This window comes from Marinoscillum sp. 108 (assembly GCF_902506655.1).
In the GTDB taxonomy this organism is placed as follows: domain Bacteria; phylum Bacteroidota; class Bacteroidia; order Cytophagales; family Cyclobacteriaceae; genus Marinoscillum; species Marinoscillum luteum.
In genome coordinates this window covers 1,441,787-1,499,457 of record NZ_LR734808.1, presented here as the reverse complement: position 1 = coordinate 1,499,457, position 57,671 = coordinate 1,441,787, and the positions used below count along the sequence as shown (strand labels likewise).

Annotated in this window: 50 protein-coding genes (2 of these 50 running past the window's edge); 16 read left to right on the top strand and 34 right to left on the bottom strand. The window is 47.3% G+C overall.

Annotation, left to right across the window (positions count from 1 at the left end; genetic code table 11):
• From GV030_RS06250 to GV030_RS06235, 4 genes are all read left to right on the top strand, one after another.
• Positions 1 to 1,439, top strand: partial view of a 4-alpha-glucanotransferase gene (locus tag GV030_RS06250; RefSeq protein WP_159580869.1) — the 3' portion only. 1,285 nt of this gene lie to the left of the window's left edge; 1,439 of the gene's 2,724 nt are visible here — the last part of the coding sequence; its start codon lies off the left edge, out of view; its stop codon occupies positions 1,437 to 1,439.
• 69 nt (positions 1,440 to 1,508) lie between these two features.
• Positions 1,509 to 2,033: a hypothetical protein gene (locus GV030_RS06245; RefSeq protein WP_159580867.1), complete on the top strand. Its 525-nt coding sequence runs from the start codon at positions 1,509 to 1,511 to the stop codon at positions 2,031 to 2,033.
• Positions 2,030 to 2,773, top strand: coding sequence for a hypothetical protein (locus tag GV030_RS06240; RefSeq protein ID WP_159580865.1), 744 nt, complete (start codon positions 2,030 to 2,032; stop codon positions 2,771 to 2,773). The genes GV030_RS06245 and GV030_RS06240 overlap by 4 nt, the downstream gene beginning before the upstream one ends.
• A complete protein-coding gene (locus tag GV030_RS06235) occupies positions 2,770 to 3,459 on the top strand; it encodes a hypothetical protein (RefSeq protein ID WP_159580863.1) in 690 nt (229 codons plus the stop codon). The genes GV030_RS06240 and GV030_RS06235 overlap by 4 nt, the downstream gene beginning before the upstream one ends.
• A gap of 1 nt (position 3,460) precedes the next feature.
• On the opposite strand, the gene GV030_RS06230 is transcribed toward GV030_RS06235, so the two are convergent.
• Positions 3,461 to 4,255 (bottom strand): carboxypeptidase-like regulatory domain-containing protein, encoded by a 795-nt coding sequence (locus GV030_RS06230; RefSeq protein WP_159580861.1) that lies wholly within the window; start codon positions 4,253 to 4,255, stop codon positions 3,461 to 3,463.
• 88 nt (positions 4,256 to 4,343) lie between these two features.
• On the opposite strand from GV030_RS06230, the gene GV030_RS06225 reads away from it, so the two are divergent.
• The gene (locus GV030_RS06225; RefSeq protein WP_159580859.1) at positions 4,344 to 6,653 is read left to right on the top strand and encodes an acyl-CoA dehydrogenase; all 2,310 of its coding nucleotides are present in this window, start codon (positions 4,344 to 4,346) and stop codon (positions 6,651 to 6,653) included.
• Here the strand turns inward: GV030_RS06225 and GV030_RS06220 are convergent, their stop codons facing one another.
• Both GV030_RS06220 and GV030_RS06215 read right to left on the bottom strand, forming a co-directional pair.
• Positions 6,654 to 7,103, bottom strand: coding sequence for a DinB family protein (locus tag GV030_RS06220; protein WP_159580857.1), 450 nt, complete (start codon positions 7,101 to 7,103; stop codon positions 6,654 to 6,656). It lies immediately after the preceding gene.
• A gap of 12 nt (positions 7,104 to 7,115) precedes the next feature.
• Entirely contained in the window at positions 7,116 to 7,580 is a 465-nt protein-coding gene (locus GV030_RS06215) for a nuclear transport factor 2 family protein (protein WP_159580855.1), read from the bottom strand.
• Positions 7,581 to 7,780: 200 nt separating this feature from the next.
• On the opposite strand from GV030_RS06215, the gene GV030_RS06210 reads away from it, so the two are divergent.
• Entirely contained in the window at positions 7,781 to 11,881 is a 4,101-nt protein-coding gene (locus tag GV030_RS06210) for a T9SS type A sorting domain-containing protein (RefSeq protein WP_159580853.1), read from the top strand.
• 124 nt (positions 11,882 to 12,005) lie between these two features.
• On the top strand, positions 12,006 to 13,535 hold the full coding sequence (locus tag GV030_RS06205) for a peptidase (RefSeq protein ID WP_159580851.1): 1,530 nt from the start codon (positions 12,006 to 12,008) through the stop codon (positions 13,533 to 13,535).
• Between the two features lie 110 nt (positions 13,536 to 13,645).
• Here GV030_RS06205 and GV030_RS06200 read toward each other — a convergent pair whose 3' ends face one another.
• Complete coding sequence (locus tag GV030_RS06200) at positions 13,646 to 18,340, bottom strand: glycosyl hydrolase (RefSeq protein WP_159580849.1); 4,695 nt, start codon at positions 18,338 to 18,340, stop codon at positions 13,646 to 13,648.
• Between the two features lie 385 nt (positions 18,341 to 18,725).
• Between GV030_RS06200 and GV030_RS06195 the strand changes: the two genes are divergently transcribed.
• Positions 18,726 to 19,139, top strand: coding sequence for a hypothetical protein (locus GV030_RS06195; protein ID WP_159580847.1), 414 nt, complete (start codon positions 18,726 to 18,728; stop codon positions 19,137 to 19,139).
• Positions 19,136 to 19,330 (top strand): helix-turn-helix transcriptional regulator, encoded by a 195-nt coding sequence (locus tag GV030_RS06190; RefSeq protein ID WP_159580845.1) that lies wholly within the window; start codon positions 19,136 to 19,138, stop codon positions 19,328 to 19,330. Before GV030_RS06195 ends, GV030_RS06190 begins: the two co-directional genes overlap by 4 nt.
• Before the next feature lie 40 nt (positions 19,331 to 19,370).
• On the opposite strand, the gene nudK is transcribed toward GV030_RS06190, so the two are convergent.
• The 12 genes from nudK to GV030_RS06130 form a co-directional block, all read right to left on the bottom strand.
• A complete protein-coding gene (gene nudK, locus GV030_RS06185; protein ID WP_159580843.1) occupies positions 19,371 to 19,949 on the bottom strand; it encodes a GDP-mannose pyrophosphatase NudK in 579 nt (192 codons plus the stop codon).
• Between the two features lie 64 nt (positions 19,950 to 20,013).
• Positions 20,014 to 20,640 (bottom strand): YdeI family protein, encoded by a 627-nt coding sequence (locus GV030_RS06180; protein ID WP_159580841.1) that lies wholly within the window; start codon positions 20,638 to 20,640, stop codon positions 20,014 to 20,016.
• A 13-nt stretch (positions 20,641 to 20,653) separates the two neighbouring features.
• Entirely contained in the window at positions 20,654 to 21,235 is a 582-nt protein-coding gene (locus GV030_RS06175) for a YdeI family protein (protein ID WP_159580839.1), read from the bottom strand.
• Positions 21,236 to 21,251: 16 nt separating this feature from the next.
• Positions 21,252 to 21,623: a DoxX family protein gene (locus GV030_RS06170; protein ID WP_159580837.1), complete on the bottom strand. Its 372-nt coding sequence runs from the start codon at positions 21,621 to 21,623 to the stop codon at positions 21,252 to 21,254.
• Positions 21,624 to 21,627: 4 nt separating this feature from the next.
• Positions 21,628 to 22,092 carry an SRPBCC domain-containing protein gene (locus GV030_RS06165; RefSeq protein WP_159583645.1) on the bottom strand — a complete coding sequence of 155 codons (465 nt, stop codon included), beginning with the start codon at positions 22,090 to 22,092 and terminating at the stop codon, positions 21,628 to 21,630.
• A 6-nt stretch (positions 22,093 to 22,098) separates the two neighbouring features.
• Positions 22,099 to 22,422 carry a helix-turn-helix transcriptional regulator gene (locus GV030_RS06160; protein ID WP_159580834.1) on the bottom strand — a complete coding sequence of 108 codons (324 nt, stop codon included), beginning with the start codon at positions 22,420 to 22,422 and terminating at the stop codon, positions 22,099 to 22,101.
• A 144-nt stretch (positions 22,423 to 22,566) separates the two neighbouring features.
• Positions 22,567 to 23,472, bottom strand: a complete 906-nt coding sequence (locus tag GV030_RS06155; RefSeq protein WP_159580832.1) for an AraC family transcriptional regulator — start codon at positions 23,470 to 23,472, stop codon at positions 22,567 to 22,569.
• 1 nt (position 23,473) lies between these two features.
• Entirely contained in the window at positions 23,474 to 24,235 is a 762-nt protein-coding gene (locus GV030_RS06150) for an SDR family oxidoreductase (protein ID WP_159580830.1), read from the bottom strand.
• Positions 24,236 to 24,361: 126 nt separating this feature from the next.
• Positions 24,362 to 25,126, bottom strand: a complete 765-nt coding sequence (locus tag GV030_RS06145; RefSeq protein WP_159580828.1) for a TlpA disulfide reductase family protein — start codon at positions 25,124 to 25,126, stop codon at positions 24,362 to 24,364.
• A gap of 60 nt (positions 25,127 to 25,186) precedes the next feature.
• Entirely contained in the window at positions 25,187 to 25,672 is a 486-nt protein-coding gene (locus GV030_RS06140; protein WP_159580826.1) for a hypothetical protein, read from the bottom strand.
• A gap of 69 nt (positions 25,673 to 25,741) precedes the next feature.
• On the bottom strand, positions 25,742 to 26,323 hold the full coding sequence (locus tag GV030_RS06135; RefSeq protein WP_159580824.1) for a YdeI family protein: 582 nt from the start codon (positions 26,321 to 26,323) through the stop codon (positions 25,742 to 25,744).
• A 49-nt stretch (positions 26,324 to 26,372) separates the two neighbouring features.
• The gene (locus GV030_RS06130) at positions 26,373 to 26,918 is read right to left on the bottom strand and encodes a dihydrofolate reductase family protein (protein WP_159580822.1); all 546 of its coding nucleotides are present in this window, start codon (positions 26,916 to 26,918) and stop codon (positions 26,373 to 26,375) included.
• A 556-nt stretch (positions 26,919 to 27,474) separates the two neighbouring features.
• Here GV030_RS06130 and GV030_RS06125 point away from each other — a divergent pair.
• A complete protein-coding gene (locus tag GV030_RS06125; RefSeq protein ID WP_159580820.1) occupies positions 27,475 to 28,617 on the top strand; it encodes a N(5)-(carboxyethyl)ornithine synthase in 1,143 nt (380 codons plus the stop codon).
• Between the two features lie 30 nt (positions 28,618 to 28,647).
• On the opposite strand, the gene GV030_RS06120 is transcribed toward GV030_RS06125, so the two are convergent.
• The 5 genes from GV030_RS06120 to GV030_RS06100 all read right to left on the bottom strand — a co-directional run bounded on the left by GV030_RS06120 (position 28,648) and on the right by GV030_RS06100 (position 35,021).
• Positions 28,648 to 28,950, bottom strand: a complete 303-nt coding sequence (locus GV030_RS06120; protein WP_159580818.1) for a hypothetical protein — start codon at positions 28,948 to 28,950, stop codon at positions 28,648 to 28,650.
• Positions 28,951 to 29,007: 57 nt separating this feature from the next.
• Complete coding sequence (locus GV030_RS06115) at positions 29,008 to 29,895, bottom strand: HNH endonuclease (protein ID WP_159580816.1); 888 nt, start codon at positions 29,893 to 29,895, stop codon at positions 29,008 to 29,010.
• An 87-nt stretch (positions 29,896 to 29,982) separates the two neighbouring features.
• On the bottom strand, positions 29,983 to 32,412 hold the full coding sequence (locus GV030_RS06110) for an ABC transporter permease (protein WP_159580814.1): 2,430 nt from the start codon (positions 32,410 to 32,412) through the stop codon (positions 29,983 to 29,985).
• 122 nt (positions 32,413 to 32,534) lie between these two features.
• On the bottom strand, positions 32,535 to 33,452 hold the full coding sequence (locus GV030_RS06105) for a polysaccharide deacetylase family protein (RefSeq protein ID WP_159580812.1): 918 nt from the start codon (positions 33,450 to 33,452) through the stop codon (positions 32,535 to 32,537).
• A 3-nt stretch (positions 33,453 to 33,455) separates the two neighbouring features.
• Positions 33,456 to 35,021 carry a serine hydrolase gene (locus GV030_RS06100; protein ID WP_159580810.1) on the bottom strand — a complete coding sequence of 522 codons (1,566 nt, stop codon included), beginning with the start codon at positions 35,019 to 35,021 and terminating at the stop codon, positions 33,456 to 33,458.
• A gap of 139 nt (positions 35,022 to 35,160) precedes the next feature.
• Between GV030_RS06100 and GV030_RS06095 the strand changes: the two genes are divergently transcribed.
• On the top strand, positions 35,161 to 37,296 hold the full coding sequence (locus tag GV030_RS06095) for a PQQ-binding-like beta-propeller repeat protein (RefSeq protein ID WP_159580808.1): 2,136 nt from the start codon (positions 35,161 to 35,163) through the stop codon (positions 37,294 to 37,296).
• A 95-nt stretch (positions 37,297 to 37,391) separates the two neighbouring features.
• On the top strand, positions 37,392 to 39,557 hold the full coding sequence (locus GV030_RS06090; RefSeq protein WP_159580806.1) for a DUF6851 domain-containing protein: 2,166 nt from the start codon (positions 37,392 to 37,394) through the stop codon (positions 39,555 to 39,557).
• Between the two features lie 14 nt (positions 39,558 to 39,571).
• Here GV030_RS06090 and GV030_RS06085 read toward each other — a convergent pair whose 3' ends face one another.
• The 6 genes from GV030_RS06085 to GV030_RS06060 form a co-directional block, all read right to left on the bottom strand.
• A complete protein-coding gene (locus GV030_RS06085) occupies positions 39,572 to 40,837 on the bottom strand; it encodes a DUF418 domain-containing protein (RefSeq protein WP_159580804.1) in 1,266 nt (421 codons plus the stop codon).
• 153 nt (positions 40,838 to 40,990) lie between these two features.
• On the bottom strand, positions 40,991 to 41,503 hold the full coding sequence (locus tag GV030_RS06080; protein ID WP_159580802.1) for a GNAT family N-acetyltransferase: 513 nt from the start codon (positions 41,501 to 41,503) through the stop codon (positions 40,991 to 40,993).
• A gap of 73 nt (positions 41,504 to 41,576) precedes the next feature.
• Positions 41,577 to 42,245: a DUF4159 domain-containing protein gene (locus GV030_RS06075; protein ID WP_159580800.1), complete on the bottom strand. Its 669-nt coding sequence runs from the start codon at positions 42,243 to 42,245 to the stop codon at positions 41,577 to 41,579.
• Between the two features lie 102 nt (positions 42,246 to 42,347).
• Positions 42,348 to 42,998: an HAD family phosphatase gene (locus GV030_RS06070; RefSeq protein ID WP_159580798.1), complete on the bottom strand. Its 651-nt coding sequence runs from the start codon at positions 42,996 to 42,998 to the stop codon at positions 42,348 to 42,350.
• Positions 42,995 to 44,614, bottom strand: a complete 1,620-nt coding sequence (gene pafA / locus GV030_RS06065) for an alkaline phosphatase PafA (protein WP_159580796.1) — start codon at positions 44,612 to 44,614, stop codon at positions 42,995 to 42,997. Before pafA ends, GV030_RS06070 begins: the two co-directional genes overlap by 4 nt.
• 66 nt (positions 44,615 to 44,680) lie before the next feature.
• Positions 44,681 to 47,305, bottom strand: a complete 2,625-nt coding sequence (locus GV030_RS06060; protein WP_159580794.1) for a glucosidase — start codon at positions 47,303 to 47,305, stop codon at positions 44,681 to 44,683.
• Positions 47,306 to 47,405: 100 nt separating this feature from the next.
• On the opposite strand from GV030_RS06060, the gene guaA reads away from it, so the two are divergent.
• Genes guaA through hemL form a run of 3 tightly spaced genes read left to right on the top strand, consistent with a single transcriptional unit; the run spans position 47,406 to position 52,102 of the window.
• Entirely contained in the window at positions 47,406 to 48,932 is a 1,527-nt protein-coding gene (gene guaA, locus GV030_RS06055) for a glutamine-hydrolyzing GMP synthase (protein ID WP_159580792.1), read from the top strand.
• Positions 48,933 to 48,960: 28 nt separating this feature from the next.
• Positions 48,961 to 50,820 (top strand): ABC transporter substrate-binding protein, encoded by a 1,860-nt coding sequence (locus GV030_RS06050; protein WP_159580790.1) that lies wholly within the window; start codon positions 48,961 to 48,963, stop codon positions 50,818 to 50,820.
• A complete protein-coding gene (gene hemL, locus GV030_RS06045) occupies positions 50,810 to 52,102 on the top strand; it encodes a glutamate-1-semialdehyde 2,1-aminomutase (RefSeq protein WP_159580788.1) in 1,293 nt (430 codons plus the stop codon). The genes GV030_RS06050 and hemL overlap by 11 nt, the downstream gene beginning before the upstream one ends.
• A 1-nt stretch (position 52,103) precedes the next feature.
• Here the strand turns inward: hemL and GV030_RS06040 are convergent, their stop codons facing one another.
• Both GV030_RS06040 and GV030_RS06035 read right to left on the bottom strand, forming a co-directional pair.
• On the bottom strand, positions 52,104 to 52,346 hold the full coding sequence (locus tag GV030_RS06040; protein WP_159580786.1) for a hypothetical protein: 243 nt from the start codon (positions 52,344 to 52,346) through the stop codon (positions 52,104 to 52,106).
• Between the two features lie 38 nt (positions 52,347 to 52,384).
• Positions 52,385 to 53,341 carry a glycosyltransferase family 2 protein gene (locus GV030_RS06035; RefSeq protein ID WP_159580784.1) on the bottom strand — a complete coding sequence of 319 codons (957 nt, stop codon included), beginning with the start codon at positions 53,339 to 53,341 and terminating at the stop codon, positions 52,385 to 52,387.
• Positions 53,342 to 53,392: 51 nt separating this feature from the next.
• On the opposite strand from GV030_RS06035, the gene GV030_RS06030 reads away from it, so the two are divergent.
• Positions 53,393 to 53,581, top strand: a complete 189-nt coding sequence (locus tag GV030_RS06030; protein WP_159580782.1) for a Lacal_2735 family protein — start codon at positions 53,393 to 53,395, stop codon at positions 53,579 to 53,581.
• On the opposite strand, the gene GV030_RS06025 is transcribed toward GV030_RS06030, so the two are convergent.
• The 5 genes in view from GV030_RS06025 to GV030_RS06005 are tightly spaced (at most 8 nt apart) and all read right to left on the bottom strand, a layout consistent with a single transcriptional unit that may run on beyond the window.
• Positions 53,571 to 55,364, bottom strand: coding sequence for a hypothetical protein (locus GV030_RS06025; protein WP_159580780.1), 1,794 nt, complete (start codon positions 55,362 to 55,364; stop codon positions 53,571 to 53,573). The genes GV030_RS06030 and GV030_RS06025 overlap by 11 nt on opposite strands.
• Before the next feature lie 8 nt (positions 55,365 to 55,372).
• Positions 55,373 to 56,350 (bottom strand): DUF3667 domain-containing protein, encoded by a 978-nt coding sequence (locus tag GV030_RS06020; RefSeq protein ID WP_159580778.1) that lies wholly within the window; start codon positions 56,348 to 56,350, stop codon positions 55,373 to 55,375.
• The gene (locus GV030_RS06015; protein WP_159580776.1) at positions 56,325 to 56,510 is read right to left on the bottom strand and encodes a hypothetical protein; all 186 of its coding nucleotides are present in this window, start codon (positions 56,508 to 56,510) and stop codon (positions 56,325 to 56,327) included. The genes GV030_RS06020 and GV030_RS06015 overlap by 26 nt, the downstream gene beginning before the upstream one ends.
• The gene (gene kdsB / locus GV030_RS06010; protein WP_159580774.1) at positions 56,507 to 57,244 is read right to left on the bottom strand and encodes a 3-deoxy-manno-octulosonate cytidylyltransferase; all 738 of its coding nucleotides are present in this window, start codon (positions 57,242 to 57,244) and stop codon (positions 56,507 to 56,509) included. Before kdsB ends, GV030_RS06015 begins: the two co-directional genes overlap by 4 nt.
• Positions 57,241 to 57,671 carry the end of a nodulation protein NfeD gene (locus GV030_RS06005; protein ID WP_159580772.1) on the bottom strand. It continues 913 nt past the right edge of the window, so only the last 431 of its 1,344 coding nucleotides appear in the window; its start codon lies beyond the right edge, outside the window; the stop codon is at positions 57,241 to 57,243. Before GV030_RS06005 ends, kdsB begins: the two co-directional genes overlap by 4 nt.

The following is a 57,671-nucleotide window of genomic DNA, read 5'->3' as shown; positions in this document are numbered from 1 at the left end:
ACCAGGACATTGCCATCCATTATTACATCCAGTACCACCTGGACAAGCAACTGAAGGAGGCTACCGCTTATGCCAGATCTCAGGGTGTGGTGCTGAAGGGAGACATCCCCATAGGGATATACAGAAACTCTGTAGATGCCTGGAGACTGCCTCACTTATTCAATATGGACACTCAGGCTGGAGCCCCGCCGGATGACTTTTCTATCTCCGGCCAAAACTGGGGCTTCCCTACCTACAATTGGGAGGAAATGGCCAAGGATGACTACCACTGGTGGCGCGATCGCATGGTGAAAATGTCCGAGTACTTTGACGTATTCAGAATTGATCACATCCTTGGGTTTTTCAGGATCTGGGAGATTCCATGGGAGCACGTGGAGGGATTGCTGGGAAGATTTAACCCGGCTCTCCCAGTTCACTTAAACGAGCTCAGAGATCGTGGAATCAATTTTGACTATGATCGCTTTTGCCGACCATATATCAGGAGGCACATGATCTATGATATTTTTGGAAACTACGCTGATCTGGTACTGGAAGAGTACCTCCATGAATATAAGGCCGGATGCTATGCACTCAAAGAGCCCTTTGATACCCAAAGAAAAATTAAAGCTCACTTCGATGAGCTGGTGAATAATGATCCCGAGAGCAAGGATTTCAATATATGGATCAGAAACAGCCTCTACAGACTTCATAGTGAGGTACTGTTTCTGGAGGCTCCTCTTTCGGATGGCCAGGCATTTAATCCCCGAATCGGCCTGCACAGTACCTACTCCTATGGTGAGCTGGATTACGACACTCAGCAAAAGGTAGATCAACTGTATGTCCACTTTTTTTATCAGCGGCACAATGATTTTTGGAGGGAAAGTGCCATGCGCAAACTTCCCATGCTGAAAGGGGCAACTGATATGCTCATCTGCGGAGAGGATCTGGGGATGGTGCCGGCCAGTGTGCCCGGAGTAATGAGTGAATTACAAATCCTCAGTCTGGCCATTCAGCGTATGCCCAATGACGACAGAGAGTTCTGGCATCCCGCGGATACGCCGTACCTCAGTGTGACCAGTACGGGCAGCCATGATATGACTACTTTGAGAGAATGGTGGCAGGAGGACGATAAGCAGACCCAGCGGTTTTACAATCAGATTTTGGGACAACAGGGTAAAGCTCCCTACTTCTGTGAGCCATGGGTGGCTCATCAGGTGATCAATCAGCACCTGCATTCACCAAGTATGCTGGCTATATTTCCTATTCAGGATCTCATTGCCATGGATGGTGCTCTGCGATCTGATACACCAGAGAAAGAACGCATCAATGTGCCCGCTAATCCACAGCATTACTGGAAGTATCGCTTTCATATGAATATGGAGGATCTGCTGCAGGAAGAAGGATTTAACTCTTTTCTCCGTCAGCTGATCGATCAGGGTGGGCGAAGTGCCGATTATTGACGCGCTACGTCCAACGGTTTTTAGTGATGATGTGTCATAAGGCATATCATCACTAAACACTGACCCATCATGCGTTACACACTTTTACTCCTCTCGATGCTGGTCCTGGCCTGTGGCCCGGACGACTTCCATCCTGATTTCAATCAGGAGTCAACTATGGGTTTCAGACCCATCTATGCAGACAGCTCCGAACTAAACATAGGCCTTGAAAGCGCCAGAAACATCGTTTCGGCAGGAAAGATCTATAGCTATGGCAACCTCCTTCTGGTCAACGAAGTGGGCAAAGGGCTTCACGTCTATGATAATACTGATCCCAGAAAACCGGTGAATAAGTTTTTTGTGACCATACCGGGCAACCATGATATGGCTATGAAAGATGGGGTGCTCTATGCGGATAATTATGACGATCTCCTCGCTTTGCAGGTTTCCAGCGATACGGTGATCGTTTTAAAGCGTCTGGAGGATGTGATCGGCTTTACAGCTGAGTTCCCATCACAAAACAATGTCTATTTTGAATGTGTGGAAGAGGGTAAGGGAATAGTGGTAGGTTGGGAACAAACCATGATTGAAAAACCTAAATGCTACAAGCCATGAGAAAGCTCCTTTTATTACTCGTAGTATCTTTTTGCTGGTCTTGTACCGATGAGAGTGGAGATGTAGGCTTCATCGATGGAGGAGGTGTTGGTGTGGGTGGTTCTACTGCTCGTTTTGCCATCAATGGTGAATTCCTTTACATCGTCAGCAACACCGATCTGAAGGTTATCAATATCAGCAGTGTAGCCGACCCACAGTATCAGAGCTCCACTCCAATTGGCTCTGGTATAGAAACGATTTTTGGTTTCAAAGGAAACCTGTTTATTGGCGGACAGAGCGGAATGAAAATCTACACCGTGGATGCCCTGGGAAGACCTACCTACCGATCGGAGTTTGTGCATCGCACGGCCTGCGATCCGGTCATCGCCAATGATCAATATGCGTATGTCACAACCAGATCAGGGGAGGGATGCAATAACACGCTTTTTGAGGCCAATAGGCTGGTAACACTCGATGTATCCAACCTCGATAACCCATTTGATGTGGATCAGCAGCAGATGATCAATCCTCGTGGGTTGGCGTTTTTTAAGGGAGACCTCTTTGTAGCCGAAGGGGCTAGCGGGCTCAAGCAGTTCAGTCTGGAGGATCCGGCACACCCTGTTTTGATTCATTTCCATACAGAGATAGCGGCAAACGATATGATCGCCCTTGAAAACACCATGATCATCACCAGAGATGATGGGATCTATCAGTTTGGATGCGTGGATGAAGACCTGGAGTTATTCAGTCCAATTCAATGAAAAAGTATCTGCTTGTAAGCTTGCTCCCGCTCTTTGCGGCGAGCTTGTATGCCCAGTATCAGGAGCCTCAGAAGGAAGATCATCCCCTGACTGCAAATCGATTGATCCTGAAAGGAGATTTTGCCAATGCTGTGAATCCCAAGGATCCATCCGTGCTGTTGTCATTAGAATATCAATTTCGCACCTGGGTGAGCTTCACCCAGGAAGTGGGTGTGGTGGCTGAGGTGCGTAGCGAAGAGTCTGTGGGAGATGAATATTTGGGGTTTAAGGCCCGCGAAGAGCTACGCTTTTATTATCAACCCGGAAGCTCGGAGGAAGCCCTTTGGTACTTTAGTGTCAATGCAATGTATCGGTATCTGAAGGTAGACGAGCCCGTGACTGTAGGCTATGGATGTACCTCAGACTGGACTGGCTCGTGTGATTATCTCAGGTTTTATGATGAAGAGACTAGTTCACATCGATATGGAGGTGGGTTCCGGATGGGGATCAGCAAAAGTGTAAGTCCACGCCTGACACTGGAAGGTGACATTGGACTGAACATGATGTATCTACTTCTGAACCGAAGGCAAGAGGAGAATGTAACCTACTTCTTTCGGGATGATTTTTTCTTCAATAACGAAAGAGGCCTGAGATTACAGCCTACTTTGTCGGCAAAAGTGGGCTATGTACTGATGAAGAGACCTTAGCCTAATAATCCCTGACAATATTGGCTGACCGGTCAAAATGCATGAGCAGCCAGTTCCAGATTTCCATGGGGTTGTACTGCTTTTGTATGCCGGGAAACTGGTTGTGGAGCCTTACAATCACCTGGTCATATTGCTGACTGTTGAGGTGGTAGAGTTCACAAAGTTTCTGTTTGACAGAATCTTGCACGATGAATTTCTGATAGGTGATCGTTTCACGGGTCTCCTTATAGGCTTCCACTGCCTGACGTTTTTCCCTCTCGTCCCTACTGAAGTAGGTGATGGGGCCGTAGATGGTGACCGCTGGTACAGGCACACCACCTACCCCTGTGGCTCCAAACCCTACATCACCTGGCTGAATGCCATCTGTCTTTTCCGTAATACTCACACCAGGAATGATAATAGGCTCATCATGAACATTCAGAGGGACCCGATAATTGGGGTCTGCATAAATGGTAATGGATGGCAATAAAATGGAGTCCTCAGGCAGGGTGATTTTCAGGTAATTCACCAGATGAACGGAGTTGACCGGAAGGGTAAGGGATTGGTACCCAACATAAGAGAAAAGCAAGGTGTCCCCCTTTTTGGCGGTCACCTTGAAGTTGCCATGGATGTCACTGACTTTTCCCAGACCCATGGTTTGATTGTACACATGGCAGAAGCCCACCGGTTCCTCGCTTTCGTTGAGAACGGTCCCTGAGATCACATGCTGAGCTGATATGCTTGTGAAATGAAATAATAAAATGGCATAAAACCAGTTTTTCACGTAGCAAAGAAACACAGAATGATGCAGAAACATTTTTGCTCAACAGCCATTTTAACAAATATTATGAAGTTACTTTTTATCCGAACGGATGTAACTTTCTCATGATTTAAACGACAGTCCCATGATTCAGTCCGATTATTTAAAGGAAAACCCGTTTCTCTTCTCTTTTGTGCCCATGTTTTACATGGTGTGGGCCGATGCCATTCTCACACCCAGTGAGATACTGAAGATTAGAGAGCTGATTGAACAACAGGCCTGGATTACGCAAAAGGAGCGAACCTTTTTGCTCTCGCACCTGGATCCTCAAAACCCACCGTCACCCGGCCAGCTGAAGGAATGGCTCTTCGAAATCAGGCGGGTTTCTCAGGACCTTACTCCCCAGATGAAGCGCAGCTTGGTCGATATTGGCATTGAATTGGCCCGGTTAAATGCCAGAAATCAGGATGACAAGACTTTGGAGGCAGCCAGGGCTCCACTTACCGATATTGAGGAGGCGCTGGGGATTCTCTCCAGGGAGGCGGCCTTTCATCTGAGATCACAGGAGCGTACCACCCAGACCGGGGGACAGCAAACAGAGGCTAGTTTTGATCTTAATAAGATGAGTGAACTGCTGGATGGTAAAAACCGGGTGGTGATCAGAAAGGTCAAGACGATACTTTCCGATCCGGAGTTTGAATATTATAGGGGAGAAAGTACTGCAGAGTATCGGGAGCAGGTGCTGAAATGGTGCCAATACCTGGCAGATCAGGGCTTTGGAGGCATGGCATATCCGGAGGCCTTTGGAGGTCAGGATGACATGGCCAGTTATTTTGCCATCATGGAAACGCTTTCTTATCACGACCTGAGCATGGTTATCAAGTTTGGCGTGCAGTTTGGGCTATGGGGGATGAGTGTCTACTTTTTGGGTACAGAAAAACACCATCAGCAGTATCTCAAGGATATCGGCACATTGAAACTTCCGGGCTGTTTTGCAATGACCGAGACCGGGCATGGGTCCAATGTGAAAGGGATAGAGACCACCGCCACTTACCATCACAAGACCAAAACCCTTGTGATCAATACGCCGCACCATGGTGCCGGCAAAGAATATATTGGGAATGCCGCCGTGCATGGCCAAATGGCCACAGTTTTTGCCAAACTGATTATCGATGAGGTAGACTATGGGGTGAATGCCTTTGTGGTGCCACTGCGTGATTCGGATGGTCATACAGTAAGTGGGGTGATCATAGAAGATTGTGGGCATAAAATGGGACTCAATGGTGTCGACAATGGCCGAATTTGGTTTGATGAAGTGGTAATCCCTGTAGAGAATATGCTGGACAAATTTGCGTCTATCGATGCAGATGGAAAATTCAAAAGCCCGATTACCAGTGATAACAGGCGATTTTTTACCATGCTGGGTACCTTGGTGGGGGGTAGAATTGGCATTCCTCGCTCGGGCCTTAGCGCTATGAAAACGGGGTTGACCATAGCCATCCGATATGGTGACACACGTCGGCAGTTTGGACCTGAGAATGGCTCCGAGGTACCTATTCTGAATTACCGCACCCATCAGCGCAGGCTGATGCCCCTACTGGCTGAGAGCTACGCCATCCATTTTTCATTGCAGTACCTCACCAATCGTTTTTTGAGCCGAAGTGAGGAGGATATGCAGGAAATAGAGGCGATGGCCGCAGGATTGAAATCATTTGCTACCTGGCGAACGACCCATGCCCTGCAGGAGTGCAGGGAGGCTTGTGGGGGTAAGGGCTATCTATCCGAAAACCGGATAGACAGACTCAAAAATGACACTGACGTGTACACCACCTTTGAAGGTGATAACACCGTGCTGATGCAACTTGTAGCCAAAAGCAGGTTGTCAGAGTTTAAGAAGGAGTTTTCCGACATCAACCTTTTTGGAGTACTGAGCTATGTGGCGTCTCAGGCAAAAACCAGTCTCTCAGAAATGAATCCGCTTACGGTGCGTAACACGGACCCTGAGCACTTGCTGGATTTTGAGTTTTATCTCAATGCTTTCAGATATCGTGAACGGGACATTCTCACTTCTGCAGCACGGCGCATCAAGAAGCATCTTGACAATGGTATGGATTCTTTTGATGCTTTCAATCAAACGCAGTACCACATGGTAAATGTGGGCTTTGCCTATATCGAGCGGCTAATCCTTGAACAATTCATCGCTCAGGTGAAGAAGACCGAAGATGAGGGCTGCAAGATGATCCTGACCAAGTTGTGTCAGCTTTTTGCATTGTCTCAGATGGAGAAAAACAAGGGCTGGTACCTGGAACATGATTACATGGCAGGAGTGAAGACCAAGGCGATTCGTAAAATGATCAACCAGCTTTGCCTGGAGGTAAGGGAAAATGCAGTGCCACTGGTCAATACCTTCGAGATCCCAGAGAGCTGTCTGGCTGCGCCCATTGCCATGAAATGATCAATGCACGCGTCTGATCTGAAGGATATGATGTTCCATGTGTTCCACATAGTCAGTCATCAGAAACCTCAGGTCAGAAGCGCTGTTATCTGCAAATCGAATTTCATAGGATAACGTAGCATCGGTTTGGGCTGCTATGATGATTCCAATGCGGCGATTGAGTGATTTCCAAAGTATGAGCAATTCCTGCAAATCAGCATGCTGATAATCATTGACACGTACCAGGTCATCCTGACGGTAGTTTCTGATCACATAAGGTTTCTCCGCATACTGAATCTCGGTAAATCGCTGCAGATTGTTGATGGCTGAATCGATCAGGTGTCCAAGGATCTCTCTTTTAGACCATTTATTAGGCGCGGGCTTTTGAGAAAGTACTTCTTCTGAGCAGCTGGTCAGGTAAGCCTCAGTTTGCACCAGAAGGCGCTCAAGTTTTTGTATGCTATCGTTCATACACCTATGGTTTTAGTCCAGGCTGGCTTCAAATTTAGCCAGGAGCCCGGCTGTTTTGGCATTCAATTTCTTTTTGAAAAAACCGCTCCATCCGATAAGAAATCCAGAAAAACCCATGGCCTGACGTGCCCATCGGTATAAAGGGAAATGATCGGTATGTTGGATGATTTTGCCGTCCTTCAGGAGGAAACTCGCTTCAATGATGTTGTGAACACGCCTGCCCGTCTGGCTAAAGGTGTAGTGCGCTTCCCAGTGAGCTTTTCCTTTCTCTTCGTCTTCTTCTATTCCCGAAAAAACAACCAAAAAGTCTTTGCCGGTCTGAGTCTTACAAAGCATCCGCCACATGTTGCAGGCATGCTCACCTTTGAGTACTCCAAATGCCGGATCTTCGAAGGTAACATCCGGATGATAGCATTCAGCCATGGCTTCTGCGTCCAGCTTCCTGAAGGCTTCATAAAATTGGAGGATTACATTCATTCTTTTTTGTTTGAAAGTTAATTCTTTAACCGATGAGAATTGCTGGTTAGAAGATTATAAAATTCATGATTAATAGCTTTGGTGAGGTATGTGCAAGTACTATTGATCTTTTGAAAAATTGGTTATTTCGTTAATTTCTTCTTTGATATAGGCGCTTGTTATTCTAATTTGAAGAAGAATTTGCATTTTTTCAGCAAACAATGAAGGCATCCCAACCTGTTTTTTTTGCGCTATTCATGATTATTTCTTCTACCGCTTTCGGTCAATTTTATTGGGTAGGAGATGGTGGGAATTGGAGTGATTATTCCTCTCACTGGGCTACCACCTCGGGAGGCAGCACCTTTCATACCAATGTACCGGGTGCAGGTGATGATGTTTTTTTTGATGCGAATTCATTTACCACAGGAGGCCAGGTTGTTACTTTGGATCAGATGGGTACGGCTAATAATGTCAGCTTTAGCGGGGTAATCAATTCTCCTATATTCACGGGTGCCTTTGGTCTAACCATAGCGGGTGATCTTACATTGGATGACGATCTCGCTTTTACGGTTACCGGTGATCTCACTTTTACTTCAAGCGGAAATATCACTGTAGAGCTAGGGAGCATCGCCAGGTCACTTCCAGATTTTTATTTTCCTAATAGTTCAGGTACCATTCAAATCAATACGGGCAGTGCTGCGAACACCGTTGATCGGGTGGTATTTGGCAATATCACAGTCTCTACGGCGGGCGTTACTTTTAGGGTGGAAAGCAATAATCTCAATAGCAATGCCAAAACCTTTGGAGTGATTTCCCTTCCTGCCAATTGTTCCTACAGTATAAGGGGACCCAATGGTAGTGGTTTTGGGGTTGGAGATGGCAATATCTTTTCGGGTGACTTCATTGTTGGAGATGGCGGAGATGGAGACTTTAGGGGTGATTATACAATCTTTCAGGGAAATGTTGATTTGGGTGCCGATGGTGAGGTTCGATGGCGTGATCAGGTGGAATTTGAGGCTGATTTGACCATTGATGGATCCTCTGGTAGTGACATTATATTTAGTCAGAATATGGAGCTCGATGGAGATTTTAATCTCACAGGAAGCACAATTGTCGTTTTCGACAGGTCAGCCACCATAGGCGGTGATATTGTGGTTGCGGCGAGTACAGTATCATCCATCAGGATTGATAGAGCCACTACGGTGGCTGGAAATCTCACGGTGGGCACCGCCGCCACTCTTTCGTTCACCAATACCAATGACAATAGCCCATCTTTAGACGTTTCAGGAGCCGTTAGTCTTAGTGATAATGTGATCCTGACTTTAGGAGATGGAGTGGATGCGCCTTATACACTGGGCAACATTGCCTGCGGTGCGTCTGTTGATATCACTTTTAATAATGGAGCAGAGAGTGTGTCACTGGCGAGTCTTACGATGGGAGACTTTAACATCGTGAGGTTTAACAGTGCCAGTAGTGGGACTTCATTTTCAGGAAATCTTATTTCTAATGGAGATTGTGCCAGTTGGCGAACCATCCGATCAAATGCAGAAGGCGTACAGGCAGACTTATCCTTTGGTGCGGCCCAGAGTGCGGATGCAAATGTTATTCAGGACATTGCCGTGTCAGGAGCCTCCTTCACCAACAACTCTGGAATTGACCATGGGAATAATTCCGGAATTACATTTAGCGGCAGCCATTCACCTGTTAATCTTTATTGGATTGGTGGAAACTCGGGGAACTGGTCTGATGAAAGCAATTGGTCAACTACGAGCGGAGGTGCAGCAGGAGTATGCGTACCATCCAGTGCTGATAATGCATATTTTGATGCTAACTCCTTTTCAGGGATTGATCCTTCTGTGACATTGGATATAGCAGGAGCAGAAGTTCAGGATATGGATTGGTCGGGAGTGAATACCGCTGTGAGATGGGAGGGGCTGGTCACCAATACACTTTACGTCTTTGGCGACCTGGTTCTGGATGCAGATGTGACAGCCAACTATTTGGGAAACATCATTTTTACCATGGCTTCTGCCACCACCAATAGCATCACCACCAATGGAGTCTCACTGATGGGGACTGTGGAGTTTGATTTCACTGGAGGCACCTGGACGCTTTCAGATGATTTGGATATCAATGGTGATGATGCCGACCTGATTATTACCAATGGTACATTAAGTGCAGGGAGCCATACCATCGCATTGGAGAACAACTGGACAGTATCAGCAGGGGGATCTTTTACTGCGGGTACTGGTACGGTATTATTAGACGGTCAAAATTCAAGTGGAGATCAGGAGGTGGATGCCGGGGGGAGTCCTTTTTATAACCTAACCATAGATAGACAGAGCAGTGGGGGTAGTTCTACTGTCGCGTTGCTTTCGGATGTGACGATCAATAACGATTTAACCATACAACGGGGACGGCTGGAGGACGGTGGGTTTCAGATTACAGGGAATGCTGGAGGTACTCTGACGGTTCAAAACGGTGAATGGTTGAGGTTGGGATCTAACACCGTGGCCTCATTATTTCCTATTGGATTTGGGAGTGTGAGTTTGGGCAACCTGAGTATCGTGGAGTATAGGAGTCGGGTGGATCAGGATGTGGAAGGGGGAATCACCTATGGCAGACTCTTTCTGGCCGGAGGAGGGAATGCTTCCAGGTCGAAAGTACTGCAGGGAGCGATCACAGTAAATGGTGAACTTAGGATTGATGATTACAATGATTTCTTTGATAACGGGTATCAAATAACCGGAGCTTCGGGTCAGACTTTCAGAATGGATGCGAATAGCTCATTCACCATAGGTACAAGCACTACAACCACTCAATTCCCTACAGGTCATGATGCTTTTAATATTGATGCCAGCACAGAGATCATTTATGCTTCCGGGCAGGATGATGGTCAGGTGATCAAGGCCCTGAATGGAGGAGGTAATAGTAGTTATGGGAGCCTTACCCTGATCAACGTTGCGGGGGTTCAGCGAATCAAAATGCTGGAGGGGGATATAGATATTCGTGGTGATTTGAATATCGGAGACGCCAATACCATGGATTTGACTGCTAGTAATTACACTTTTGACCTGGAAGGTGACCTTAATATTACTGGTTCTGGGATGATTGATTTTCGCAATGGGTCTCTTACTCTCGATGGATCGGCAGAGCAGGTTTTGGATTTTGGAGGGAGCACACCCCTCATCCATGACCTGATTGTAAATAATGCAAGCGGGGTGGTCTTAGCAGATGATTTAACCATAGGAAATTCGCTGGATTTACAAAATGGAATCGTAACACCACAAGCGGCTGAAGTGATTACGATGAATGCAGGATCATTTATTGTTTCTGTTTCTGAGGCTAGCTTTATCGATGGAGAGATCCAGAAAATTGGAGGAACAGCATTTACTTTTCCTGTGGGGGATGGAGGGTCTTACCGGCCCATCAGCATTTCAGCTTCCGGTACATCTACAGATGCATTTCAGGCGCGATATTTTGCTTCCAGTCCGCACTCTTCTTATCCCATCAACTCTCGGGAGCCCGGTTTGGAAAGGGTGAGTGCCTTGGAGTACTGGACTCTGAGTGTGACCAATGGTAGCCCCACGGTGGATGTTATCTTGAGTTGGGACGCACTGAGTGAAGTTGAAAATTTGGATGACCTGCGGGTTGCTCATTGGAATGGCTCGAGTTGGGACAATTACGGAAACAGTGGTACTAGTGGAAATGTGACAGGGGGCACCATTACGGCATCAGGGGTGAGTTCGTTTAGTCCCATCACGCTTGGGTCTTCGTCATTAGATAATCCATTGCCTGTCACATGGTTGTATTTTACGGCAGAGAGGAACAGCTCTGAGGTAGAGCTTAAATGGGGAACAGCTTCAGAAGTAAACAACAGTCACTTCGCCATTCAGAGATCTCAAAATGGTGAAATCTGGCGGGAATTGGGCAGCGTAATTGGCCATGGGAATAGTAAGGAGAAAGTTCATTACACATTTGTAGATAAGTACCCCCCTTCAGAAAGTACTTATTACCGCGTTAAGCAGGTAGATTTTGATGAGAAATATGAGTATTCAGAAATAAAAATGGTTGATGCCTTGACCATTGGAAGTCGGCTGAGTCTCTACCCAAGCCCTGCGCAAAATGTATTAAAAGTGCGGTCTGAAGATTATGTGGTTAAACTTGAGGTGTTCGACCTGTCCGGGGTATCTGTAATGCCGCGACTCGGGGGTTTTTTCGATCAGGAGATTGATGTTTCACATCTGAAGAATGGTTTGTACATTGTGCATATCCAATACCATGAAGGTTCGGCCACTCACAAACTGGTCATTGGCAAATGATCTGTTTAGTGCTCATATTACTGGCTGATTTTCTCCGATTATAACTACCAACAACCATCAGTAAAAAGCTACATCTTTCTTTTTGATGAGCTTCGTTTATTTGGAGACTTAAATGACTCCAGGGATGAAAAAAATTATCATACTTTGTGGCGCACTGGCCGTCAGTACACTTGCAATGGCTCAGGACTTACCGGTGATGTCTTATGAAATAGACATTTCTCAAAATCTGGACACTTTTTTTGTGACCTTATCTCCAGCTACCACTTTGGACAAATCGGCACGCATTTATCAGTTTGCAGCTACTGCCCCCGGTACCTATCAGACCATGAATTTGGGGCGGTTTGTGAGTTCATTTCGGGCCTTTGATAAAAAGGGTAGGGAGCTCCTGGTGACTCGAAAGTCAGTAAATCAGTTTGAAATAAGCAAACCCCACAAGATTGCCAAAATCACTTATCAGATCGCAGAGACTTTTGATACTCCGGTAGAGGACTTTCCTGTTTACCTGATGTGTGGCTCCTCCATTGAGGAAGATCATGCATTGATCAATGCGCACACTATTATGGGTTATTTCGAAGGTTACCAGAAGAGGCCGCTCAGTATTAGTGTTACTGGTAAGGATGACTGGAAAATAGGAACAGCGCTTCCTATGGAAGGTCACCGTTTCCTGGCCTCCAGCTTCGACCATGCCGTGGATTCTCCAATCTTGATGGGTGAGCTTTCTTTTGCTGATACCACCATCGCCGATACTCAGGTGGAAATTTACACCTACTCACAGCAAGGAAAATTTGAATCTAAAAGCCTTCTGGCGGGTATGTCGGACATGCTGGATGCCACACTTCAGTTTTTGGTAAAGCTTCCTGTGGATCGATATACGTTCCTGTATTTTTTTGAGCCTGGCCTTACCGGAGCTACCGGAGCCTGGGAGCACTCCTATAGCTCGGAGTATGTACTAGAGGAGAAGGATCCTACCCCCGAGTACATGCAAAGTGTGACGGATATTGCTTCGCACGAGTTTTTTCATATCGTCACTCCGCTCAATATCCACAGTGAGATTGTAGAATCCTTCAATTTCGTGAGCCCGACACCCTCCGTACATCTCTGGATGTATGAAGGAGTGACCGAATGGGCATCCAATATGCTACTTTACCGAGGAGGAGTGATCGAGGAGGAGGATTACCTGCAAAACGCTATTGCCACTAAGATTTTGGTTGATGAGAAGTATTTTGATCCAACCTGGAGTTTGAAAAAGCTTTCGGACGAGTCTTTCAATGGGGGTGCGGCCTCAAAGGAATATGCCAATATCTATTTCCGTGGTTCATTGGTTGCTGGCCTGCTGGACATCAGACTTTTGGAGCTCTCCGGAGGGCAAGCGGGCCTGCGTGAACTCATGCTGAAATTGATCGATCAATATGGTAAGGGAAAGCCGGTTTCAGAAAAGACTTTTTTCGATGACCTCACTGCCATGACCTACCCTGAAATCAGAGATTTTTTTGATCAGTACATTTTGGCAGCCAATCCTCTGCCACATGAGGAGTATCTGGCTAAGATAGGTCTGGAGCTCACGAGGGGTGAGGCCGGAATCAGCGTCACCAAAATGAAGGAGATGAGTGAAGACCAGAGAAAGCTGTTTGAAGCCTGGAGTAAGAATCTGTAAGAGATAACCCCTCGTTTGGGAAAAAGAATGAGGCGGTTCTGGCTGGCAAAAAAAAGAAAAAGGTTGCCTCAATGAAGCAACCTTTTGATCGATTAGTATATGAGATTGATTTACTCTTTTAGCAGTCGCAGCGTTTTGGGTTGCGACGAAATGATCCTCAGCAGATAGGTACCCGAAGCCAGATGTTTCAAGTCCAATTGCTGGCGCCCGTCGGTGGTATTGATGAGCCACTTTTGACAAACTCTACCACTTACATCTACCAGTTCCAGTTCACCTGCTTCCGAAAGCCCGGAGATCATCACCATGTCATTGACCGGATTGGGATAAATCATCATATCAGAGATGGCCTGCGATGCGGTGCTTTCCGGCGCCCATCGGGCTCCTGAGCTGCAATTACCAACTACAAAGTTATGTCTGGTCGCAGAGGTGTTATTTTCTCCTCCCTGAGGCAAACTGTAGGTGTAATAGAAGTAGATCGTCTGTCCGGCAGCTGCGTTGATCTGGTATGGAGTATTTGGGCTGACCATATACCCGGGGTAGTTGCCTGTAGGGGAGGTGCTATAGTAAAGTATGGTGACATTGTTCCCCACACCACTCACTGAAGGGACAAAGGTGATGGTCGGATTGGAGGCATCAGATGACACTTCCGCTGTATAATCGCCAGTGGACGCCACAAATGTGCATCCTCCACCACTTGAAGCATTCACGGTGACGGCAGTATTGCCAGACACACCTTGTGAAGAAGCTGTGACTGTAAATGACCCGGCCGAATTGGCGGTATACAGCCCGGATCCATTAATGCTTCCGCCAGTTGCAGACCAGGTGGGAGACATACTCATTGGGTTTCCGTTTTGGTCAAAACCCTGTGCGGAAAACTGCTGGGTATCATTCAGCTCCAGTGTAACAGAAGCCGGAGACACCGTGATGGTGGTCAGTACAGGGGTGGGTGTGCCACCTCCGCCACAGTTCCCTACTTCAAATGAGTGCCTGCTTGCTGAGGTATTGTTTTCTCCACCTTGTGGCAAACTGTAAGTATAATAGAAGTAGATCGTTTGCCCGGCTGCTGCATTGATCTGGTAGGGAGCGTTTGGCGAAACGATGTACCCCGGATATCCACCAGTGGGTGAAGTACCATAGTAAAGAATGGTCACATTATCACCCACACCACTTACCGACGGTACAAAGGTAATCGTAGGATTGGGGGAGTCGGAAGAAACCTCGGCCGTATAGTCACCAGTGGATGCCTGAAATGAACAGCTCGTTCCGCCACCGCCAGTCACGGTAATGGATGCTGTTCCGGAAACGCCCTGAGCGGAAGCTGTCACCGTAAAGCTGCCTACAGAACTACCAGTGTAAAGTCCGGATCCATTGATGGAGCCCCCATTGGCAGTCCAGGTTGGGGATATACTCATGGTATTGCCATTTTGGTCAAAGCCCTGTGCGGTAAACTGCTGGGTAGCATTCTGACTGATAGAAGCACTCGACGGACTCACGGTAATAGAAGTGAGCACCGGAGCCTGATTGCTGACAGACACACTTGCACTTCCTGAAACTCCACTGGCAGAAGCAGTCACTGTAAAATTACCCACTGCTGATCCGGTGTAGAGACCTGATCCATTAATGCTTCCGCCATTAGTGCTCCAGACAGGTGTCATCGCTATGGGATCGCCATTTTGATCATAACCTTGTGCGGTGAACTGCTGCGTGTCATTTTGCGCGATAGATGCGTTAGCAGGGCTCACCACGATGGTCGTGAGTACAGGTGTAGGGGTGCCGTCATATTCAAACGTCATTCTTCCCAGATTGAAGCCACCATTTCCTGCCCGCACCCTGATCACCTGGGTACCCGCTCCCAGCGCCACACCGGTAATGTCCTTATTGGTATATGTAGTCCAGCTCGCATCATTCATAGCTACAGTGATGTCTTCGCTGATTTTGGTGCCGTCTTCGCGCTCAAACCAGAAAGGGCCGCCTCCCGATGCACTGCCGGAAGTATACCGGATCTGGACGTTGTAATTTCCTGCCTGAGCCACGTTCACCGTGTATTCCAGCCATTCACCAGCATCAATCCAACCCACAGTAAATCCTTCGCTGGCTGTACTGCCCGCATCCACAGCTTCACTTTGTCGGAAGTCTCCTTCATTCCATGGCGTAGCATCAGAATAAGCGATGCCTTGTCCGCTTCCACCTTCGAAACTGTCGTAGTAGCCAGCCTCCACTGTGCCGGGGATGGCAGCCGGGGTTCCGGTATAAGGCAGCTGAGAACCTACCTGCACCCGAACAATGTTGGACACATCCAGGCTGGAGCCTACATAAACCTTGGCGTAATAGTTGACAAGACTGGCTGGCACATTATTGTCCGTGGCAGAGTACGGGGCGGAGGTATCGGTGCCAATCAGCAGGTTTCCACGGTAGAATTCTACTTTGGTAATGCCGCTGCCTGAGGTGGAAGCACTCAGGGTCACAGAGCCATTGGCCGGAATCTCACTGGCACTGGCGGAGATGGTGGCTGTTGGTGTGATGTCTCTGTTGGTGACCATGGTACCACCAGGCACGTTGAGACTGAATCCATCAGAAAAGTGAACGGTGATGGAGCTGGAGCCATAGTTGTGCGCTACGTACGTTTTCACCCCATTTTTATTGAATACCGCTGAAATAGGATAATCGGCAGTCACTTCTTCCATGACCTGTCCCATAGCATTCATGGCATGCAGCCAGTGGTACGTTTGGGCATCGGATATGCCAAACTTAATGTTTCGGTCGGGGTAGGCATCATAAAGGCTGATGGCCAGCTCTGGATCCGAAAAGGAAAGGAAACTCCAGTAGGTGTCGTACCACAGGTTGTCATTCGATACATTATTCAGTACATCCGTTTTGGAGGTCATCCCGTTCCAAACTTCCTGTACATAGGCCGTATTGTGGCCCATATAGAGTGCTCCACCGTGGATTGGGTAAAGCTGAATGCCGTAGGAAGCTGCAATGTCCTGTGTCCACCAGGTGCCATTGTCATACCCACCACCCCAGATTCGGGCTACCATCTCATGCTGATATTCGGGCTGAAATGTGCGGTCATTCTGATCAAACCAGTACTCTTCTATGGCCGACTGCTCAGTGGTGTAGAGGTAAATCCCCAGGTCTCTGATGGCATCATTGCCAGTGACCGACCCCCAGTGGATCAGCGAGGAGTTGAATTGCATGGATTCTGAAGTGGATTCCTGGTCATTGCCAAAAGGCTCAGTGGCAAATCCATTGGCCCAGCAATGCCCTGCAAAAGGGCTGAAATTTCTCATAAATGGGAACATCGCATCCGTTCGGGATGGGTTGGATGCATCGCGGATGAGTAGGTCTACCATGCCGCCCCATTGCGCCGCCCAGCCGGGCTGGTACTGCTCTATGGCCGCTGCCGCATGTATGAAGTAACCCCAGTGAAAATGATGATCGTTCAGGTTTTGATCCTGGCGGTGTCCGGCGGGGTACCCGATCATGGTCTTCCAGGTATCATTGTAGTAGAAGAGGAAGGCCACTTCGCCACCTTCCGCTTTGAACCAGTCTTCCAGTCTGCTTTTCACGGTATTGACTAGCTGATCACGAGCTTCGGTGTGTCCGATCTGGTCTGCCAGGTGAGCCACCTGAATCAGGCGATTCATGGCCTGCCCTTCATTGTAGGAGTCGGTCCATTCAGCCAGTCCGTCATTTTTGATGGCCTCTATTTTCTGGTAGAGTGCTCCTGGATCAAATCCGCTACTGTATTTTCCCAAGTCGGGCAGGGTGGGCAGGATGCCTGCAAACTTATTGGCCACAGAGAAAGTATTGCCATGAAGAAGTTTCAATTCGCCTCGCACGGTTGGGTAGCTCATGCCAGTGGGCTGTGCCGATCCGGAGGCGAGTCGAGACCATTGATGGGGAAGGAGGCCTTGTACGAAGGTGTTATTGCCACCTTCTTTCACATCGGGAGTGATGGTGAATGTGGTGGTCACTGTGCCAGTGGCCTCATTATAGCTGTAGTCAGAAAGGGTATTGCCTGGAAAAACAAAGGCATGTGGCTCCAAAGCTGTAATGGCCGAATTCACATCGGCGCCAGGTGGGAGCATGGCTATAGACCAGTAGTTTTTGCCGTTGAGGCTGGAGGTATATTGTCCTCCACTTCCTGACCATACTGTGCCGGCGGGCCCGAAAATCACGAAGTTAGCGCCGTTGTAGTTGTTGGTGATGATGATTTTGTTACCGCTTACCGTGGCTCCCGCAGGATTGTGATTAACCGAGACTTTGGCCACATCACTGCCGCCTTTGGTGAAATAGGTGAAGGGCATGCCAATGCCCATAGTGGCGTTGAAGGTTTTGCCGGAACCTGCCCAGGACATGGTGACTGCCCAGTCGGAGTGGTCAGAGGCAGTGGACTGACTGGCACTGAGGCCATCTACACCCATGACTATGCCATTGACATCACCCATCGGCTGACGATACTCTGTAGGGCCAGCCGCAGGAGGCACCGTGTAGTTGATGACCAAGCCGCTGGTGAGTGACTTATAGGATAAGGGATAGTTAAAGGCCTGCCCGCCATGATCCACTTTGATCATATTAGAGTACCAATCGTTAGTAGGTACAGGCTTGGTGCCAGCCGCCCCAGAGAGCTGCGGAGAGCCACTGGGAAAGGTATTGCGTCCGGCTGCATCGGTGCCGGGAAATACTGTAATGTAGCTACCACTGCCTACCGGGATGGTTTGTGCTATAGGATTAAAGAAAAAGGTGAAGATAAGGATCAGCGTTAGCAAGATGGATTTCCATGGTGTTGTTGGATTGTTCATAACATAGGTTTAGATAAGTGATGGTTGAGATTGGGATTTTTACTGGTTTTCGTGTTCTGTTTGATTTTAAATTTTGTAAAATGAAGCCAGAATAAATCCCTGTTTTTATGGTTTTTATTTTTTATTGATTCAATTTTTAAAATTACTCCAGTATATCCCGGAGTCTGGGGGAACACAACACATCAATACCACAGCACCGGTTACATCAATACTACAACATCCATTACATCAACACTACATCAGCGGGTGTGAGGTAATTCTTGGAAGCTATTTTTATGAAAATGTAAAGTTTACTTAACTTTTTGTCTGATGAGTTTGATATCTAACTTAATTGGTCTTTATTTGTGTCAAATAAACTTGACTAAAATTAAAACTAACTTGACTTATGAGTAAGCAATCAGAAAGTTGGAAACAGGTGAATAAGCGTAACACAGCAAATTTGGCTGTATGGACCCTGGCCTGGACCCTCACCATGGCAGTGGTTTCCTTAGGACCAAAATACATCTGGGAAAATGATGCTTCTATTTCGCTAATAGCAATCCTGATCAATACCGCGATCGGTGTGGGGATGATCCTGGCGAATAAGAGACATTTGAATGGGTTGGATGAGTTAAACAGAAAAGTGCAGTTGGAGTCACTGGCACTGGCATTGGGTGTTGCGGTAGTAGGAGGGCTTAGCTACTCAATGCTGGATGTTGCCAATGTGATCAGCTATGATGCGGAGATTTCGCACCTTGTGATATTGATTGGGCTCACCTATTTGGTGGCTACTGTGGTCGGTTTAACGCGTTACAAATGAAGAATCGCATCAAAGTATTACGTGCCGAACGGGACATCACCCAGGCACAACTCGCCGATGAGCTGGGGGTGTCCCGACAGACCATCAACGCCATAGAAAAGGGGAAGTTTGATCCCAGTTTGCCGCTGGCTTTCAAATTGGCGGGCTTGTTTCGGCTCACTATTGAGGAGGTATTTCAATATGAGGATTAATCTCTTCGGGTGGGCCAGGGCCCACCCGGTTCATTGAAGGTCATAAGATCTGGTGCAGTCTGAGGTGTTGGAGAAGCATAATGGTTTTTCCGTCTTTGATTTCACCTGAGCTGATCATATTCAGGGCCGTTTCAAAGGGGAGTTCCATGACTTCAATATTTTCCTCTTCGTGTTCCACTCCGCCTCCGTCACTGACTTTCATCTCTTTGGCATACTCAGCAATGAAGAAGTGTAATATTTCCGTGACCGAGCCTGGTGACATATAGGCTTCGAATATTTTGTGAACAGAGGATACTTGATAGCCCGTTTCTTCTTCTGTTTCTCGTTTGATGCAGTCTTCAGGATTGTCTTTATCCAGCAGGCCGGCACAGGCTTCTATCAGCATGCCACTGTCATTCCCATTGATAAAGGTGGGCAATCGAAACTGCCGTGTGAGGATGACGGTTTTCTGAGCTTTGTTGTAGAGGAGGATGGTGGCGCCATTGCCCCGGTCGTAGGCTTCCCGGGTCTGTGTTTGGAGGGAGCCATCTTTTTTGAGGTATTCGTAGGTGATTTTTCGGAGAGTGTACCAGTTGTCAGAGAGGATCTCTGTGTTCAGGATGTTTACCTTTTCGATCATGTATGTTAAGCATTTGACTACTTAACGGATGGAGGGGGGATTGGGGGTGCAAAAAGGGACTTGCTCAAGGGTAACGATCAAAAAATCCTTTTCCTTCCAGAATCTGCGGAATACATTTCTCAATCCTTGATATTCTCGTTTTGGCCTGTTTGGGTGCCGAGAAATGCAGGATATAGCCTCTTTGCTTACCGGGAGTCAAGGCTTCAAAAGCTGCCTTCAAGTCAGGATTTTCCTGCAGCTTCAACTGTAACTCTTCCGGTAGAGGTTCGGGGTTTTCTTTGAAAGTCACCTCCAAACCAGCTTTTTCTACTTCGATGGCCTCATAAATGTAGGCTTTGAGTGTGGTCTCCTGATCCAAGACCTCTTTCAAACGGGTGAATTTAATGAGACGTCCTCCTTGTGTGTTCTCTCCGGGCTTTTCCAGTAGACCATAAGTGTCCTGAAGTAAGGATCCTTTGAAAAAACTAAGGGCACAGTATTCCTTGAAAGCGCTGACAATTAAGATGTTTTTACCCTGATGGGTATAGCAGGGTACACCCCATTTTGATTCTTCGTTGAGCCCGGAATCGAGAGCAATTCTTCTGAGTTGTTCGAGCTCTTTCGGCCAATTTCTCACTTTACACTGTGGGGTAGCATAAAACGAGCACCGTCCGCACCCATCTGAGAAATACGTATTCACATCTTTGTTCATCCCTTATGCTCGATTAAAGATCATTTAATCCCTTTCCTTCCAGAATCCGTGGAATGCATTTCTCAATTCTGGATTCACGTGTTTTGGATTGCTTGGGCTGAGAGAAATGCAAGAGGTACCCTCTTTGCCTACCGGGTGTCAGTGCCTCAAAAGCCGTTTTCAACTCAATATATTCATCTAATACCTGTCTGAATTCATCAGGCATATTGAATTCAGACGTCTTTTTGAGTTCCACTTTCAGGCCGGCACGCTCCACTTCAATGGCTTCATAAATATAGGACTTCAGGGTAGATTCCAGATCCTTTATTTGCTGGAGGCTGGTGAAACGGATCTGCCGGGCTGCCTGCACATTTTCAGTTTGCTGGATGAGGAGGGCATCGGTGTTTTTCAGTAGAGCTCCTTTGTGAAACAGGAGGGCACAGTATTCCTTAAATCCATGGATCAATACCACATTGGTTTTTTGAAAAGTATAGCAGGGACATCCCCATTTCAGTTCTTCTGTGAGCTCCGTTTGCAGAATGATTTTCCTCAATAGCGCGTATTCTTGCTGCCACTTGCTGGTTTTGTTAAAAAAGAAGTCAACCTTGGGATTCATGAGTTGGTGGAATGATTCAAGCTATTTTTCTGTCAGCTGGTCTAAAATACCATGATACGACCGTTAATACAATCAAAAGAGTAGGCCCGAAGAACTCGATCGGATCACTTCCCCCTGCTAAATGTGAAAATATGGCGCCCGACATGTTAAAGAAAAACCCAGCGTAAGCCCATTCCTTGAGTAGCGGAAACCGGGGGATAAGTACAGCCACCACACCCAGTAGTTTCCAGGTGCCGAGTATTGTCAATATGTAGCTTGGGTAGCCCAGTTGCGTCATTTTGGCTACTTCTTCATCCATTTTTATAAGCTGAACGATTCCGGTAGAGGTCGTGCCTAAGGCCAGCCAAAGGGTAGCGATCCAGTAGATGATTTTATTTCTCTTAGTCATTGGATTATTTTAATTGAGTTAAGATTTTTTCAAGTCGATTGTGGGCCATATTGATACCCTGAGCGAAAGGTAGTTGGAGGATTTGATCCCTGATCGCCACAGAGCGATATACCACATGCATGATGAGTTGGCTGGTTTTGTCTGTGAGGGTTTCAAACTCCAGAAACTCCAGCTGCACACCAAAACCGGTATTGTCCATTTCAAAGGTTCTGGTGATTTTCTCGTTCGGGATAAACTCATGAATGGTGCCGTTGAAACCGTGTTTGTTCCCCCTTGGGTCGGTGGTTTCGAACTGCCAGCTGCCATGCCTTTTGTTTTCCAACTTCAACACTTTGGTGCCCATCCACTGTTCTACGAGGTGGGGTTCTGCATAGGCCTTGAAGAGTAGCTCCAGGGGAATGTCAAATGCTCTGGTGATGAGCAATTCCTGCTTACCATCTTCGGCGTGAATCTTGGTTTTGGGTTCCATAGACATTTATTGATCAGATTGATAGTTTTTCATCACGGCCTCCAGCTTGTTGAACCGGTCGTCCCATAGCTGCCTGAATGGCTCTATGAAATCTGCGATTTCTTTGAATTTTTGAGGATTCAGATGATAGTGGATGGTGCGTCCAGTTTGCTCCTGCTCCAGTATCTCACAGGCGGTCAGTATCTGTATGTGCTTGGAAATAGTCTGTCTGGAGGACTTGAAATTTTCGGCAATGGCACTGGGAGTCATGGCTTGCATGGCCACCAAAGCGATGATGGCCCGGCGGGTGGGGTCAGCTATGGCCTGAAATACATCTCTTCTTAGTTCCATTTATGCAGTCACTTGACTGCAAATATATGTGCAGTTAAGTAACTGCGCAAATTTCAGTGCATTATTTGGGTGTACTATATTCTGACTGGAGCCGTCACTCTCAGAAGTAGAGGAGGAATGACTCGCGGATTGAAGTATGAATGCTCAATTAAAGGATTGTCTGAATTCCAGTGGTGAGAGCTTGGTCTTACTTTTGAAAAGTCTGCTGAACGACTGGGAGTGCTCAAACCCAAGGCTATAGGCGATCTCGCTGACTGAAAGCTGAGTGGTCGAGAGTTTTTCTTTGGCCTTTTCAATCAGCTTTTCGTGAATGTGCTGCTGAGTATTCAGACCTGTATGAATTTTGAGCAGGCTACTGAGGTACCCCGACGATACATTCAACTGATCGGCAATTTCTTCCACCACGGGAAGTCCAACGCTCGCCAGGTTACCCTGCGCAAAATGGCGCCTAAGGATGGTTTCCAGTCTGCCCAAAATTTCATGGTTGGAGATTTTTCTGGTAATGAATTGCCGCTGGTAAAATCGCTCGGCATAGCTTAGCAGTACTTCCACCTGTGAGATGATGATGTTTTGACTGAACTGGTCGATGTTGGAGTGGTATTCCTCCCGGATATTTTCCATGATACCAATCATTGACTTTTCCTCCTTTTCGGATAGGAAGAGGGCCTCATGGATGTGATATCCGAAAAACTCATAGTTTTTAATTCGGGTAGCCAGCGGAGTATTCCAAAGAAAATCCGGGTGGATGAGCAGTATCCAGCCCGTGGGGTGTGGATTCGGCTCGCGGTGTACTTTCACCGTGATCACCTGCCCTGGAGACACAAAGGACATCAGCCCTTCATCGAAATCGTATGGCTGCTGACCATACCTGAATTTACCGCTCATTCCTCTTTTCAGGGCAATGGAGTAGTGACCAGAGACTATGCTGATCTCATCTCCGTCGGTCTGGTAATTTACCTGGGAATAATCCACCAGGCTGACCAACGGATGCTCCGGTTTGGGCAGGTTGGCCAGTTGGTGGTATTCACTAATGGATTTGATGTTGTGCATGTTAAACTAATGTTCCTCCAGAGGCTTCTATACGCTGAGCATTGACCCAGTGGGCATCCTCACTACAGAGAAAAGCAACTACTCCACCTATGTCTTCAGGCTCACCCACACGACCCAGGGCAGTGACACTGGATACGATTTTCCTCTTCTGCTCATTGGTTTTGTTGGTACCATTGCCAAAGTCTGTGGCTACAGCCCCAGGAGCTACTACATTGGCTGTGATACCTCTGTGACCCAGCTCTTTGGCAAGGTAGCGTGTAAAAACCTCAATTGCGCCCTTCATAGAGGCATAGGCAGATGAATTAGGGAAAGTGAATCGAGCCAAACCAGATGAAATATTGATGATACTGCCCCCGTTATTGAGCAAGGGTAAGGCTTTTTGGGTAAGAAAATAAACTCCTTTCAGGTGGATGTTCATCATTTCGTCAAATTGCTCTTCAGTTGTCTCACTGAATGGCTGATAGATGCCTGTTCCGGCATTGTTGACCAGGTAATCAAAGTGGGCACTCCCTGTTTTATGGATCAGGTAGTCGGATAGTTGCTTGTAGAAAACATCAAAGCCTTTTGTGTTGCTACTGTCTAGCTGTAGCGCATACCCTGAGCTACCAGCTTTTTCTATTTCGGCCACTACTGCTTCGGCGGCCGCTTGATTGGAGTGATAGGTGATCACCACATCTAGTCCTCTTCTGGCTATTTTGATGGCCATGTCCCTGCCCAGTCCTCTACTGCCACCTGTTATCAGGGCTATTTTTCTCTTTGTCATTGTGCTGTGTTTTGGTTTTACAGATTTTCCTGACACAAAGGTTCTGTTCCATGGCCAACTGTCTGTATCAAAATCTGATATTGTTGTAACCGAAACAGGGTTTTATGGTTTGTTATTGATCTGTTTTCATTGGACTAAGGTTTCTAACCTTTCATCAATGACCAGAAACGTACCTTCTGATAATCCAGCGAGTGCAGTATCAAAATGTTGGTTATTCAGAATGATGTTTGTGGGGTACCCCTCGATATAGGAAAAATTACTTTTGAGCGACTTATTTAAAATCACCACAGGCCACTGGAGATTCTTCCTTCTCAAGTGCTCCCGTGTTTTGCGTTCGTTGCTGTTGGAGAGTGATATGAATTGAATATTAGGGTTTTCCTTATATTTTTCATAGAGCTGATTCAGTTTGGTTCTTTCTAACTCGCAGGGCTGGCAACCTACAAACCAGAAGTTGAAATACACCGTCTTGTTCTTAAATTGCTCTGTGGTGTAGTGGTTTCCGTTCAGGTCAACCATTTCAAGATCAGGGAATTTCTGCCCGATCAGACTGTGAATGCTAGCCCTGTTCAGAACGATTCTTTTTCGCATCATTTTTTCATCATCACTGGCCTTTTTGAACTTCCAGCTTATGGTGTGGGCAGCGCTATCTATTTCTATATACTCAGAATAATTACCATCCAGCTTCATGATTCGGTAGGTCAAAGGAGCGGATGACGTGGTTAGTTTGTACCCCAGGGTGTCATAAAGGTATTGGTCACATGAATCAATAAACTTTTTCTGCTCAGGAGTCAGTGCGGAGGGGTTCCAGGTCGTGGTATGCGTTTGAGCAAAGCAGTCAAGGTTAAGCCCGGGACATAGCAAAATAAAGAGGAAGAGGAGGATTGTTTTCATAGCGAGGAGGCAATGTTGGGAGTGTGGTTTCTAGTTTACTGTGATGCTTTGTCCGGGAATTTAGTCACTGATACCCTCCATATTATCCAGAAGGACTCCATAGTCGTATTGCAGGTCTGCGTCAAGGGTGCTTACCTTCTTTCTGATCATGGTGAGTTGGCGATCATACAGGTTTTGCAAAGTGACGTTCCTGCTAATGGACGGGCTCATTTCTTTCAGACTGGAGCAAAAGTAGATCAGCAGTTCCACCTCTGTGGTTTTGTGTGGGGAGTACCGGATGTATTTTTTGACCGTGCGCAGGATTTTGCGCACGCTTTTCTTAATGAAGTAGTAGCTCGTGATATTTATTTCCTCAAACTGGTCGTCCATCTCCGTTTTCACGCTTTGAATGTAGCTCTCCTCATCAGCAGCTTCATAGAGCAGATAGGTGAGTAATTCTTTGTTCTCCTTTTTAAACTTGGACAGACGTAGACAAAGCTCAGAAAGCTCCTCTGTGGTTTTGGTCTTTAGCTCCCTCTTGATTTCGCTTACTGTAGCGGCCTTCATGTTTGATGCTCTTTGATAAATTAAACGACCAAGTTAAATGAACCTTTCGTGAGTATTCCTAAGATGGTGTTATCTCAATGGTTTCGGCTTAAGCTTTCGCCCGGCACTTTCCACTGTTTCTTTGATTCTTTGCAGTCTGGTCTCGGGTCGTTTGGCCAGCACCAGCCATGCTAAGATGTTCTTTTTTGCCGATTTGCTTAAACTCAGAAAGAAGTCCTTAGAGCCAGGTGTGGTTTTGAATGCCACCTCCAGGTCATCAGGAATGATAAGGGCCTCCACAGTATCCAAAATACTCCACGAACCATTTTGCTTGGCGATTTTGATGCTTTCCAGTCCGGCACTGGTCATGCGGCCATCGGCGATCAGCTTTTCCACCTTTTCTTTATTCACTTTTGACCAGGTACTATTGGCTTTTCGCTTGCCAAAGTACTGCATGTACTTTTCTTCGTCTATCGGCCGTCTGGTGCTGTCTATCCATCCAAAACAAAGCGCTTCGTCCACGGCTTCACTCCACGAGACGGAGGGCATGTCGGAGTTTTTCTTGTACTGAATGAGCCATACAGATTGTTTTTTGGTGTGATTTTGCTGGAGCCAATCTCTCCATTCCTGGGTACTCAGCACATGGAGCGACTCACTTTCTTTTTTTGCCATTTCAAATCCAATCAACCAGCCCGGAAATTGCGGGTACTTCTTTTAAGACTTATATTTTATTCTCGTAATCAATGCGATAGGTCATGATCTGCAGACCATTTTCGTAAGGCACAGTGTCCAGGAGAACCAGGCCGTACTTCTGAGTGGACTCACCAAAAATCCTTATGCCCTGTCCCAAAATTAATGGGTTCAACTTCAGTTTGAGGATGTTAATTTTTTGGTGATCTAAAAGCCAACCGGCAAACACTCCACCTCCACATAGATAAATGTCCGTACCAGCCTCTTTCTGTATTTTCTCAATCTCTGCCAGGTCAATGTTCTTCACCTGCACTTGTGGATCTGCACTTTCAAATGTCAGGGTATTTGAAAAGATCAGGTGCTTCATATGGGGATAGGCCGGCTGCCCTGGCTGGAGTCCATACTGATAGCCGAATTCATAGGTGTTTTTGCCCATGATGACCGTATCATAGCTGGCCAGGTCTGCCCGATACTGATCCACCCCGTTACCACTTTGTACAAAACCCCCAATGTCTTCATTGGGGCCGGATATAAATCCGTCTATGGAGCTGGCCACGTAATAAACGATCTGTCTCATGATACTTTTGTTGATTCCCTTAGGTACTAAAATAGCGGAATCGACCTAGAAGCACAACCAAGGGGCTGAGGTGATTGCTGGCCTTCATTTCCCGCACAGGGGGGAATCGCATTACGAATCCTGTTTTGTGATGAAAAAGCAAGAGCAGTCCACGGAGGATTGCTTCGTACCCGATAGCCATCGGGACTCGCAATGACGATACTGCGGGAATCTGGCATGACGGGTGTATGCCACAAACAAAAGAGAGGGGAGTCGAATAATAGTGATCACTCCGGCAATGGCTAAGAGCCTCTATGTAGGCTTAGTGCTGACCTGACCACCCATGAAATAGAATCTGAGCATGCCAGTTTAATAAATGGTACCTTTGGAGTGGAATCTTTTCAATTCTATTTCATCCCTTTCAGGAATCCTTCCGTCTTTTTTACGAAATCTTTCCGGTATTGAATTTTGGCGATCCAGTTTTGATGTGCGAATCGCCAACACTTCCAAAGAATCAGCATCTCAGTGGATTTACGGTCTGTCACATCTATTGATGGGCCCTATAAAGCGACAAATTATGAGCATGACAGATATGGGTGTGATTGGCACCTCTAAAAAAGCCGATGAACGCAGGGTACCGATCCACCCGGAACATTTACTACGGTTACCGGAGGAAGTAAGAAAGCACCTCATTTTTGAAAAAGGCTATGGAGAGTCGTTTGGTATAGATGATCAGGAGATGGCGTCTCTTTCCGGAGGGCTCGCTTCCAGAAAGGAGCTACTAGGCGAAATAGGCAATGTGATAATAGCCAAGCCTGTGATCTCCGACTTGCAGGAACTACGTGAAGGAGGCGTGATCTGGGGATACCCGCATTGTGCACAGCAAAGCGCCATTACCCAGTGTGCCATCGATCGTAAGTTGACCCTGATTGCTTTCGAGGATATGTTTGTATGGTCGCCGGCAGGCCTGCAGGGGCGGCATACTTTTTACAAAAACAATGAAATGGCCGGCTACTGTGCGGTGATTCATGCCTTGCAGCTAAAAGGAATTGATGGACATTACGGCAATCAGCGGAAAGTGATCATTTTTAGCTTTGGGGCAGTAAGCCGCGGAGCCATCTATGCACTGAAGGCGCATGGCTTTAGGGACATCACCATTTGTATTCAGCGGCCTGACCATGAGGTGCGCGAGGAAATTCTGGATGTGAACTACACACGGATCAGGAAGGGGCGTGCAGGTGAGCCGCGCATGTTACTGGTGGAGCACGACGGCTCTGAACGGCCTTTGTCGGAGCTGATCCACGAATCAGATATCATCATCAATGGCACCTATCAGGACACCAATGACCCGATCGATTTTATCATTGAAGAGGAGCAAGCGATATTGAAGAAAGGGTGTCTGATCATAGACGTGAGCTGCGACGAGGGGATGGGCTTTTACTTTGCCAAACCTACCACTTTCAAAGAGCCGATGTTCGCAGTGGGTAGTGCGGATTACTATGCTGTAGACCATACTCCCAGCTATTTGTGGGAGAGTGCATCCAGGTCCATCTCTGCTGCGCTCATCGTACACCTCCCCACGGTGTTGAGCGGACCGGCTGCCTGGAAAGCCAATGAAACCATTCATCAGGCCATTAATATTGATCAGGGGGTGATCCAAAAAGATTCCATTCTCAGGTTTCAAAACCGGGCGCTTCCATATCCACATTTGATGGGTTGAAAGATGATTCGTGTTTTTTTACGTCAGGCATTATCCGTCTGTGGATCGTAGGAGAGTTTTCGGTTTTTCCTGATGGCAATAGCGAGTCACATGGCTTTGTTTTACCCTTCGACGGAGCTCAGGCTGACAAAGCCAAAGCATGCCGACTTCCCGATTGGTCATGGGAGCAGGCTTTCGCAAACTACCGTGTTGATTGTCATCCTTAGCAGCCAGTTGCAAACTGCCGTGTGGAAGGATGGTAAGATAGGTACAAACGACATATAGGATGGCTATCGGAGGATTGCTTCGTCTCCGATTACCATCGGGATACTCGCAATGACGATACCGAGTCATTCCTACACAGATCGTCATTCCCGCGTTGGCGGGAATCGTACTGGATACTTTATTAGTTCATGGCTGTTTACTTTTAATAGAAATGGTTCTTTTATCTCTTTCCATAAAAATCTTGGTTCTATGGTATTCTAAGAAGTCCTTTTTTATTTCTCTAATCGGAATTGAAATTCGTTTCCCATTTATTTCATTCAGGATGTCAATAAGTGGTTTGCTGAGATTTGTATGATCACTGATGGTTACAATTTCGAGTTGATCAGAAATTGTAAAAAACCCTTTGTCAAACAATTTGTCGTATAAGACCGATAGTGAAAGTCCGTTTGTAGGGTCAAGTCTTGTTTCTTTCTTGTCAGCCCAAGGGATAATATGACTTGCGATTAATAGGGATTGTTCCTTGATATTCGATATACAACAGGAATTGTTGAAATTGGCCAGTACCCTTTGCCTAAATTTAGACTGTTTTATGCGCACATTAATTTCCTGTAGTTTATTTTCTATTTCGTAATCATTTGAGCTCTCGTCTGGCCCCTTGCTTTGGAAAAAATATGGATTTGCGAAGTACTCTTTAATATCTATCGTTGTTGGATTATTCGTAACTTTCAGAAGGTGATCTTTTATGGTTCCGACCCATCTTTTACCCGTGTAGGTTGTTTTTTTGTCATTGGAATAAAACTCTTCTTTAAAAAGGCCTTTGATTACCTTAAATGGTAAAACATAGTAATCGGTGTCTTTCTCTTTACTGGAGTAGAGAATCAGGTTGAAGTCATCTCCAAATGATTTTATAAAGTGATCTATTAGTTTTTTGCTACTTATGGCAAACCAATAATTAAGTTCAGGTTGAGCAATTAAGGTGTAGTTGGTTTCTTTTAATTTGTCAATTTCACTAAATGTCATCTTTAAAAATGGGATAGAGGTGGTGAGATCCCTCCAAAATACGCCATTAACCATTACAAGTCAAGCATTATTTTCAGCGACCCCACAAAGCAAAAAAAAACCGTCGGCAGACGGTTTTTAAAGTTAAGGATATAGGGTAGGCTACTCCTGCCGCAGGCTGTCTATCGGGTTGCTCAGGGAGGCTTTGATGGTCTGAAAGCTGATGGCCAGGCTCCCGATCACTACCACCACCAGGGTGGAGAACACAAAAACCCAGGGCGTGATGGTCAGCCGGTCGGCAAAGTTTTGCAGCCAGTAGTTAATGGCAAAATAGGCCACTGGCCACGAGATGAGCGTAGAGATCACGATCAGTTTCACAAACTCGCTAGAAAGAAGGGTCACCAGGGTGGTGGTACCAGCACCCAGCACCTTGCGGATGCCTATTTCCTTTTTGCGAATGGACGTGGTGTAGGTGATCAGGCCTATGAGCCCAAGACAGGCGATACAGATTGACAGTCCCGCAAATACCAGAAATACCCGTCCGGTGGTAGACTCTGATTTGTACAGGTCGGCATAGTCGTCATCAAAAAAGAAATACTGAAAGGGCTTGTTGTAGGAGTACTTAAACCAGGTCTCTTCCATGTAGGCGAGGGTCTCGCGGATATTTTGGGTGTTGCTGACTTTCACCAGCATAAAACCTTCCCAGTTGCCATGCATCAGGCGCAGCATGGTAGGCTCTATGGGTCGGTGCAGCGACTGGATGTTGTAGTCCTTCACCACCCCGATGATGGGCATCCGCCGGATGGTTCCATCCCGGTCTTTATCAATAAAACTTTTCCCTACGGCTTCCTCCACACTATAGCCCAGGGTACGCGCAGCGGTCTCGTTGATCACCACGGCCGTAGAGTCAGAAGCATACTGTCGGGAGAGCAGGCGACCTGCCACCAGTTCCAGACCCATCAGTTCTGCATACCCAAAGCTTACGGAGTTTTCCATCAGCAGGTAGGGGGAGTCCGGACTGTCTTCGGTCATGTGGGCGTTGTTGTTGTAGCGGTCTTTGCCTGGGAGTGAGGTGGCATTGGCTACCGCCAAAATGTTAGGGTTTTTGAGGAGTTCGGTTTTGCAGGTTTCCAGGTTTTGGCGCAGTACATCTGGCCTTCTGATCACCAGGGTTTGCTCTTTGTCAAAGCCGAGGTTTTTGTTCAGCATAAAATCAATCTGACGGTAGACGACCATGGTGCCAATGATGATCACAATGGACGCTGTGAATTGAATGACCACCAGCAGGTTTCGCAGCCAGCCGGTTTTGGCCCCAGCTTTCACACGGCCTTTGAGCACCTCAGCCGGACGAAAGCCCGCCAGCACAAAGGCCGGATAAAAGCCTGCCATCACACCTATGACAATGGCCAGCCCCAATAGGATGAAAATGCTCAAGTAACTGGAGGTGAGGCTAATCGCCAGTTCTTTGTTGATGAGGTTTTCAAACTGCCCGGTGAGCAGTGCAACCAGGAGTGCGGCGATCAGGGTGGCAGCTATGGCAATAAGGATCGACTCAAAAATGAACTGATAGATGAGTGCTTGTCGGTCTGACCCCATGACCTTTCGGATGCCCACTTCCTTGGACCGGGCAGCGGACTGTGCCGTAGCCAGGTTCACGAAGTTGATAATGGCGATGAAGAGCAGAATAAAGGCAATGAGGGTGTAGATATAAATGTAGGAGATGTGACTGTTGACTTCTAACTCATCTTCCACATTGGAGCGAAGATGAATGTCTGTAATGGGCATCAGGTAATAACCAAAAGAATTACCGGCACTCTCCCAGGCTTCCATGGTAGTACCCAGGTACTGTGCAATCTGTGGACCCACGTATTTTTTGACCACCTCATCCAGTTTGCCTTCAAAGGCTTTATGGTCTGCATTTTCATTCAGTACGATGTAGGTGTACTCATTGTGACTCACCCAATGGTTGTTGTCCCATACTTTGTAAGTGCTTCGGGAGCCCAGCATGTCAAACTTAATGTGTGAATTGTCCGGTACATCGGCCATCACACCAGTCACTTCATAGAAGATCGTGTCTTGCTCTACGGTGATCCTTTTGCCCAGGGCGGGTTCGTTGCCAAAGTATTTTTTGGCGAAGGTCTCTGTCAGCACCATAGATCGGGGCTTTACCAGGGCCGTTTTTGGGTCCCCTTCGATTAGTGGGAAGTCAAACACATCAAAGAAAGAGGAGTCGGCAAAGAGCACTCCATCTTCATTGAATTTTTTATTGCCCTGACCAATGAACCAGGCTCCGCTCTCCTTCACCTGGGTTACTTTGGTAACTTCCGGATAGTCTTGCAGGAGGGCCTGCGCCATGGGTGATGCCGTGACGGCCATGTTCAGGTTTTGGCCCATCATCTGTCCGCGCACCTGCACCCGATAGGTGTTTTCATGCTGCGAATGAAAACGGTCGTAGCTCAGCTCATTGATGATGTAGAGGGAGATGAAGATAAAGCTGGTGATACCAATGGCCAGCCCACCCATGTTGAGGATAAAGTAGCTCTTGTGTTTGAGGAGGTTTCTGAGCGCAGTGATGTAATAGTTTCGTAGCATGGTGAGCCTGGTAGTTAGATTAGTTTCTAATTGGGATACTTAGTAGATGCTTTTTCTGGCGAAAAGTTGCATCCACACTCTGTTTTTTTTACGCTACTACCGAAAGGGGGTGACCGCTGGTACTATTTCATCAGTTGATCTTGCACTGCTTTCCAGGTGATCAGCTGGATGTTTTCTTCTTTCAGGATTGCTTTACAAGTATCACTGGTGAAAAAGTCAAAGTCCTGCTGGCGCCAATCGGATCCCCAGTTGGTATGATCCACGGTGATGGCCTGCATTTCAGCATCATCATAGGCCGTGTGCACGAGGATCTCGTTCAGTCCTGGAGAGAGCCCCCGCAACACGGTAGTATAGTATTCTGCCAGGCTTTTTTCATAGTCTTCGGGCCCGGCACCATAGAGTTTGTCCAGTGATACCATTTCGGGAAAGTCCAGCTCCGGGTAGCGTGCTTTCAGTTTCTTCACATCCACCCCGATCGGGAGCTTATATTCCTGACTGATTTTTAAAAGAACCTGCACGAAATCTGCACGGCGGTAGGCCGTCATCATGTGTGCGTCTATGTGCGTGGGCGTGATGCCAGAAGCGATGGCCCGGTCTATTTGAGCCCTCATTTCCTGCTCCATTTCCTGGATGTCAGCATTTTCGGCGACCCATTGTCCATTGTCAGGGAAGAAGCCGCTTGTTTCAAGCAGGGAAGCGACTTGAGATGGATCACTCACGGCTCCCCATTTGTAGTGTTTCCATTCGCTGTTGAGACACAGGTGAATGCCAAAATCCACATCTGGATTGGACTGGGCGTAGGCTGCTACTTCTGAAAACCATGGCGCGGGCACCAAAATGCTTGCGGAGGTGACCATTCCTTTTTCAATGGCTTCAAAGGAGGCCATGTTTTCAGAATGGGAGACACCCAGATCGTCTGCGTGTACAATCAGTAGTTTGGTGTTTTTGTTGTACCCCAACCGCTCCTGGATGGTCTGGGCCTCTGTGCATTGCAGGTGGATGCCCACCAGCAGGAGACTGATCAAAAATGTGTTTTTCATGGCTTATAGCGTTTCTTGTTGTTGTATTACACCCGTGATGGGCGTTCTATTTTCTGAGCCGTCCTGTCGCCCTGCGGCCACACTCCCCAGAAAGGAGAGGGTCACTTTTCCATCCTCATCAAAGCTCAGAGTGATCTCATCCCCGTGGGCCATTTCCAGATATCGGACATTGATCACCATGGTTTTGCTGTCTTTCCAGCCCAGAGTGCCGGCTGTGACAGACCTGATGGGTTGCTGATCCGGGCGCTCAAAGAGGTTGTACCTGTCTAACGCACTCGATTGCCATTCATTTACCCCCAGGATCATGGTGCTTTGGCCGTAGGGCCGGTAGATATCCATAGAGACGTCATTCACACCAAAAGTGAAAGCCAGCGATTCAATGTCAAATTCATTGGGTTCAAGTGCGATCACTTTTCCCTGAAGCAGGCTTGTCATGGGGGAGGAGGTGCTGTAAGTGGGCACCGGTAGGGAGAGTGCTTTCATTTTTGACTGGAGGGCATTCCAGGTCTCGGGATCTTCATCCAGTTCGTCAGGTTTCATTTCCGGAAGGAGGTATTTCCAGATCAGGGTCATGCAGGCTTGCATATCAAAGGTTTCACTGGTGATGGCCACCACGGCATCTTGTTCAGGCATCACAATGCAGTATTGGCCAAAGGCACCATCTCCGCGATAGAGCCCGGCCGGTTTGCATCGCCAAAACTGGTAGCCATAGCCCTGCGACCAGTCGTTATCCCCCTCCTGAGAAGTTACTTGCTTGCTGGTGGCTTCTTCCACCCAGTCTGCCGACAACAGCTGCTCACCTTTCCATTCACCCTTGTTCAGGTATAGGAGCCCCAGTTTGGCAATGTCTTCGGTTTTTACCCTCAGGCCATATCCGCCCACGTTCACACCTTTTGGATCCACCTCCCAGTCCATGCCTGTGATGCCCAGTGGCTCAAACAAACGTGGAGTCAGGTAGGCCTGCACTGTCAGCCCTGTTTTCTGCTGAATAATATTGGAGAGCATATAGGTGGCTCCGGTGTTGTAAAAAAAATGAGTGCCCGGTTCGTGAGTGAGAGGCTGAGCCAAAAAGGCCTTCGGCCAGTTACCGGTGGAGTCGTTTCGCATGGTATTCAGCGTACCTTGAGAGTGGCCGGTATTCATGGTTAGCAGGTTCTTGATGGTCATGGATGCCAGGCGGTCAGATACCTCTGCTGGTAAGTCATTGGGGAAGAAGGAAATCACCGGATCGTTTACCGTAAGCAGGCCTTCCTGCACCGCAAGGCCAACGGCTGTGGAGGTAAAACTTTTACTCAATGAATAGAGTGAATGCTTCAGCTCTTCCCGGTAAGGGTTCCACCAACCTTCTGCTACCACTTGCCCATGCCGAATGATCATGATGCTGTGGAAACCCAGATTACTCTGATTCATCGAATCTATTAAGGTACTAATGGCCAGAGAAGAGATGCCCTCAGCCTCAGGAGTGCTCCTGGGTAGATCATTAGGTGAAGCATTCTCTGCTACTTTTTGATCATTGCAGCTGGTGAAGATTATCAGGAGAATGAAAAGAGGGGCAAAGTGTTTTCGCATGGATTGAATGTTGGTTGGAGTCAGAAAAACCGGTTTTAAAAAAGTCACCAGAAGTTAGGGAAAAAAATCCTTTGAGTGGCAACGGGTTTAGGAATCGACGGGTATTGTTTACCTTTCCTGAAGGACCAACCTAAAAACGATGAACCGAATAGCGGGAACTTTAATCATCCTGATTTCCCTTTTGGGAGCGGGCTGCAATGACAGTGCTACCATTTCCAGTGATCCGTACAAAGCGTGGGATAACTACCTGGGGGATGCAGGACGAACGCACTATTCTTCCCTTACAGACATCAACCGCGAAAATGTCACGCAGCTACAAAAAGTATGGAGCTACGAGCCTGGAGATGATGACGGCAAGAGCTATAGCCAATGCAACCCACTGATCATTGGGCGTACACTCTTTGCTGCCTCTTCACATTTCAAGGTCTTTGCGTTGGACGCGGCCACGGGAGTAGAGAAATGGAAGTTTGATCCCTTCGAAGGAACCGATAAAAAGGATTTTGCCCGTGGGCTGGCAGCCTGGACGGATGGTACGCAAACACGCATCATCTTCACCGCTGATAAGTACCTCTATGCCCTGAACGCCGAGACGGGTGAACTAGTCACCTCATTTGGTGATGGTGGAAGGATTGATCTGACCAAAGGACTCGATAGGGACATTACTGGTCTTGCTTACCAGTACCACGCCCCGGCTACAGTGTATAAAGACCTTATCCTCATGGGCTCCCTCACAGCGGAAACATTGCCGGCTGCTCCAGGTCACATCAGGGGGTTTGATGCGGTGACTGGCGAGCAGAAATGGATTTTTCATACCATTCCACACCCAGGAGAATATGGCTATGATTCATGGGAAGATACAACTGCTTATCGATTTATCGGTGGAGCCAATAACTGGACGGGCATGACAGTGGATGAAACCCGTGGTATATTGTTTGTGCCCACAGGATCGGCCTCTTATGATTTTTATGGAGCCAATAGGAAGGGAGCTAACCTGTTTGCCAATAGCCTCATTGCCCTCAATGCCAATACCGGTGAGCGCATCTGGCATTTTCAGGCTGTACATCATGATATATGGGACCGTGATTTTCCGGCACCGCCTACTTTGGTCACCGTAAGAAAGGATGGAAAATCAGTAGATGCAGTGGCTCAGATTTCCAAGTCCGGGCACGTGTATGTTTTTAATAGAGAGACGGGTGAGTCACTTTTCCCAATTGAGGAAAAGCCCTATCCACCCTCAGAGCTCCCCGGAGAGGCGGCCTGGCCTACACAACCCCTGCCGACTGAACCGCCGCCATTCTCCAGACAAACATTGACGGAGGATGATTTAAATCCTTATTCGAACCATAAAGAGGAGTTGCTTACCCGGATCAGAGGATATCAGTATGGAGGCCAGTTTATTCCACCAAGCACAGCCGGCACACTCCTCTATCCCGGGTTGGATGGAGGTGGAGAATGGGGTGGCGCAGGTTATGATCCTACCACCGGGATACTCTATGTCAATGGGAATGAAATGGCCTGGATCATCAAGATGATTGAGCTGGACGCTGAGGATCAGGATCCACTTACCATGGGTAAGAATCTGTATCAGGCCAATTGTATGAGTTGCCATGGAGCAGATCTGAGTGGCTCTACCTTTCACGGGGCTGTGCCCGCACTCACCGATGTGAAGTCTCGAATGAAACCTCAGGAGATGGCTGAGAGAATCCGCAAAGGGAAAGGTAGTATGCCCGCATTCAGCTATCTGGAAGAGGATCAGGTCACAGCCCTGATAGACTATCTGCTCAATTGGACCGGCGACCAGGAGGAGGTGGAATCCAATGGCACGAAGAATCTGGAAGCTTTGCAGTATCGCATGGAAGGCTATCAGCGCTTTGTGGACCGTGATGGGTATCCGGCGGTAAAGCCTCCTTGGGGACACTTGAATGCCATAGATCTGAATGATGGGACCATCAAATGGAAAGTGCCATTGGGAGAGTTTGAGGAGTTGACTGCACGGGGAATCCCGAAAACTGGAACCGAAAATTATGGAGGACCCGTGGTGACGGCCGGAGGGTTGATTTTTATTGCCGGAACCAAAGATCCTTTTATCAGGGCATTTGATAAGGAAACCGGTGCCGAACTCTGGAAGGGAAGACTGCCCCGACCCGGACTGGCCACACCCGCCACCTATGAGGTGGATGGCCGACAGTATGTGGTAGTGGCGGCCAGTGGTGGTAAGGACACTCCAGAGAAAGGGGATGAGTATGTGGCGTTTGCTCTGCCAGAGGTCGAGTAAAACCAAAGTTGACTGCCATTAAAGTTTTGCTTTTTTTGCTTGAGCGTAATGAGGGATAATTGTCAGATGTTTGTTTTTGTACACAAGCTTGACCAATGATGAAACTCCTGCTTTGTTATCTACTGCTTGGTGGCCTGCTCGTGAGTACGGCTACTCAAGTGATTGCTCAGCATTCTGTTGCGAGGCAGTGGAATGAGGTGGTTCTGGATGCCATCAGAAAAGATTATGCCAGGCCGACTGTGCATGCCAGAAATCTATTTCATATCTCAGCAGCCATGTATGATGCCTGGGCTGCTTATGAGTTGCAGGCGTCGCCCTACTTTCTCGGACGAATGCATTCTGGTTTTCATATTCCCTTTTCGGGCGTCCATATTCCTGAAAATGTGACTCTGGCACAGGAAGAGGCTATGAGTTATGCAGTCTATAGGTTGCTGGAACATCGTTTTGTCAGGTCACCCGGTATTTTGCTTATCAAAGAGGAAATGGATGCGCTGATGGAGTCATTGGGGTATGACCCATCTGATGAGTCCACAGACTATGTCGATGGTTCTCCCGCTGCATTAGGCAATTACATAGCCAGCCAGATGTTGGCTTTTGGAGATCAGGATGGATCTTTTGAGTCTGCGGGATACAAAAACCAGTTTTACGCACCCGTGAATGAACCGATGGTTCCGGAGCTGGCTGGAGTCCGGAAAATGAGTGACCCCAACCGGTGGCAACCCCTGGCCTTTGGGGCGTTTGTAGATCAATCCGGTCACGTGAGTTATAACATTGTGCCTGAGTTTTTGAGTGCCGAGTGGGGCTACGTGATTCCATTTGCCCTGAACAAGAGTCATTTGTCTATCAAAAGCCGGGACCATCAAACTTACTGGGTTTACCATGACCCTGGAGCTCCGCCAAAACTCGACATTAAAAGCAAGGAAAAAAGTGCCGACTATGTGTGGAGTCATGAAATGGTGGCTTTGTGGTCTGCACACCTCGATCCCACTGACGGAGTGCTCTGGGATATTTCCCCGGGTGCTATTGGAAATCTGGATATCCGGAATTTTCCTGCAACCGTCGATGAAATGAAAACCTTCTATGATGCCCGCGAGGGGGGTGACCACAGTGCAGGTCACCTGGTCAATCCAATTACTCAGCAGCCTTATGTCCCTCAGATGGTGCCACGAGGTGATTATACTCGGGTATTGGCAGAGTTTTGGGCAGATGGTCCCGATTCTGAAACGCCACCCGGACATTGGTTTACCATTCTCAATTACGTGAATGACCACCCCCGGTTTGAGAAAAGATATCAGGGCGAGGGGCCCGTGATGGATGATCTGGAGTGGGATGTTAAGGCCTATTTCACACTGGGAGGAGCGATGCACGATGCGGCCATTGCTTCCTGGGGAATCAAGGGGTATTATGATTATATCCGGCCCATATCGGCCATCAGGTATATGGCTTCTCTGGGGCAGTCATCTGATCAGACCTTGCGAAATTATCATCCGGCGGGGATCAAGCTGGCTCCAGGCAGAGTGGAGGTAGTAAAGGGCAATAACGATCCGCTTTCGGGACAGCAGGGTCAACACATTGGTAAAATCAAACTGTATGCATGGCGCGGACCTACCTTCATTCAAAATCCTGATACCGAGGATGCAGGGGTTGGGTGGATCCTGGCAGAAAACTGGTGGCCATATCAGCGGCCTACCTTTGTGACTCCTCCGTTTGCAGGGTATGTGTCTGGCCACTCTACTTATTCAAGGGCCGGAGCTGAGGTACTTACCTCGCTCACGGGAAGCGCCTTTTTTCCCGGCGGCATGGGTGAGTTTGTGGCTAAGAAAAACGAATTCCTGGTGTTCGAAGAAGGGCCAAGTGTGGATGTGGTCCTGCAATGGGCTACGTATCGGGATGCCAGCGATCAGTGCAGCCTTTCCCGGATATGGGGTGGAATCCACCCGCCAGTAGATGATATTCCCGGGCGCCTGATCGGAGAGAAGGTGGGTAAAAGGGCTTTTGAGGTGGCGAGATCTTATTTTCAGGGAGTGACCCTTGGTGTGAAGCCGACAGAACCCGTGGGCCTGCCCAATCCCGTGAGCCCCATGTCTATTCTGGCCATACCTGCTGGCTGTCAGGAAGTCATTATTTATGATCTCAATGGCAGATTGGTTCGGGTTTTCAGTGAGGGAGAGCCGCTGCAGATGCCCGCACGCGAGGGTATTTATCTCATTAGGCTGCAATATTCCCAACATATGCAGACCATGAAGATGGTGGTTAGATAAGTGAATAGAGGTTGCTAGCTAAAAGCCTTGTAGGTCAGCTTTCGCCAGGCCCTCTCTAACGGACCTTGACTAAAGCGCTTCATCCACCACCAGCTCAAACCCAGTTGTATGACCCAGATCATAACAACAATCAGCAATAGTTCGAATCTGGAATATTCGTTGTACTTGCCCAGGCCATAGCCATAGAATATAAGCCCACAGAGAATGCTCTGAAAAATGTAGTTGGTGAGGGCCATTTTTCCGGCGGTGGATATGATTTTGAACTTGCTGTTTTTGAGCCACTTTTGATAGAGCCCATTGAATACCAGAATGTATGCCAATCCGAGCGTTTCCTTAGGGAAAGTGAAAAGCCAACCTTCCCAGATGTTAGTGACAGGATGGTAGTAATCATACGTCCAGTGCTGATAGCGATGGTAATTGATGACAAGGGCCAGTATCAGGATGGTGATGGTAAGTGGCCAATAGTACCTGGCAGACCGGTAGTCTTTGAAAATCCCCGATTTATATAAGAGGATGCCCAAAATCATCATAATCAGGGTACGGAATAAGATGCCCTGATAGAGGATGGCACCTTTGTGAACACGTGTATGTTCCGCATTGGCCACCCAGCTTTCCAGAAGGGTCTGTCGAGGAGTTTCATCCACTTTCATCTCTGACTTTCCCTCTGTGGTCTTCCTGACCCATTGGTCAATGGTGCGCTGTTCATCGGCTGTTCGTTCATCCTCACTTTTCTCAATGGCCTTTTCATAAGAAAGAAATGAGTTTTGGGTACGGAGGGTACGTTGATAGTCATTGAAAAGCAGAATGGCAATGGGTATACACAGTACCATAAGCAACTGTCTGATGGTGAAGGAGCGGAAAGGGAAGATCAGGAAGCCGCAAACTGCATAATGGTACAGCACATCTCCATCCCAGATCATGTAAGCATGAATCACCCCTATCACAAATAGCCAGAGTAATCTCCGCGCATATATGTCGAGGGCCTTGAGCCCGAGTCCTTTGGCTTCCAGCCTTTCCAGGAAAACATAAAAACCCACACCGAAGAGAAGGGTAAACATGCTGAAGAATTTCCCCTGAGCCAGAAAATACACCCAGAAACGAACTGTATGATCCTCAGGTCCACTGAATCCATTTTTGAAAGGACTCCAGGGGTCCGGGTAGGAGAAACTCTCGATGTTCATCACCAGGATTCCGAGAATGGCAATACCTCTCAGGAAATCCAATGTACCGATCCGCTCTGCTGAGGAGGTAGGGGCCGGACTTGGGAGGGGTTGGGACATAGGCTGTTTATGATTTGGTTGGTTGCGAATGACTCGGTGGAGAAAGTTACCCGAAGGTCTAATAAAGTGCCAGTTTATGCGGGAGAAAAATGTAAGACCTGGAATTTGCGATCCAAGGTTTGGTCAAGGCACTTTCCTGTTAAAGCACTAGAATCAGCTGGGTTGAGTAGAGTACAAATACAGTGTTTTGCCTATTTCTGCTGATTGAATGGTGCCTTGTTTGATCAGACCTAGTTTCTCGAGGAGGCGTTGGGATCGGATGTTTTCCAATGAAGTGATCCCCAGGACAAGCTCCAGGTTCAACGTATGGAGGCCATAGTCGAGTATTTTTGTGGCCGCCTCCGAAGTATAGCCCATTCCCTCATATGCTGGCAGTACCGCAAACCCAATGTCCGGAGCGTCCAGGTAGTCCCTTTTCACAAAACCACACATGCCGATGGGTGCGAGGGTGGAGGTGAGGACCATCTTATAGAGGCCATAGCCATTCTCTTTGTAGCTGGTGAGGTAATTGGTTTCAATGTATGCAGTGGCATCCGCTATGCTTTTGATGGATCGGTCACCAATGTATTGGATCCAAGTGGGGGTGTTCATCAGCTCAAAAATAAACGCACTGTCGTTCAGGGTTACTTTTTCGATAGAGAGGCGGGGGGTGGTGAGAATGGCCATGGTACTCAGCTCTGTATGAATGATTTCTTAAAACAATCCATTAAATATAACTGTTTTGTAAGATTATTTAGGTTTAGTTCTCCGTCGTAAACACATAACTGATGATGTTGGCACCCATTTTTAGTGCCTTCAGTCGTACCTCCTGGGGGTCGTTGTAGATGACCTGATCTTCCCAGCCGTTGCCCAGATCGCTCTCATAGGAATAGAAACATACGAGGCGACCCTCATAGAAAAGACCAAACCCCTGAGCAGGTTTACCGTCATGTTCATGGATTTTAGGAAGCCCTTCCGGGAAATCATACTTCTGATGGTAGATGGGATGGTCAAATGGCAGCTCCACAAAGTTGAGGTTTGGAAATACTTTACTCATTTCCAGCCGAATGTACGGATCCAGGCCGTAGTTGTCATCAATGTGCAGGAACCCACCTGATGTAAGATAGTTTCGCAGGTTTTCTGCTTGCTGACTGCTAAAAACCGCATTGCCGTGCCCGGTCATATACACATATGGAAACAAAAACAGGTCAGGGCTCCCCACTTCCACAATTTCTTCTTCACTGGCAATGTCAGTCTTCAGATGTTCATTGCAGTAGGAGATTAGATTGGGCAATGCCGTTTTGTTGGCATACCAGTCTCCACCGCCATCGTATTTTAGCTTGGCTACTCTGAGTGTTTGTGCTTCTACAGTCACTGCAGCTAGTAGTATCAGGCAGAAGCAAAGGTTTTTTAAAATGGAATTCAGCATATGAGGGCAGAATTTACTCAAATGAGGAGTTATCACCATTCACCACAACACTTTTTTAGGTGTAAAGCCCTTTTCCGATATCAAATAATTTGTAGGAATCTCTTACACTCCGAGTAGGGCTTCCACCTGTTCCCACTTCAGTTGCGAGAAGTCATCGATGATAAGGTCAGCAGAGAGCTCTTCCCGCCCGTGTGAAGTGGCCAGCGCAATCACTTTGGCGCCAGCTCTTTGACCCGCTTTGATGCCTGAAAGAGCGTCTTCAAATACAATACACTTCTGAGGCTCCCTTTTGATCATCTCCGCGCACTTCAGGTAAACTTCCGGTTCCGGTTTTCCTTTAGTGACCATACTGTCATCTACTACACCCACAAAGTACTTTCGTAAATCGAGTCCATCCAGGGTGAAAACCACATTCTCTTTGGGAGCGGAAGTACCTACTACCATAGGAATGTTTTTGGATTTAGCAAGTTCCAGGAATGGTATCAACCCTTTGGTAGCCTCTCGGTGTTCAGCATAGAGCTCCCGATAGATGGCTTCCTTCTCCAGCCCAACACTGAGTGCCTGACTTTTATCCAGTTCACCATCGAAGATGATTTCCATCAGCTCCATCAGCGTGCGTCCGTTCATCTTTTCCCGATAGTACTTCCGGGTAATTTTCACATTGTACTTTTTGGCCAGTTTTTGCCAGGCCAGATAATGGTATTCATTGTTGTGCACAATGACACCATCCATATCAAATATCAGTCCGATCATTCAAAAATCTCTTCTATGGGTGCGCCTGTCACGGCGGCATTTGGAATGGAAATATTCAATAACATCGCCAGCGTAGGGGCAATGTCGGTAATGTAGGTTTTCTCTACTGTGGCGCCTTTTTTGATACCGGCCCCAAAAAACAGCAGTGGTACATGGGTGTCATACGAGTATCCGGTACCATGTGAGGAGCCCTTAAGCCCGTAGGTATTGGTGAGGTAGCCAGGTTTCATAAACAAGAGTACGTCTCCGGAGAGTTTGCGGTTATAACCATTTTGCAAATTACTTCGCATCGGATCTGTGTAGTCAAAAGTGTCCATACTCGTGGCAGTGAAAGTTTCCGCTACGGCGGGAATTTTCATCGCCGCTTCGGCAAATGCTTTTTGGATCGCTTCCAGTTCCAGTCCTGCCGAGTCGATCAGATCCCGGTTCAGAAAAATCTGATCATTTGACGTACTGAGTATATAATCACCCAAACTTTGTGCGGCCTCTGCGAAAATCTCCTTTACCTCATCGGTATCGATGTACCCACCGGGGAGTCCATTGTCCAGCAAAAACTGAGGGTTAGCTACCACTCCGTGATCTGCCGTAAGAAAAACCATGTATTCACCAACGCCTATTTTCTTATCAAGATAAGTCAGGAAGTCCCCAAGGTCTTTGTCAAGTCTCAGATAGGTGTCTTCCACCTCCACCGAGTTGGGTCCGAAGTTGTGCCCTACGTAATCTGTAGAGGACAGACTGACCGACAGAAAATCCGTAATTTGGTCAGTACCAAGCTGCTCTCCCTCGATCGAAGCTTTGGCCAAATCGAGTACCAGAGAGTTACCAAAAGGAGTAGAACGGATCAGTCCGTAAGGTCCATTTGATTCTCTGAGTACCTTGAGGTCATAAGGAAAAGTGGGAGTTTCTTTGCCTTTGAATCCATTCTCATAGGAGTTGTCATCAGGAGTGCTTTCAGTGTACTCAGCTATTGGTATGAGGGTATTCCAGGTTTGGTTGGAGTATTTATCTACCAGCTTCTTTTGGTTAAAATTCACCAACCATTGAGGGAGGGCATCCATGTAAAAGTCTGAAGTCATAAACTCACCGGTCCGAGAATCATACCAATACGCGCCATCGGGGGCATGCCCGGCAGGCAGAACTGCTCCACGGTCTTTGATGGAAACTCCCACCACTTTGGATCTGAAGTTGGTGGTTAGCTTGAGTTCATCAGTGATGGTATTTACTATCAGGTTTTTTGGGGATATTTTACCACTTAGTGCACTTCCACCCACACTACTTGCGGAGGTGTCTCCCACACAATAGACCGACCGGCCGAGTACCCGGCTGTACCAGTCGTTGCCAATGATGCCATGATAGCGCGGGGTAGTACCCGTGTAAATGGAGGCATGACCAGGTGCGGTGTAGGTAGGTATATAATTATAGTGATTGTTTCTGGCTTCAAATCCATCTCTGATCATTCTCTTAAATCCGTCGTTGCCATATTTGGATTCAAATCGCTGAAGGTACTCATGTCGCATCTGGTCTACGACTATCCCTACGACCAGCTTTGGCTTTTTGGCCTGGCCAATTGCGCTAAGGGAGGGTAAGAGAAAAAGGATCAGAATGAGTTTTCGCATCGGCTCTTTTTTGGGTACAAAACTAGGAAGCTCGTATTACTTATGGGTGATTACAGAGTTAAATGTTTAATTATGATATCGATGAATGAGTTCGGCCACCAGACCAGTCCATCCGGTCTGGTGCGAGGCTCCAAGTCCTTCACCGGTATCACCATTGAAATATTCGTAGAACAAAATGTAGTCTTTGAAATGCGGATCAGTTTGAAATTTCTTATTTCCGGCATAGACCGGGCGTTCCCCATTTTCATCTTTCATGAAAATTTTCATGAGCCGCAAACAAATTTCGCGGGTCACCTCCAGTAGGGTGTGCTTCACGCCACTGCCTATCGGAAATTCTACCAGGTAGTCTTTTCCGTAGTAGTGTGAATATTTCAATAGGGACTCCAAAATAAGGTAATTGACAGGAAACCAGATCGGGCCACGCCAGTTGGAGTTGCCTCCAAAGAAGGAAGAGTCGGACTCTCCCGGTAAGTAGGCCACTTCCAGTTTCTGACCATCTATTTCCAGTTGGTATGGATTCTTAAGGTGGAATTTCGAGAGGGCCCGGATGCCATACTTAGAAAGAAATTCCTCTTCGTCTGACATTCGTTCAATGATCCTTTTCATTCTGAAACCCCGTAGGATACTCAGCAGACGGTGTTCGCCTTCTCCCGGTTCTTCCCATCGGGCCACCAGTGAGGCTAGTTTCGGGCGTTCTTTCAGGAAGAAATCCAGTCGTTCTCTAAACTCCGGCAACCGGCTATAAACCTCAGTTCGAAGAATTTCGATTGCAAACAGAGGGATCAGGCCCACCATGGAGCGTACTTTCATTCGCTGGTTGGGCTGATCAGGCGTATGCATTACATCGTAGTAGAAGTTGTCTTCATCATCCCACAGGTCTACATCCGTGTCTCCTATACTATTCATGGCCCCGGCGATGTAGAGGAAGTGTTCAAAAAACTTCACGGCCATATCCTGATAAACAGGATACTCCATGGACAGATCCAGAGAAATGCGCAGCATGTTCAGTGAGAACATGGCCATCCAGCTGGTACTGTCTGCCTGCTCCAGTCTGGCATCTTCCACCACAGGGTGATTTCTATCAAACACCCCAATATTGTCCAGTCCCAGGAAGCCGCCTTCAAATACGTTATTGCCTTCTTTGTCTTTCCGGTTTACCCACCAGGTGAAATTGATCGAGAGTTTATGAAATGCCCTTTGGAGAAAATCAAAATCGGGTTTCCCGGTAGTTTCCCGGTCGATCTGGAAAACGCGCAGCACGGCCCAGGCGTGTACCGGTGGATTCACGTCACTAAAATTCCACTCATAGGCCGGTATTTGACCATTGGGGTGGAGGTAGCGGTCTTTCAGCAGCAGAAGCAGCTGGTTTTTTGCAAAATCAGGATCGATCCTGGTGATGGGAATGCAATGAAAGGCAAGATCCCAGGCGGCGAACCAAGGATATTCCCATTTGTCTGGCATGGACAGTATATCATAGTTGTATACATGCTGCCAGTCCGAGTTTCGCCCATTCTTTCGGGAAGGCGAGGGTTTCATTCGTCCCGGATCCCCGTGTATCCAGTTTTTGATGTTGTAGTAATAAAACTGCTTGCTCCACATCATGCCTGCAAAGGCCTGGCGTTGTATATTTTTAAGGTCTTTGTCAATTACTTTGGACTGGATAGATCTGTAGAAACTATCCGCCTCAGCTTTGCGCTTGTTCAGAAGCTCCTGATAGTCCCCAAAGGGTAGACTCAAGGCCACGGATGACATCCTTATTTCTACTGTCTTAGAGCCCCCGGCGGGTACCATCACTTTATAATGAGCGGAGGACTTGGTGCCTTTCTTTTTGGGATTAAGGGTTTTTTTTCCGTTGATGATGTAATCATTGATTGCATCCTTGGGGTAGTTGGATTGCTTGTTGGGCACGCCATAGAGTCTCACCCGGTTGGTGGCATTGTCACAATACATCTGCTCTTTCACCTCTTCCCCGAAGTAGACATGATAGTCTCCAAGCAGGTGGTGTTTAATGAGCATTTCCGTGGGGCTTACCTCTGAAATTTCAGGGATATTGGAGTCCCTGCCAGAGGACCAGGTGTTGCGAAACCAGAAAGTTGGGAGCAGGGTCAGCTCTGCATCTTTATTACTTCTGTTATGCACTTCGGCTCTCAGCAAAAAGTCATCCGGGGCGCCTTTGGCGTATTCCAGAAAAATATCAAAATATTCGTCTTTGTCGAATACTCCGGTATCCAGGATTTCATATTCCCGCTGTTTCTTGGTTCTTTTCAGATTCTCTACGACCAAATCAGAGTAGGGGAACTCATTGATAGGATACTTATAGAGCATTTTCATATAAGAGTGTGTCGGCGTGCTGTCCAGGTAGAAGTAGAGTTCCTTGACATCTTCGCCATGATTGCCTTCATGGCCAGTGAGCCCAAACAATCGCTCTTTGAGGATTTTATCTTTCCCATTCCAGAAGGCCCAGGCAAAACAGATTCGCTGATCCGAATTACTAAATCCTCCGAGACCATCCTCGCCCCATCGGTAAGATTTGCTTCGGGCCTGATCATGGACGATACTTTCCCAGGCGTTACCAGATTCAGTATAATCTTCGCGCACAGTGGCCCATTGCCTTTCAGATAAATATGGACCCCATTCTTTCCAGGAAATACCCTTCCTACACTCTTCTAACCGTTTTTCTTCCTGTGTCATACGTCAATTTTCAGCGGGCTAATCAAAGTAAATTTGGGGATAATTCAAATCGAAGTAAAAAATCAATTTAGCGTTTGCTTGAATCTGCTAATTTTGCGGGATGACAGACAAGATTCTCATTCTGGACTTTGGTTCTCAATATACACAACTCATCGCTCGCAGGGTACGCGAGCTCGATGTTTATTGTGAAATTCATCCTTTTAATCACTTTCCCGATCCTGACGAATTTACCAAGGGAATCATCCTCTCAGGGAGTCCCTGTTCGGTTTTGGATGAAGGAGCTCCTGATCTGGACATCAAAGCCCTTGAGAAATATCCCATCCTGGGTATCTGCTATGGCGCTCAACTTCTCGCTCATAAGCACGGGGGTGAAGTGACCCGCTCAGAGCATCGGGAGTATGGCCGTGCCAAGCTGGCGCATATCAATGCACACTTTGATCTATTGAAAGAAGTGGAAATAGGAAGTCAGGTATGGATGTCTCATGGTGACACCATCACGCAACTGCCCGAAGATTTTCAGGTGATCGCCAATACGGAAAGTATACCCGTGGCAGCCTATAAGGTAGAAAATAAGCCTATTTATGGGATTCAGTTTCACCCTGAGGTGACTCATAGTCTGGATGGTAAAACACTCCTTCGAAATTTCGTGGTGCACATCTGCGGTGCCGCTCAGGACTGGACTGCTGATATTTTTGTGGAAAACACAGTACGTGGCCTTCAGGCCAAGCTAGGAGATGATAAAGTGGTGATGGGACTTTCCGGGGGGGTGGATTCTTCGGTGGCGGCCACACTGATTCATCAGGCCATTGGCAAGAACCTCTACTGCATATTTGTTGACAATGGCTTGCTTAGAAAAAATGAATTCGAGCAGGTGCTGGAGTCATATGAGGGTATGGGGCTGAATGTGAAGGGAGTGGATGCCAAAGAAGAATTTTATGAAGCATTGAAGGGGCTCACCGATCCGGAGGATAAAAGAAAAGCCATAGGCAGGGTATTTATAGAGACGTTTGACCGGGAGTCACATAAGATTAAAGATGTGAAATGGTTAGGGCAGGGAACCATCTACCCGGATGTGATTGAGTCTGTGTCTGTTAACGGACCGTCCGTAACGATCAAGTCCCACCACAATGTAGGTGGACTGCCTGAGAAAATGAACTTGAAAGTGGTGGAGCCACTCAACTTGCTTTTCAAAGACGAAGTGCGAAATGTAGGACGGGCACTGGAGATATCTAATAATATTTTAGGTCGGCATCCCTTCCCGGGGCCTGGTTTGGGGATCAGGATTCTTGGAGACATTACAGCGGAGAAGGTAAGAATACTTCAGGAAGTAGATGATATCTTTATCAGCGGCCTCAAAGAAGCCAACCTCTATGATCAGGTATGGCAGGCTGGTGCCATGTTGTTGCCTGTGCAATCGGTAGGAGTAATGGGTGACGAGCGTACCTATGAGCAGGTGGTGGCTTTGCGAGCAGTGGCCAGTCTTGATGGGATGACCGCTGACTGGGTTCACCTTCCGTACGAGTTTTTGGCCGAGGTGTCCAACAAAATAATCAATAAGGTGCGTGGCGTAAACAGAGTGGTGTACGATATTAGCAGCAAGCCGCCAGCGACCATCGAGTGGGAATAATTTTAATTGAATCTAAACCAGCGCTATTGTGAAGAAGTATTTGCTCTTATCCGGGATGTTATTGGTTTGTGTGTTTGCTTATGCTCAGCGTGAGCAGGCGGAATACCTGGAGGCCAAGCGTCTTTTCAACAATGCTCAATATAGTAGTGCAAAAGCGGCTTTCAGCGCCTTGTCACAGAGCGAGGTTTTTGGCAGACATGCGTCTTTCTATTTTGGCCTCTGCGCCTTTCAGCAAGAAGACTTTGCGGTAGCCAAAGACATGTGGCGCCAGGTACTCATCCAGTTTCCCACCTGGGATCAGAAACCGGAAGTGTTGTTTTGGCTGGCTTATGCCAATTTCATGACCGGGGATTTTAGCAGAGCACTGGAGTATTCGACTCAGCTGACAAGTGAAACCCTCAATACTGAGGACGAGGAGCGGATGATTGCTACTTTTATTTCACCGCTTGACCTTGCTGAGGTAGATTCTCTGTTTAGCGAATATCCCGATAGTAAGCCACTGGCGGAGGTGTTAGTGAAGAAACTGAATGCCGCTACCTATTCGGAGCGTGATATTCAGCGCATTGATGAGTTGGTTACGGAGTGGGGCTTTGATATTAACACCATCGCGGAGTATGAATTGCCCCTGGTGAGAAAGGAAGTGTACAATATAGCGGTGGTCATGCCCTTTCTCTATGAGTCACTGCAAAATACCTCGCTCATTACTCAGAACAGCCTGGTGATGGACATGTATCAGGGGATGCTGATGGCCGCTGAAGACCTGACAAAGAGAGGCGAGCCAGTGAATATCTTCCCCTATGATACCAAAAGGAAGGCATCAGCAACCAAAAAGATTCTGGAAAACAAAGGTTTTGAGAACACTGATCTGATCATAGGGCCGCTTTATCCTGAGCCTAATGCCTTGGTGGATCAATACTCCGTAGCGAATAAGATCAATAAATTCAATCCAATTTCTTCCAATTCGGAGGTGGTTGGGGACAATCCGTTTTCTTTTCTGATGCGTCCCAGCTATGAAACGATGGCCATGAAATGTGCTGAGTTTGCCATTGCTGAAAACAAGAACCCATATGCCATGATCTTCTATGAGCAGTCGGCCCGGGATTCTGTCTTTGCGGCAATATATAAGCAACAGCTGGAGGAAGCGGGATTTGAAGTGGTCCTTTTCCGCGAAATCACCAAGGATAATTCGCGTCAGCTTCTGGATACCTTGTGGGCGCAATATGATCAGTATCTGACCCAGGAAGAGGCAGATTCGATTCAGGAAATCAGAGGAAGGTTTGTCAAGAGCAGAAGGATTCGCAGGGATGAAATGGATAGAATGTCACGTAATCCTGATTTTGTGTTACCCATTAGTTATGACGATGATCAGAATCGGATTGTCTATTATGAGAAACTATTCCGAATTGCACCGGACAGTATCGGTCATATACTGGCAGCCACGCGAAGCAACCTTTTTGCCAATAACCTGATCAGTGCTGTGGAGACTCGCGGAGACAGTATCCGTCTTTACGGCTATGGTGATTGGCTGGACTTTACGATGCTCTCATTTAATCAGCTGGACAGGCTGGGTGTGGCTTTGAGCGATCCCGATTACAAGGATCGAAATAGTTTTTACTACCGCGATTTTCAGGAGCGGTTTATTGCCAAATACAAAACCAGGCCTTCGGTCAACCACCTGAGGGGGTATGAATTGGTTTATTTTGCAGGGCACATGATGCACCAATACGGTAAATACTTTCAGACCGATTTGCGGAGCGGCGTGTATAGAAAGGGGCGGATTTTTGAGGGGTTCAGGTACGGTGTGGCCAATGACAATCAGGTGGTACCAATGGTAAGGTTTAAAGACTCAAAATTAGAAGTAGTCAACAGGGAAATGTATGAAGATTGAAAAGAGTAAATCGCTTTTTAGCAGGGCAAAAAATTACATACCGGGTGGAGTTAATTCACCCGTTCGTGCTTTCAAGGCAGTAGGGGGAGATCCTATCTTTTTCAAGTCCGCCAAGGGAGCTCATATGATGGATGAGGATGGAAACTCATACATAGACATGATCAACTCGTGGGGTCCGATGATCCTTGGTCATGCCAACCCGCTGGTGGAGGAAGCCGTGATCAGGGCTATTCAAAGCTCACCTTCATTCGGGGCTCCGGGTGAGCGTGAGGTGTTGATAGCAGAGCTGATTTGTCAATTGGTGCCATCTATAGAGCGTGTCAGGATGGTAAACTCAGGAACTGAGGCCACCATGTCGGCTATCAGAGTGGCCAGGGGATACACCGGAAAAGATAAGTTCATCAAATTTGAAGGGTGCTATCATGGGCATGGAGACTCATTTTTGATTGCTGCCGGGAGCGGAGCCATGACCATGGGCACACCTGATAGCCCGGGAGTGACAGCTGGCACGACCAAAGACACCCTACTGGCACCTTATAACAACCTGGATGCAGTATGGGAAATTGTGAATAATCACAAAGGTGAAATAGCAGCGATCATTATAGAGCCTGTGGCTGGCAACATGGGCTGTGTATTACCTGTGGCAGGCTTCCTGGAAGGGCTTAGAGAAATATGCGATCAGGAAGGTATTGTCCTCATTTTTGATGAGGTGATGACCGGCTTCAGGTTGGCGCGCGGAGGTGCTCAGGAGCGGCTAGGGGTGATCCCGGACATGACTACCCTGGGCAAAATCATTGGTGGAGGACTGCCTGTGGGGGCCTACGGAGGCAAGAAAGAGATTATGGACTTTGTGTCACCACAGGGTCCGGTATACCAGGCCGGTACGCTATCAGGAAATCCGGTGGCCATGGCGGCAGGATATACGATGCTTCGGTACCTTAGTGATCATCAGGAAACTTATGGAAAGCTCGAGTCCAATACCAAGAGGATTGTTTCGGGCTATCGCGAGACCCTGGAGGTGCTTGGGTTGAATTATACCATCAACCAGATAGGGAGTATGTATAGCTTATTTTTCACGGATCAGCAGGTGGTGGATTTTGAGACCGCTAAGAGCTGCGATACCGCCCTGTTTGGGAGTTATTTCAATAAAATGCTTGAACAGGGTATATACCTGGCTCCGTCACAATTCGAAACTCTGTTTGTGTCTGCAGTGCTGTCTGATGATGACATTGATCAGATCATCCGTGCCAATGACGAGAGTCTGAAATCTCTGGTTGGTTGAGCTACTGCCCGTCGAGGGTTTGGTAGATGATTTCCCATTCCTCACTTAGACTAACAGTGGGGAATGGCTTATTGGCCCGGTGATACCAGTACCGGGCATTGGAGACATCACCTTCTTTGCGATGAAGAAAAGCATGAATCCATGCAGCTTCCGGGCTGGTTAGGTCCTGAATCAAGTCATGAGCCTGTTCCCAGTTTCCTTTTTGATCTTCGATGAGTGCTTGCAGGTAGATGGCGTTATTCATAGCTGGAATACTTTAAGAAGCTGTAAAGAACTAAAATCTCAGACATACCACCAATTTTTACCGGGCATCAGTCCCAGGTTCATTAGGTATTTTTCTAGTTGGTTCCGCTCTTTAGGGTCGGGATATACAGCCACTATGATCTGGGGGTTTTCCAGACTTTCTATTTTGCGATAGCTTTTCAGATCATGCCAGAGAAAGGGGATGCCATGATGGCTGAGAATATCTGTCGTTAGCTTCCCTTTTGGGTTTTTACCCCAAACTACCAGGTGGTTCGTTTGCAGGTCCATATCAATGAAATGCTTAATCTTCAATTCAAAAAATGCCTTTTGAGCATAGTGCTCTGACGTTCGGGAAGTGCGCATATTGTGTTCTCTCCACAGTAGCATGACCTCTGGAACGGTTTCTACCTTAAATCCGGCCTGATACCATTTGAGCGTTAGGTGGTAATCTTCTGGATACCGAAGGTTTTCGAATGCCTTGATCTCCTGTATTTCGGACCTTCGGGCGATCCAGTTGGGAGAAGCGATGACGCACTCACGATAGATGTTTTGCCACTGGGTGCCTGTGCGGTTTACCTGATTGATCCATTCTTGGTACTTCTGATAGCCAGCACTCACCGGTTGATCTGAGAAGTATTGTACCAAGCCTGTAACGACAGTTTTGGGCCCGGATGCTTCCAATAGTGTACTCATCTTTTCTAAGCGATTAGCTGGCATTATGTCATCAGCATCCATTCTGGACACGAATTTTCCTGTAGCCAATCTAAGGGCCTGCTGCAGTGCAGGAATGATGCCCATACCTATGTTTTGCAGCAACCGGATACGTGAGTCGTGGGCGCTAAATTCCTGGAGTATTTGATTACTGGAGTCTGTGGAGTGGTCATTTATAGCCAAGAGCTCCCAGTTGTCTGAGGTTTGATTTTGAATGCTTTGAATGGACTCTTTGAGGTATTTCTCAGCATTTTTTACAGGCATGATGATGGAGACTTTGCCCATTTTTAAAACATTTTGGTGGTCAGAGTGTTCTTTGTATAATCATAAAAAATCATGAATATATTCAATTTATTTAGTTCGAAACCCAAAAAGCAGCTCCTGCAAGATCGGTATGACAAGCTGATGGAGCGTGTATATGCGTTAGAAATGTCCAATTTAAAGGCTGCAGCGCTCACCCGTCGCAAGGCCCAGCGTGTTTTACTTCAGCTTGTGGAGCTGGAGAAAACGACAGCTAGTCAATAATTCCCATGTTTCTCATCAGCTGAGAGGCATTGAAACTACGACATACCCCTTTGCTGAGGTGATAATCAAAAATGATTCTATCTCCTTCAATTGAGCTGTTAAAGCTGTAATTTCTCACCTTTGGTTCTGTTTCTTCCAGTTGCCCGAGCGACAGGTCGTGGGTGGAGATGAGCCCGAAAGCTTCCGTTTTAGTAAGCTTCTTTACTAAGGCTACCGCTCCGGTATGCCTGTCCTGGGAGTTAGTTCCTTTTAGTATTTCGTCCAGTAGGAAAAAAACCACTTCTCCTCTTTTTGTCAGGTCCAGCAGTTGAGCGATTCTTTTGAGCTCAGCATAGAAGGAACTCGTATGCTCTTCCAAATTGTCTTTGGTCCGCATGCTGGTGAATATCCGACATGGGGTGAAAGTAAATGCTGATGCGAAGACGGGCGCACCTGCTCCGGCCAGCACCATGTTGATACCGAGTGTCCTTTGAAAAGTTGACTTGCCTGACATATTGGATCCTGTGATGATATCCACAGATCCTGAGCCGGAGATTTCATAATCATTGGTGACCATTTCTGCAGCCGAAACCAGCGGGTGTCCCATATCGGATGCTTTCAGACTTTGCTTTGCGAGAGTAACCTCAGGAAAAACATATTGTGGATTGGCGTGTGCGAAAGCAGCCGTGCTGATGAGACACTCCAGTTGATGAACCGCCTCCAGCCATTCGTTCATGTGGTCAGCGTTGGCCTTTTTCCACTTTAAGATATCCAGTAGTAAAAAGGCATCCAGGATCAGCAGAAAATCAGCAATCATATAGAACATGTTGCCCCTGGCACTGATGCGTAAAGTAAGGTTTGAAAGTTTTTTGATGGCCAAAGAGGCGCTATTGGGTGTGGTGAGTTGGGACTGCAAGTGGCACAGCTCTTCCGAGGTGAAAGTCTGTTTCTCCATTTCAGAGATCATGTGGCTGTACGTAGAAACCATGTAATGGGCTTTGTCAATGCCTGCGATCTGATGGTTAAGCTTTTTAATAACCAGTGCGAGCAAGCCCCCATTTAGAATGATAGAAATATAGATCACCTGATAGGGTAGCCACTGAAGAAGAATGCAGGCGCCAAGAGCCAGAGAAATAACTACAAGAATTATGGAGGCCATTTTCCAAAGGCTTTGTCGCAGCATCAGCTGCTTAGATGCCCAATGATAGAGATGAGAGGCGTTGGTGTGTGGGGCCTCTTTACTTTTCTGATTCACGGCCACCCGTGCAGCAGCCCTGAAATGCTGAAACCAATCCACTTTCTGACTTAATTCTCTTATGGCTTCCTGACGCCTTGTAATGGTCCGCGCCTCGGCCGGTTCTGATAGCCATTGAACGAGCATTTTTTCAGCATCGGGTAGGGCAGACCTGTTGAGGAGCTGAAACAGGGAGTGCTGCCCCAGTACATCCAGATCGGCCTGATAAGGGTGGTCTTTTTGGGCATACTCATCACCTGTCCTGAACCCCGAAAGGTGGAGGTTTAACCGGTCAATTTCTTCCCGATTGATCAAAATCAACTGGGTAAAAAAAGCTTTCTTTCCTTCGTGAAACTGATATCGAGTCACAAAAAAAATGAACCCAACAAGAGCCATAAACAGCAATGGTACAAACATCCAGTGGTCTTTATTAAGAAGGAGCACGAAACATACTGCTCCTGCCAAGAAGGTGATGGCTCTGAGGAGAGAATACCGCGTAGCCAGATCGCTATGTCGGGTGAATTGTTGCTCAAAATGGGTGATACGTCCTTGAAAAATAGCTGCGGGCATATGAGGGGTTAGTAAAACAACAGGCTAATGACGACACCAAAAAACAGGCTGAGTCCCATGATGATGGTGTAAAGAAAGCCGCTCAAAAGAACCTTGTAAATGGCAGTCATATAGCCAAGTTGATAGGTGTTTTTAAAGGAAATCACCAGATATCCCATGATGGCCAGTAGAAAGACAATGTCCATAGTATCTGCCCAGGAAGGGCTGATGAGCCCTAAAATCCACAAAAAGGTGAGCGCTATGAAAGCAAAGGAATGGAGGTGCAAGCTGTGAATGATGTGGTTGATATAGAGTCCCTTTCTGAAAAATACTTTGAGCAGTAGAGCGTATACCGGCAAAAGAAAGAACATCAGGATGGGGATGTTTTTGACGATGTACCGGTTGATGGTTGGCATGTCGGATTTCGTTAGTTTGATAATCTGTCTGTTGATGTAGGCAGCTGCAAATGGCTTCTGTTCATTGTGAATGGAATCTTCAATTTGCTCGATGCTGTAGTCCGCGGCCTTATCCCGCGCCATCCGATTGATAATCTTCCATTCCGATCCGGAGATGGGCCAGCTTGTATCCAGCGAATCCAGGTCCTCGGTCTCGGTCACTATCGTGGGAGTGTTGTTTGTCGAGTCCGGAGTACTTTGCTTAATGATCCCTTGGTTCTTATCCGATTTCCCATCCATATTAATGGAAAAAAAGAAAAAGTGAATCAGACTGACCACCAGATAGAGCCGAATGGGATTGGCGTATTTCACCCTTTTTCCCTCCATAAACTCTCGGGTGAGGGTGCCGGGTTTCAGGAAAAACGGACGAATACTCCTGCCAAACCTGGAGTCTAAAGAGAAATAGTTGGCCAAAAAATCTTTAATCAGCTTGCCGAAAGAGATCTGATTGTCGGTATTCTCCTGACCACATTGAGGGCAGTATTCAAACGTACTTTTAAGTGGAAATCCGCAATTGAGGCAGTTTTCAGTCTTCCTTTTCTGCTTTTTCATGTTTCCTTAAAAAATAGTTGGTACCCCAGGCGATCGCGATCATCATCATGGCTACAATGGTGTACTCCAGGTTATTTTCTGCATTGCGGAGTGAAATCCAAAAGAAGATCACGGCGAGCCCCATGAACGTCCAGGTGATAAATTTCAAAGTCTTTCTCATAATGTCATGTCCTGAGTGAGTTTGGCCAAGTCTTCGGGCGTGTCAATCATTTGGCTTTCTAAAGTAGTCAAACCGATTTTAATGGAGTACCCGTTTTCAATCCACCTGAGTTGTTCCAGTGCTTCTGCAGTCTCGAGCGTGCCAGGGGGCAGCTGCGTGATTTCCAGAAGGATATCTCTGCGGTATCCATAGAGGCCTATGTGCTTATAAAAAGTATGTTTTTTGAGTCTATCTTCTGGTTTTACATCACGCAGGTAGGGGATGCAGGTTCTGCTAAAATAGATGGCTTCCTGATCTTGATTGAAAATCACTTTCATTTCCGAGGGGTCATCCAGAACTGCCGGATCGGTAATTTTTTTTACCAGGGTAGCCAGTTCTGTGTCTCCATCGAGCAAGGTAGCCACACCATCTATGTGCTCCGGGTGAATGAAGGGCTCGTCTCCCTGTATGTTGATCACATAGTCGTATCCGGGATGCTCCAGGATCACTTCGGCACATCGCTCGGTACCGTTACGATGAGCGGCGCTGGTCATCATCACTGCTCCACCGAAACTGCTCACTTCTTCGAAGATGCGTTGGTCATCAGTTGCCACAAGGACTTTATCTACAAGCTGGCTCTTAATGGCCTGCTCATACACCCTTCTGATCATGGTTTTTCCTTGGATTTGGACGAGCGCTTTACCCGGAAACCTGGACGAAGCGTACCGGGCCGGTATGATCCCCAGTATCCTCATGACTTTGCTTCCCGCACTTTCAGAGAGGTCCCTTCATCGGAGATCACTTCTATTTCTATTCCGGCTTCAATGTAATTTCCGCGTGTATAAGCGTCGTAAATTTCACCTTCGATCTCCACACGGCCACTGGGTCTCAGTATGGTGTATGCGATACCTTTTTTGCCTACCATCGACTTGCTTTTATAAAAGCTGGAGGTATAACCCTCTGTTTGATCCTGAATGTCCTGTAGGGCGATTCGATTGAAGAAACGGGAGTTGGTCAGTCGCGCCCCAGCCATAAACATAATGACGATGGAGCCCATCAGGCCTGCCAGTGTGGTGGCTACGGCAATGAAAATATCGTCTACCTGTACAAATGAAAAATCGAACGTATCATTATTGAGCATGACCAGGATCAGCGATCCCAATGTGAGGATAAGGCCTGAAA

Bases quoted from the DNA above. Each gene is read 5' to 3' on its own strand.
- GV030_RS06245 (WP_159580867.1), top strand. From the start codon at position 1,509: ATGCGTTACACACTTTTACTCCTCTCGATGCTGGTCCTGGCCTGTGGC.
- GV030_RS06240 (WP_159580865.1), top strand. From the start codon at position 2,030: ATGAGAAAGCTCCTTTTATTACTCGTAGTATCTTTTTGCTGGTCTTGT.
- GV030_RS06235 (WP_159580863.1), top strand. From the start codon at position 2,770: ATGAAAAAGTATCTGCTTGTAAGCTTGCTCCCGCTCTTTGCGGCGAGC.
- GV030_RS06230 (WP_159580861.1), bottom strand. From the start codon at position 4,255: ATGTTTCTGCATCATTCTGTGTTTCTTTGCTACGTGAAAAACTGGTTT.
- GV030_RS06225 (WP_159580859.1), top strand. From the start codon at position 4,344: ATGATTCAGTCCGATTATTTAAAGGAAAACCCGTTTCTCTTCTCTTTT.
- GV030_RS06220 (WP_159580857.1), bottom strand. From the start codon at position 7,103: ATGAACGATAGCATACAAAAACTTGAGCGCCTTCTGGTGCAAACTGAG.
- GV030_RS06215 (WP_159580855.1), bottom strand. From the start codon at position 7,580: ATGAATGTAATCCTCCAATTTTATGAAGCCTTCAGGAAGCTGGACGCA.
- GV030_RS06210 (WP_159580853.1), top strand. From the start codon at position 7,781: ATGAAGGCATCCCAACCTGTTTTTTTTGCGCTATTCATGATTATTTCT.
- GV030_RS06205 (WP_159580851.1), top strand. From the start codon at position 12,006: ATGAAAAAAATTATCATACTTTGTGGCGCACTGGCCGTCAGTACACTT.
- GV030_RS06200 (WP_159580849.1), bottom strand. From the start codon at position 18,340: ATGAACAATCCAACAACACCATGGAAATCCATCTTGCTAACGCTGATC.
- GV030_RS06195 (WP_159580847.1), top strand. From the start codon at position 18,726: ATGAGTAAGCAATCAGAAAGTTGGAAACAGGTGAATAAGCGTAACACA.
- GV030_RS06190 (WP_159580845.1), top strand. From the start codon at position 19,136: ATGAAGAATCGCATCAAAGTATTACGTGCCGAACGGGACATCACCCAG.
- nudK (WP_159580843.1), bottom strand. From the start codon at position 19,949: ATGATCGAAAAGGTAAACATCCTGAACACAGAGATCCTCTCTGACAAC.
- GV030_RS06180 (WP_159580841.1), bottom strand. From the start codon at position 20,640: ATGAACAAAGATGTGAATACGTATTTCTCAGATGGGTGCGGACGGTGC.
- GV030_RS06175 (WP_159580839.1), bottom strand. From the start codon at position 21,235: ATGAATCCCAAGGTTGACTTCTTTTTTAACAAAACCAGCAAGTGGCAG.
- GV030_RS06170 (WP_159580837.1), bottom strand. From the start codon at position 21,623: ATGACTAAGAGAAATAAAATCATCTACTGGATCGCTACCCTTTGGCTG.
- GV030_RS06165 (WP_159583645.1), bottom strand. From the start codon at position 22,092: ATGGAACCCAAAACCAAGATTCACGCCGAAGATGGTAAGCAGGAATTG.
- GV030_RS06160 (WP_159580834.1), bottom strand. From the start codon at position 22,422: ATGGAACTAAGAAGAGATGTATTTCAGGCCATAGCTGACCCCACCCGC.
- GV030_RS06155 (WP_159580832.1), bottom strand. From the start codon at position 23,472: ATGCACAACATCAAATCCATTAGTGAATACCACCAACTGGCCAACCTG.
- GV030_RS06150 (WP_159580830.1), bottom strand. From the start codon at position 24,235: ATGACAAAGAGAAAAATAGCCCTGATAACAGGTGGCAGTAGAGGACTG.
- GV030_RS06145 (WP_159580828.1), bottom strand. From the start codon at position 25,126: ATGAAAACAATCCTCCTCTTCCTCTTTATTTTGCTATGTCCCGGGCTT.
- GV030_RS06140 (WP_159580826.1), bottom strand. From the start codon at position 25,672: ATGAAGGCCGCTACAGTAAGCGAAATCAAGAGGGAGCTAAAGACCAAA.
- GV030_RS06135 (WP_159580824.1), bottom strand. From the start codon at position 26,323: ATGGCAAAAAAAGAAAGTGAGTCGCTCCATGTGCTGAGTACCCAGGAA.
- GV030_RS06130 (WP_159580822.1), bottom strand. From the start codon at position 26,918: ATGAGACAGATCGTTTATTACGTGGCCAGCTCCATAGACGGATTTATA.
- GV030_RS06125 (WP_159580820.1), top strand. From the start codon at position 27,475: ATGAGCATGACAGATATGGGTGTGATTGGCACCTCTAAAAAAGCCGAT.
- GV030_RS06120 (WP_159580818.1), bottom strand. From the start codon at position 28,950: ATGACTCGGTATCGTCATTGCGAGTATCCCGATGGTAATCGGAGACGA.
- GV030_RS06115 (WP_159580816.1), bottom strand. From the start codon at position 29,895: ATGGTTAATGGCGTATTTTGGAGGGATCTCACCACCTCTATCCCATTT.
- GV030_RS06110 (WP_159580814.1), bottom strand. From the start codon at position 32,412: ATGCTACGAAACTATTACATCACTGCGCTCAGAAACCTCCTCAAACAC.
- GV030_RS06105 (WP_159580812.1), bottom strand. From the start codon at position 33,452: ATGAAAAACACATTTTTGATCAGTCTCCTGCTGGTGGGCATCCACCTG.
- GV030_RS06100 (WP_159580810.1), bottom strand. From the start codon at position 35,021: ATGCGAAAACACTTTGCCCCTCTTTTCATTCTCCTGATAATCTTCACC.
- GV030_RS06095 (WP_159580808.1), top strand. From the start codon at position 35,161: ATGAACCGAATAGCGGGAACTTTAATCATCCTGATTTCCCTTTTGGGA.
- GV030_RS06090 (WP_159580806.1), top strand. From the start codon at position 37,392: ATGATGAAACTCCTGCTTTGTTATCTACTGCTTGGTGGCCTGCTCGTG.
- GV030_RS06085 (WP_159580804.1), bottom strand. From the start codon at position 40,837: ATGTCCCAACCCCTCCCAAGTCCGGCCCCTACCTCCTCAGCAGAGCGG.
- GV030_RS06080 (WP_159580802.1), bottom strand. From the start codon at position 41,503: ATGGCCATTCTCACCACCCCCCGCCTCTCTATCGAAAAAGTAACCCTG.
- GV030_RS06075 (WP_159580800.1), bottom strand. From the start codon at position 42,245: ATGCTGAATTCCATTTTAAAAAACCTTTGCTTCTGCCTGATACTACTA.
- GV030_RS06070 (WP_159580798.1), bottom strand. From the start codon at position 42,998: ATGATCGGACTGATATTTGATATGGATGGTGTCATTGTGCACAACAAT.
- pafA (WP_159580796.1), bottom strand. From the start codon at position 44,614: ATGCGAAAACTCATTCTGATCCTTTTTCTCTTACCCTCCCTTAGCGCA.
- GV030_RS06060 (WP_159580794.1), bottom strand. From the start codon at position 47,305: ATGACACAGGAAGAAAAACGGTTAGAAGAGTGTAGGAAGGGTATTTCC.
- guaA (WP_159580792.1), top strand. From the start codon at position 47,406: ATGACAGACAAGATTCTCATTCTGGACTTTGGTTCTCAATATACACAA.
- hemL (WP_159580788.1), top strand. From the start codon at position 50,810: ATGAAGATTGAAAAGAGTAAATCGCTTTTTAGCAGGGCAAAAAATTAC.
- GV030_RS06040 (WP_159580786.1), bottom strand. From the start codon at position 52,346: ATGAATAACGCCATCTACCTGCAAGCACTCATCGAAGATCAAAAAGGA.
- GV030_RS06035 (WP_159580784.1), bottom strand. From the start codon at position 53,341: ATGGGCAAAGTCTCCATCATCATGCCTGTAAAAAATGCTGAGAAATAC.
- GV030_RS06030 (WP_159580782.1), top strand. From the start codon at position 53,393: ATGAATATATTCAATTTATTTAGTTCGAAACCCAAAAAGCAGCTCCTG.
- GV030_RS06025 (WP_159580780.1), bottom strand. From the start codon at position 55,364: ATGCCCGCAGCTATTTTTCAAGGACGTATCACCCATTTTGAGCAACAA.
- GV030_RS06020 (WP_159580778.1), bottom strand. From the start codon at position 56,350: ATGAAAAAGCAGAAAAGGAAGACTGAAAACTGCCTCAATTGCGGATTT.
- GV030_RS06015 (WP_159580776.1), bottom strand. From the start codon at position 56,510: ATGAGAAAGACTTTGAAATTTATCACCTGGACGTTCATGGGGCTCGCC.
- kdsB (WP_159580774.1), bottom strand. From the start codon at position 57,244: ATGAGGATACTGGGGATCATACCGGCCCGGTACGCTTCGTCCAGGTTT.